Source organism: Bacillus cereus group sp. RP32 (assembly GCF_040459735.1).
Lineage (GTDB): Bacteria > Bacillota > Bacilli > Bacillales > Bacillaceae_G > Bacillus_A > Bacillus_A wiedmannii.
On record NZ_JARVHO010000001.1, the window covers coordinates 982649 to 1040319 of the forward strand.

Here is a 57671-nt window from a genome sequence, read left to right on the forward strand (position 1 = left end):
CTATTGGGTTCATTAAAACAAAAACAGCATTAATGCCCAAAAATAGTGTTAATAAATTTACCAAAGAAGGACGAGAACTAATGCATCGGGAACAAAAGTCGGTTCCGAACTGGCAAGTTCAATGGATTAGGGAACACCCTATCATTAATGAACGGGCAACAATAGAATTCAATGACAATCGAATATCGCTGTTTATAGCCCAAAATGGAAAATGTGCAGTGACTGGGGAAGAATTGATTCTAACGGAAATGGATTGCCATCATAAAACATTATGGAGTAAAACGAAGGATGATAGTTATTCCAACTTAGTGCTAATTACTAGAGATGTTCACCGGCTAATCCATGCCACAGATGTAGAAACTATCCAAAGGTATCTTGAATTTCTTGAATTAAATGAGGAACAACTTATAAAGCTGAATAAACTAAGATTGTTAATTGGAAATGAAATAATCAAGTAAATTAGGGATTTAAATTAAACTAAGTAGATTGAGGAAAATGAAATAGAAGGCAAACGATGGCATGCCGTGTGCGATGAAAGTTGCACGCACGGTGTAGAGCAGGGGAAAAGGTGGAGATAACCTCAAAGTCTTACCTATTGCTATCCTCAGGAGACCCCACGCCGAGCCGAGAAGATATTGAAGTAACAAAACGCTTAGTAGAATGCGGCCGAATTATCGGAATTGAAGTGCTTGACCATATTATAATAGGCGACCATAAATTCGTGAGTTTAAAGGAAAAAGGTCATATTTAAGACTATGCTTTTTACTTATTTTGTTTTATAATGTGATTTATGAGTTTTTTGTAGAAATTTATCTACAAAAAGGATAAAGATATAAAAAACGTACTGTTTTTATAATATAAATTAAGAAAAAATGAGTCCGTGAAAACAAGAAAGGAAGATAAATAATATGTTTGGATTTGGTGGATTTACTCGCGATCTTGGAATAGATTTAGGAACTGCGAACACGCTTGTATATGTAAAAGGAAAAGGTGTAGTTTTACGTGAACCTTCAGTAGTAGCGTTACAAACTGATACGAAACAAATCGTTGCTGTAGGTAGCGATGCAAAACAAATGATTGGTCGTACACCAGGAAACGTTGTGGCACTTCGCCCGATGAAAGACGGTGTAATTGCTGATTACGAAACGACAGCAACAATGATGAAATATTACATTCAACAAGCTCAAAAATCAAATGGATTTTTCTCACGTAAACCATACGTAATGGTATGTGTACCATCTGGTATTACAGCTGTCGAAAGACGTGCAGTAATTGACGCGACTCGTCAAGCTGGTGCTCGTGACGCTTATCCAATTGAAGAACCATTTGCAGCAGCAATTGGTGCAAACTTACCTGTTTGGGAACCAACTGGTAGCATGGTTGTTGATATCGGTGGCGGTACAACAGAAGTTGCAATTATTTCTTTAGGTGGTATTGTAACAAGTCAATCAGTTCGTGTTGCTGGTGATGATATGGACGATTCAATCATTCAGTACATTAAGAAAAGCTACAACTTAATGATTGGTGAAAGAACAGCTGAAGCATTGAAATTAGAAATCGGTTCTGCAGGCGAGCCAGAAGGTATCGAGCCTATGGAAATTCGTGGTCGTGATTTAGTAAGTGGTTTACCAAAAACAGTACTAATTCAACCAGAAGAAATTGCAGATGCATTAAAAGATACAGTAGATGCAATTGTAGAATCTGTTAAAAATACGTTAGAGAAAACTCCACCTGAATTAGCGGCAGACATTATGGACCGTGGTATCGTATTAACAGGTGGCGGAGCATTACTACGTAACTTAGATAAAGTGATTAGCGAAGAAACAAATATGCCAGTTCTTGTTGCAGAAGATCCATTAGATTGCGTAGCAATTGGAACAGGTAAAGCATTAGACAATATCGATCTTTTCAAAACTGCTGCTCGATAATATTGCAAAATAAAAATCAATGAAATTAAGAGGGTGTGAACGTGCCACAGTTTTTCTTAAACAAAAGATTAATTGTTTTGTTAGTTAGTATTATTCTTCTCGTGGCATTGATTGGAATCTCATTGAAAGAACGGAACAGTTTAACATGGCCAGAGCAGTTTGTTAAAGACACTGTCGGTGTTGTAGAACGTGTATTCCAAAAGCCAGCGAAATACGTAGCTGGATTCTTCGAAAATGTAGAGGATGTAAAGCGCACGTATGAAGAGAATAAAGAATTAAAAGCAAAATTAGATAATTACGGAAAGTTATCAAGTCAAGTAAAACAATTAGAAGATGATAAAAAGAAGTTACAAGAGTTAACGGGGAAAAAAGAGTTGAATAGCGGTTATACTGAAATTCCAGCGACTGTCGTTTCTCGTAATCCAGATAAATGGTACGATTTAATTGGAATTGATAGAGGGGCACAGCAAGGAATTAAAAAGGATATGGCTGTAGTAACTTCACAAGGTTTAGTTGGACGAGTGAAAAGCGTATCTCAGTTTACATCATCAGTAGAATTGCTAAGCTCTATGAGCCGAACAAATCGTGTTTCTGCTATCGTGCAAGGTGATGAGAAGATCTTTGGATTGATTGAAGGTTACGATAAAGAAAAGCACTTACTTCTTTTCACAAAGATCGGCTCTGATGCAGACGTGAAAAAAGATCAACTAGTAGTAACATCTGGACTCGGTGATATTTTCCCGAAAGGTCTTGTAATTGGAACAATCGTTGATGTTCAGCCGGATCCATACGGCTTAACAAAAACAGCTTATGTAAAACCTGCCGCTGATTTGAATGACGTAGAGCATATTACGGTTGCGAAACGTGAAACGCCTTCAGCGCCATTAGAATAGGAGGGGGAGAAGAGATGATGAAGATTTTAAAAAGAGCAGCTCTTCCTCTTTTGCTCCTTTTTGTTTTTCTATTTGAAAATATGTTTGCTACTATTGTTCCAACAGAGGTTTTTTGGAAAGACAGTATAGCAGCACCTCATTTCTTTATAATTGTGTTATGTTTTATTACTGTGTACTATAGTCCGGTCCAAGGGATTTATTACGGACTCTTATTTGGTTTCTTATTTGATACCGTATACACAGAACTTGTCGGTATATATATATTTGCGTATCCGATTTTAGCTTATTTAGTTTATAGTGTGATGAAGATACTACAATTGAATTTATTTATTGTTGCTTCTATTGTACTAGCTAGCATTGTAGCACTAGAGTATTATGTGTATGGATTTTTAACTTTGTTAGGACGTACTCATATGTCAGCGTATGTCTTTTTCACAGATCGTCTCCTGTCTACTTTATTGCTAAATGCAATTTTCTTATTGATAGTTTGTTTCCCACTGAGACGATATTTAGTGCGTCTTTCAAAAGCGATGAAAGAAAAAGAAAAAAGGATTTTCTAATTTTATGTCGAATTGAATCGGTGGGGTGAACTTTAGTGGAAGAAAAAAAGCAACAAAATGTAACAATAAAAGGGACAAAAGACGGAATAACGCTTCATTTAGATGATTGTTGTTCATTCTCTGAATTACTGGAGGAACTGGATGAAAAGCTTTCTACACATTACTATGATGGTGATGGGCGCTCTTTAATTGAAGTGCATGTGAAAGTGGGAAATCGTTATTTAACAGAAATCCAACAAGAAGAGATTCGTACGTTAATTCGTAATAAAAAGAATCTTGTTGTGGATTCAATTGAAAGTGATGTTATAACGAAAGCAGAAGCAATAGCTTGGAAAGAAGAAACAGAAATTGTCCCTATTTCCAAAATTGTTCGCTCTGGACAAGTTTTACATGTAAAAGGAAATTTATTGTTAATTGGAGATGTTAATCCAGGCGGAACGGTTATCGCTGGGGGGAATATTTTTGTCGTAGGATCATTAAGAGGAATTGCGCATGCTGGGTATTATGGGGATTCGGATGCTGTAATCGCTGCATCTGATATGAACCCGATGCAACTTCGAATTAGTGATGTGGCAATGCGGGCTCCGGAAGAGAAAGAAGACGGAGCGGAGGCGGCAGAATGTGCGTATATTAATGAGAACAATCACATTGTTGTCGATCGACTGCAACTTCTCACTCATCTTAGACCTAATTTAACAAAGTTAGAAAGGGGAATTGTATAGCTGTGGGAGAGGCAATAGTAATTACATCTGGAAAAGGCGGAGTAGGTAAAACTACAACGTCTGCGAACATTGGTACAGCCCTGGCGTTATCTGGAAAGAAAGTGTGCTTAATTGACACAGATATCGGTCTTCGAAACTTAGACGTAGTAATGGGGCTGGAAAATCGTATTGTATTTGATCTTGTTGATGTCGTTGAAGGGCGTTGCCGTTTACCTCAGGCGCTTATTAAAGATAAGCGTTTTGATGATCTTTATTTATTACCTGCAGCACAAACGAGTGATAAATCAGCGGTAACACCTGAACAAATGGATGAATTAATACAAGTATTACGTCAAGATTATGATTACATATTAATTGATTGTCCTGCGGGGATTGAGCAGGGATTTAAAAATGCGGTAGCTGGTGCGGATAAAGCAATCGTTGTTACGACGCCAGAAGTATCCTCAATGCGCGATGCGGATCGTATTATCGGGCTTTTAGAAAAAGAGGATATTGAACCACCAAAACTTGTTATTAATCGTGTGCGTAGTCATATGCTTCATGAGCAGGATATGTTAGATGTTGATGAAATCGTACGTACATTGTCAATCGAGCTTCTTGGTGTTGTCGAGGATGATGATGAAGTTATTCGTGCTACAAATACAGGTGAACCTGTAGCGTTGCAACCGAGCGGAAAAGCAGCGTTAGCTTATCGTAATATTGCAAGACGCTTGTTGGGTGAGAATGTACCATTGCAAGCATTTGGACAAGAAAAGGTATCGGTATTTACAAAGGTGAAAAACTTCTTTGGAATCCGTTAAAAGCACTTCGCACATATGCGAAGTGCTTTCTTTTTTCTTCACACGAATATCTTCCTTTCTTAGCTCATACATATGTACAAACTGTATACAACTGTTTCTATTTAAATTAGCTTAACGAAAGAAAGGAGACAGTATGAAGAATAGACGTGTAGAAGAAATTAAAAAACGAATTGCGAAAAGGAAGGCAGAGCAAGAAAGGATGGAGGAAGAGCAGTATTTTGCTGGAGGGAATTTTGATAGTGAAACAGTATTTATTGAAGAAGGAGAAAAGGAAATTCATCCTTTATTTCGAAAAGAAGTATTTTTCTTCAAATTTTTGTTATCAGCAATATTAGTTCTTTCTGTCGCTATTTTATATAAGAATGCACCCTCTTCTTTCGACGGTGCTAAAGCTGTTACAGAAAAAGTGATGAAAGAAGAATTTCAGTTTGCTACTGTAGCGAAATGGTACGAAAAGCAGTTTGGAAAACCGCTCGTATTTTATTCACCTACTGAGAAAAAAGAAGGAACTATTCAGCAAAAAGATTATGCGATCCCTGCTTCTGGAAAGGTAATGCAAGGGTTTCAAAAAAATGGCCAAGGTGTATTTGTTCAAACAGCTACAAATGCAACTGTTGAGTCAGTGAATGAAGGGCTAGTTGTTTTTGCAGGCAAGAAAGAGGAACTTGGTAATACGGTTCAAATTCAGCATGCAGATGGAACAGAATCGTGGTATGCGAATTTAAATGACATGACAGTGAAATTATATGATTACGTTTCAAAGAAACAAAAAATTGGAACGGTGAATAATGATGCAAATAATAAAAATGGTAAGTTTTATTTCGCGATAAAAAAGAATGAAAAATTTATTGACCCGATTCAGGTGATTTCATTTGATTAAATATAGAGAAGTTTTAACGAAGATTTCAGTGCATCCGTTGTTTTGGATTATTATTGTCATTGGTATTTTTACGGCCCGTTTTAAAGAGTTACTACTGTTATTTTGTATCGTTCTTATCCATGAACTTGGGCATGCCTTTGCGGCGGCACACTACAATTGGCGTATTAAAAAGATTCAACTTTTACCGTTTGGTGGTGTGGCTGAGCTTGAGGAACACGGGAATAAGTCATTGAAAGAGGAACTTGTTGTTGTAATTGCAGGGCCTATACAACATATTTGGATGATGGTGGTAGGTTATATAGTGTTTGAAGCTGGTTGGCTGGGTGCGGATTTATATTATTTCTTTATATGGAATAATATAATTATTTTAGCATTTAATTTACTACCTATTTGGCCGCTTGACGGTGGAAAAGTATTGTTTAACGTATTATCATATCGTTTTCCTTATTTACAAGCACATGAAAAGATGATGAAATTATCATGTGTTTTTTTTAGTGTAATACTAGTGTGGCAGTTACTTTGGAATAGTAACAATATTATGATGTGGGTACTACTCATATTTTTAGCGGTGTCGTTATATCAAGAGTGGAAACAAAGACATTATGCCTTTATGCGTTTTTTATTGGAACGTTATTATGGGAACAAAAGAGGAATTGAAAAGATTGCACCTATTGAAGTGCAATCAGAAGATCATTTATATAAGATATTCACAAAATTTCGTAGAGGGTATAAGCACTCTATTATCGTCCATGGAAAATATAAAGAACATTACACATTGGATGAAAATGAATTACTCTATGCGTATTTTACTGAAAAACGAACAACTTCATCTGTTGAAGAATTAATCGGTTAGTGTTGACGATAGCACTAACCTTTTATTATTGTAAAAGCAAAGAAGATTATAAAGTGAGGAAAGAATTTTGAAAACGTTATATATGAACTATGCAGGATCGGAAAAACGCGTTGCAATTGAAGAGAAGAAAAAAATTGTTGAGTTTTTATGGAAACGAAATGAAGAACAAGAGATTGTTGGGCATATTTATGTTGGACGTATCGTAAGAACGATTGCTGGAATGAACGCAGCTTTTGTAAACATCGGTTTAGAAAAACATGCGTACCTTTCATACGATGATGTACCATCTTCTTATCGTATACATGAAGGGCAAGCGGTACTCGTGCAAGTTGTGAAAGAGGCAATTGATACGAAAGGGCCGAAATTGACAGCAAACATAGAATTTACCGGGAAATATGTCGTTTATATGCCATATGATGAAATGCGTGCGGTTTCTCGAAAAATAAAAAATAATAAAAGAAGGCAACAGCTACTCCAAATTGAGGTAGAAGGGACAGGAGGTTATATTTTCCGCTCTGCTTCTGAAAAAGGAGAAATTGAAGAAATACAAGCTGAAATGCAAAGGTTACAGCAGTTATATGAAGAGCTAAAAAGAAAAGAGGGCCAAGGAAAGGCACCGTTACTACTTCATCGACCGGCGACCTTTTTAGATCGTGTATTCCAAGAGAATCCGATTGAAACGATTGAAAAAGTAGTTGTAGATACAAGAAGTATAGTAAAAGAATTAGAAGAAAAGGTCGGAAAAGAAAAAGTATCTTTTTATAATGAAAAATCTTCAATGTTTAACCATTTTGGAATAGAGCGTGAGATCGAGAAAGCACTTCAAAAAATTGTGTGGCTCCCGAATGGTGCTTATTTAATTGTGGAACAAATGGAGACGATGACTGTAATTGATGTGAATACGGGCAAGTTTACTGGAAAACAGAATTTACAAGATACAGTCTTTCGTACAAATGAAGTGGCAGCTGAAGAGATTGCACGTCAATTAAGACTGCGTGATATCGGTGGTATGATATTAATTGATTTTATTAATATGAAAAGAAGAGAAGATAAAGAAAAGGTAAGAGAATGTCTGATGGCTGCTATGCAAAATGATCGCACATATACAAGAGTGCTCGGTTTTACAGAGTTAGGGATTTTGGAGATGACACGTAAACGTAAGAAACATTCTTTACGCGACGTATTACTAGAAGAGTGTGTACCTTGCAAAGCGACGGGGTATGTAATGTCATATGAAACAATTGCGTATGAGTTAGAGAGAGAGCTAATCACATATGGAAATATAGAGGATGAGGCAGTATTAATTGCTGCACCTAAAAATTTGCAAAAACAATTTTTGCAAAAAGAATTACAAAAAAATATTCCATTTGAAATTTATTTCAAAGATGATATGATCGAAAAGTACGCAATTATTCGTTTTGGAAGTAAAACAGAAATTGTAGAACGGAAAAAATAGTTAACAGAACATTTATTGACAACCGTCTATGATTCATGATAACATCTTTATGTTATAGTTTATAGCACCTAAACGGCTATATGCTACAACCGCACAAGACAGGTTCCCTAAAGACATTTATGTCTACCTCGTTTTTGGCGAGTCTTAGTAATTAAGAGGAGGTGCAAGTATGTACGCAATTATCGAAACAGGTGGAAAACAAATTAAAGTTGAAGCTGGTCAAGCAATCTACATTGAAAAATTAGATGTTGAAGCTGGTGAAACTGTTACTTTTGACAAAGTTCTTTTCGTTGGTGGCGAAAACGTTAAAGTTGGTAGCCCAGTTGTAGAAGGTGCAACAGTTACTGCGAAAGTTGAAAAACAAGGTCGCGCTAAGAAAATCATCGTTTTCAAATACAAAGCGAAAAAGAACAATCGTAAGAAACAAGGTCATCGTCAACCTTACACTAAGCTAGTTGTTGAAGCTATCAACGCTTAATCCAGGTTAACATGATTAAAATTACGATAAGTCGCACGAAATTAGGAAGTATCCAATCATTTAAAATGACTGGACATGCCGATTATGCGCCACATGGACAAGATCTTGTCTGTGCTGGAACTACAGCGGTTGTGTTTGGTTCTATAAATGCAGTGGAAGAACTTTGTAATGTGCAGGCAACTATTGAACTCGGAAGTGATGGCGGATTCTTAACGTATGAATTGCCTAATGATTTAGACGTTCATACAGCAGAAAAAGCACAAACGCTTTTAGAAGGATTGGTTGTTTCGCTTAAGACGATCGAACTTGATTACGGAAAGTATATCCGTTTAATAGAAAAAGTGCAGGAGGTGTAACGTATGTTAAGATTAGATCTTCAGTTTTTCGCATCTAAGAAAGGTGTAGGTAGTACAAAGAACGGTCGTGACTCTCAGTCAAAACGTCTTGGTGCTAAACGCGCAGATGGTCAAACGGTTTCAGGTGGTTCAATTCTTTACCGTCAACGCGGTACAAAAATTTATCCAGGTGTTAACGTTGGTCGTGGTGGCGATGACACTTTATACGCGAAAGTTGACGGCGTAGTACGCTTTGAGCGTCTTGGCCGTGACCGCAAACAAGTGAGCGTATATCCTGTTGCTCAAGAAGCATAAGAACTCACGGAAAACTCTAACCTGAGTGCAGGTTAGAGTTTTTCTATATTAAGGGGTATCTAAATGAATGAAAAATGGACAATTATAGATGCATTGCGTCATTCAAGACATGATTGGCTCAATCGTATGCAGATGGTGAAAGGAAACCTTTCCCTTGGAAAAGTGGAAGAGATTCATAGTCTCATCGATCGTTTTGTCCAAGAAGCGAGACAAGAATCCAATCTGATAGGGCTATCAATGCCTTTATTTTCAGAGTGGATTTTAACATATAATTGGAAACAGCAGCCGTGCTTATTGGAGTACGAAGTATTAGGGAAATTACATAACTTATCTCACTTAGATGAGACTGTATGTATATGGACGAATCAATTTTTCTCAATACTTCAGCATAGTTTAGACGTATATGTTGAAAATTATGTTTGTATCACAATTGAATGTGACGCGGAGAATGCTCGTTTCTTTTTTGATTTTCGTGGTAAGCTAACGAGTGTAGAAGAACTACAGAATTGGCTTGCGAACCAAAACAATAAATGGTATTCCATTTCTTATACAGTACGAGACGAAGAAGTCTCAGTTATATTACAACCAATCGAAAAAAGTGTGGTGAAATAATGTTTGTAGATCAGGTCAAGATATATGTAAAAGGCGGCGACGGTGGTAACGGAATGGTTGCGTATCGTCGTGAGAAGTATGTACCTAAAGGTGGCCCAGCAGGTGGCGACGGTGGTAAAGGTGCAGATGTTGTTTTTGTTGTTGAGGAAGGCTTACGTACATTAATGGACTTCCGCTACCAACGTCATTTCAAAGCTGATCGTGGTCAGCATGGAATGAGTAAAGGTCAGCATGGTCGTAAATCTGAAGATTTAATCGTAAAGGTTCCACCGGGAACAATAGTAAAAGATGAAAAAACAGGTGAAATTCTTGCCGATTTAGTAACGCATGGACAAACAGCTGTAATCGCAAAGGGTGGCCGCGGTGGTCGTGGTAACTCACGTTTCGCAACACCGACGAACCCAGCGCCAGAAATCGCTGAGAACGGTGAACCAGGTCAAGAACGTGATGTCACGCTAGAACTTAAAGTGCTAGCAGATGTTGGACTTGTTGGATTCCCAAGTGTAGGTAAATCTACATTATTATCTGTTGTATCATCAGCGCGTCCGAAAATTGCAGAGTATCACTTTACAACAATCGTTCCGAATCTTGGTGTTGTTGAAACTGGTGATAACCGCAGCTTCGTTATGGCTGACCTTCCTGGACTAATTGAAGGTGCACATGCCGGCGTCGGACTTGGACACCAATTCTTACGTCATATTGAGCGTACACGTGTAATCGTGCACGTTATCGATATGTCTGGTTTAGAAGGCCGTGAGCCATATGAAGATTATGTAACAATCAATAGTGAACTAAAAGAATACAATATGCGTTTAACTGAGCGTCCACAAGTTGTTGTTGCAAACAAAATGGATATGCCAGGTGCAGAAGAAAACTTACAAGCATTTAAAGAAAAATTGGGAGACGAAGTGAAAATTTTCCCAATCTCAGCTGTAACGAAACAAGGTGTTCGTGACTTACTATTTGAAGTAGCGAACTTATTAGAAACAACACCAGAATTCCCAATGTACGATGATGTAGAAGAATCTGAAGCAAGTGTAATGTACAAATTTGAATCTGAATCTAATTTTGAAATTACACGCGAAAGTGATGGCACATTTGTTATTTCTGGTTATGATATTGAGAAAACATTCAAAATGACAGACTTCTCACGTGATGAATCTGTACGCCGATTTGCTCGTCAAATGCGTGGAATGGGTATTGATGAAGCCCTTCGTGCACGTGGTGCAGTAGACGGAGATATTGTAAAAATTCTTGAATATCAATTTGAATTTATCGATTAAGACTGCCGAAATATGGCAGTCTTTTTTTATTGTAAATGTCTGATTTGTATAGGAAAAAATACCCACTAATTAAATTTTCAATTTATAATAGAACAAGGAGTGGCTTTGGAAGAATTTTTTATGGGGAGAAAACGAACATGTATAAAATATTAATTGTAGAAGACGATGAAAAAATAGCGGGAATATTAGAGGAGCATTTAGAAAGATATGGCTATCAGTCATTTAGAGCAAGTGATTTACGTCATATAAAAGATGAGTTCGTGAAAATAAATCCTCATCTCGTATTACTGGATATTAATTTACCATATTTTGATGGTTTTTATTGGTGTCGTCAAATTCGTACTGTATCGAATGCGCCGATTATTTTTGTTTCTGCAAGAACAGGGGAAATGGATCAAGTAATGGCGATCGAGAATGGCGGAGATGATTACATTACGAAGCCATTCCATTTAGATATTGTAATGGCTAAGGTGAAAAGTGCACTTCGCCGTGGCTATGGTGAGTATGCCTCTGTTGCTGAGAGTGATTGTTTAGGTGTAAATGGACTGTTGTTATTTCCGTCCCAGCACATTGTTGAGTGGCAGGGGCAACAAACGGAGCTGACAAAAAATGAATTTTACTTATTAGAATGTTTAATGAAACAAGCAAATCAATATGTAACGCGTGAAGAACTGTTAGAAGCCCTGTGGGACGAGGTAGCTTTTGTTGATGATAATACATTAACCGTAAATGTAAAACGCGTAAGGAAGAAACTAGAGGAGCTAGGCATTCAAAATGCAATTGTAACGAAACGCGGATATGGTTATGCGCTTCTTACAGAGTGGGGCGAAGGGCATGAAGGTTAAAAATTACCTCATGGACCGTTTTTCTTTACTTCTTTCTTATATTATTAGCCTTTGTTTATTTGGGCTCGTTTTGCAGTTGCAAAGTCTTTTAGAAAAAAGATCCATTGATTGGAGTACGTGGTTATATGGGCTTTTATTAGGGACAGCTGTATTTACTGTATACCTCATTTACGATTATCGAAAACGAAGTGTATTTTTAAAAAGAATCGAAAAATATGTTGCTAGCGGAAATACATTACACGACTCTTTACTTATTGATACTTCTTATACGTCAGAGCAAGAGATGGTTGTTGAATCGTTTACGCTATTAAGACAGCAATATATGAATGAAGTTCATAAACAACATGCGAAAGAACAACAGCAAATGATATTTATGAACCAATGGATTCATCAAATGAAAACACCAGTATCGGTTATAGAATTGCTATTACAAAAGTTTGGTAAAGAGCATCGTGAAGCAAGAGCAACAGTTGAAAGTATTCGTGAAGAAAATAACCGCATACTAAATGGTTTAGATTTAGCGTTACATATGGCAAGGTTAGAGCAGTTTGCGAAAGATTATAAAGTAGAAGTAGTAAATGTGATAGATATCATTAGGGGTATTATTAATGAAAATAGAAAATCTTTCATTCAATCGTCTGTATTTCCGAAAGTGATGTTTGAGGAAGATACTTGTATGGTTGCATCTGATAGAAAATGGCTCAGTATTGCTATAGGTCAAATTGTTGTAAATGCAATTAAGTATACAAAAATTTCAGAAGCAGAGAAAAAGGAAATCCAATTTCAAATTGAAGAGAAAGATCAAAAAGTGTTACTACATATTATGGACAATGGAATCGGTATTCCAGAGCAAGATGTAAAGCGTATATTTGATCCATTTTTTACGGGGATAAATGGCCGTAAAACGAGAGAAGCGACTGGAATGGGTTTATATATTACGAAGGAAATTTGCGATAATTTACATCATGGAATGTATGTGCAATCGGCTGAAGGGGAAGGGACAACATTCACGTTCCAATTTGCAAAAGATGAAGAATATCATACATTAATGAGAAAAATGACAAAACTGTAAGATAACAAAACGTTTTGTAAGGGAAATCACTCGTTTCTTTTTCTTATTTTTCTTATAGTAAGTGTAAGAAGAAAACACATAGGGGGACTAGAAATGAGTGTTCTTGAAGTAAAAGGATTAACAAAAGTGTACCAATCAAAAGGTTCAGTAGCGACGACTGCTTTAAACGATATAAATTTTAAAATAGAAGAAGGCGAATTTGTAGGAATTATGGGGCCTTCAGGGAGCGGGAAAACAACGCTTTTAAACTTATTAGCAACAATTGATAAGCAAACTTCAGGTCATGTGCTTGTAAATGGTGAAGAAATTAATCAAATGCGTGCTGCAAAATTAGCGGAGTTTCGTCGTACACATTTAGGATTCATCTTCCAGGATTTTAACTTACTTGATACGTTATCGATTAAAGAAAATATCATTTTACCACTTGTAATGGCGAAGAAATCTGTAAATGAAATCGATGCGAAAGTGCTTGAGATTGCAAAGTTTTTAAACATCGAAGAAATTTTAAATAAAAAAGTATATGAAGTGTCAGGCGGACAACAACAACGTGCAGCAGCAGCGAGAGCGATCATTCATGAACCTACGCTAATTTTAGCGGATGAGCCAACTGGAAACTTAGATTCGAAGTCAGCAAAATCATTAATGAGTGCGTTGCAAGATTTACATGAACAAAAGAAAGTGACAATTGCAATGGTAACACATGATCCAGTAGCGGCGAGTTATTGCGAACGTATTCTTTTCATTCGCGACGGAGAAATTTTCTCAGAAATACATAAAGGAAGAACGAAACAAGCCTTTTTCCAAGAAATTCTGGACGTACTTGCGATGCTAGGAGGAGAATATCATGAACTTTCGCCAGCTCGCGCTTAATAACGTAAAAGGAAATTGGCGTAATTATAAAGCTTTCCTTATTAGTAGCTGTTTATCGATTGTCGTATTTTTCATGTATGCTTCCTTTATTTATCATCCAGATGTCGTAAGTGGTAATATTAGTATGAGGGAGATGATCTCAAAAGGGCTAGAATCGATGAATTATATTGTAGTCATCTTCTCAGCACTCTTTATTTTATATGCAAATTCAACATTTTTACGAGCAAGAAAAAAAGAGTTTGGTCTATTAACATTAATAGGCGGAACAAAATCTCAACTTGGCCGAATGATTATATTAGAACAGCTTATGTTAGGTAGTATTGCAATTGTAGTAGGTATTGGGCTTGGTATGCTTTGTTCGAAATTATTTTTCCAAGCATTAAGCGTAATATTGAAAATAGATAAAACACTTCCACTCGTATGGAATAGTAAAGCAATTCTTATTACAGCAGGTGTATACTTTATTCTATTTTTAATCCTATCATTGTTTAGCGTTTGGACGGTAGGACGCTTGCAAATTATTGATTTATTAAGAGAAGCAAGAAAACAAAAAGTAGAACCTTTTGCATTTACATCGTTATGTGTAGTTGGTATAGGATGTATTATTGTTGCATATGTACTTAGCTTCCAAGTGACATTTATGAATTTTATCATTCTGTTTTTACCGATTGTAGGGCTGACGATAGGCGGAACTTATTTACTGTTTACACAAGGTAGTACAGTCGTATTAAAGGCGTTACAAAAACGAAAAAAATCTTTTTATACATATCCAAATATGTTCGTACTTAGCAATCTTATTTATAAAATGAAAGATAATGCTCGTTTTCTATTTGTAATTTCTATTATTACGGCGGTTGTATCTTCGGCAGTTGGTACACTGTACGTATTTTTTGAGGATATGAGTTATAAGGCAGCAACTAGTACCCCGCATGCTATTTCGTACGAGGAAAAGGGAATAAATACGCATAATGTCATAAAAGAAGGAAAAGCAAAAGAATTAATAAAAAAACACGGATTTGAAGATGCGCGAGAAGTAACGTACGTAAAACTTCCTGGAAGTCAAAAAATCACGATGTTTAACGGTGAACATGAAGTGCCGATGGCGATTGTTTCAGAAAAAGAATATAACGCTGAAGTACGTAAACAAAAGAGAGAGCAAGTTAGAGAAGTTCATAATGCACCAGGTAGTGCAACGATGGTCATAATGGACATAGCGAACGACATGATGAAGATAGATCGTTCAAAACCGTATGAATTTAAAATGAACGGCCAAACGCAGTCTGTTCAATTAAATGAGCCAACTCTATTTTCTGTTTTTAATGATAGTGAATATCTCATTGTGAATGATCAAGATTTTGAGAAATACGCAAAGCTCGTACCAGATGAAGAAAAGACGAAATATTACGGTTATTATATAGAAGACTGGAAAAGTACGGAAGACCTTGTGTTAGATTTGAAAAATGAAATTGCACCAGATAAGCAAGGAGAATTGAGAAATTCAGTGTTTGCTTATAAAGATATAAGAGAAGGTGGAGCAATTACAATGTTTATCGGTTTCTTTGTAGCGGTACTGTTCTTCTTCTTCGCTTGTAGTATGACATACTTTAAGTGGTTTAATGATAAAGAGCAAGATCGTATTCAATTTAAATCGTTAAAGAGAATCGGTATGACAGATAAAGAAATTCGCAAAATTGCAATTCGACAAATGGGCGTTATCTTCTTTATCCCAATTTTAATTGGTGCCATTCATAGTGGATTTGCTCTTCATACGTTAGGAAAAATGCTTTATCTCGATTTATGGAAATCAGGTGCGATTGTAATTGGAACATATGTTGTAGCTTCTGCGATTTACTTTATAATCGCGCAAAGAGGATATTTGAAACATGTGCAAAGCTAGAGAAACCTCTAGCTTTTTGCCTATGTAGTAAGTTATAGGGGGACGATAGATGAACATTCGGCAACTAGCACTGCAAAATATAAAAGGAAATTGGCGTAATTATAAAGTGTTTTTCTTAAGTAGTTGTTTTGCAATATTTGCGTCTTTTGCATACATGTCTGTCATTGTACATCCGTATATGCAGGAGACGATGTGGTATCAAAACGTACGCTGGGGACTTATTATATGTAATGTTATAATCATTTCTTTTTTCGTCATATTTATTTTGTACGCTACTTCTATTTTCATAGAAGCGCGTAAGAAAGAATTAGGGTTATATATATTAATGGGAGCAACGAAGTCTAACGTAATAGGAGTGATTATGACCGAGCAAATATTGATCGGGGTATTTGCTAATGTTTTCGGTATTGGGCTTGGTATGATCTTTTTAAAGCTCTTCTTCATGGTGTTTAGTATGTTACTGGGGCTTCCGAAAGAACTCCCTGTCATATTTGACGTGAGAGCAATTGGGGGAACGTTTATTGCGTATATGGTCATATTTGTTGTTTTATCATTTATAAGTGCTTTACGTATATGGGATATAAAAATCATTCGGTTATTGAAAGAATTTCGAACAGATAAAAAAGAGAAGAAAACATCAATGTGGCTTTGTATATTCGGCTTTATTTGTTTAGGGATAGGATATGCGTTAGCGTTACAAGCGACGATGCCAACGATAGCGTTCTATTTTTTTCCTGTGTCTATACTTGTCTTTTTCGGAACGTATTTTTCTTTTACACACGGAACTGCTCAAATATTAGAAATAATAAAACGAAATAAAAAGATTATGTACACATATCCGTATTTATTTATAGTGAATCAATTGTCACATCGAATGAAGGAAAATGGTCGTTTTTTCTTTCTAATGTCAATGGCAACGACGTTTGTAGTTACGGCAACAGGTACGGTGTTCTTATATTTTTCTGGTATGCAAGATATGTGGAGGGACGGGGACGTGCACTCATTTTCTTACATAGAAAAAGGTACTTCTTCTCACGAAGTCTTTGCGGAAGGCACGGTTGAACAATTATTGCACCAATATGGGTATGATGACTTTCAATCTATGAGTTTTGTTGGAGTGTATGCATCTTTTCAGTCCAATAAGGAAGAAACAGAAGTAGCGCCGCTCATTAAAGAAAGTGAATACAATCAAGAGGCAAGAAGACAAAAACAGAAAACGTATCACCCTAAAAAAGGTGCAGTGACACTCGTTTATTATAATAAATACAATAATTCGAATGTATATAATCAAAAAGAGATTCAATTGCAAGTAACGAATCAACCATATCAATTCGTATTTAACGGTCAGAAAGAAGGGGTTCAATTTAACCATCATCCTTCGAACATTAATGGTCTGTTCTTCGTCATGCATGATGAAGACTTTGACAGTATAGCAAATAAGGTTCCTGATTCTGAAAAAATGATATATAGAGGCTATACATTACCAAATATCGAAAATACGAAAGAATTAAATGAAGATTTACGGAAACATATGAAACAAGATAAAGATAATGCATTTCGAAGTAATATGGAGTTATATGTGAATATGAAATCGTTCGGTGATATTACTCTATTTATAGGATCATTCATTAGTATATTATTCTTTCTTACTTCATGTAGTATCGTATATTTTAAATGGTTTCATAATATTGCATCTGATCGAAAGCAGTACGGGGCACTTGCTAAGCTTGGAATGACGAAGGAAGAAGTGTGGAAAATTTCTCGTTGGCAATTATGTATGCTATTTTTTGCGCCAATTCTAGTTGGGAGTATGCATAGTGCAGTTGCGTTATATACGTTTCATAATACGCTTTTTATGGATGGTTCATTAAGAAAAGTAGGTTTGTTTATTCTGTATTATATCGCTGCATGCATCATGTATTTCTTTTTCGCTCAAAGAGAATATAGGAAACATTTAGACTAGCGAATGCTAGTTTTTTTAAAATATTCGAAATTTACATAGAAGAATATAAAAAAGTATGGTATAACAGTAAGAAAACGAAAAAGAGGGGAAAAGACGATGATTCGAGTAGGATATTTAGGACCAGAAGCAACATTTACAAATATGGCGGTGAGTCGTTTTTTTCCGGAAGCAGAGCATGTACCGTATCGAACGATTCCAGATTGTATTGATGCAGCTGCAAATGGAAATGTAGATTATGCAGTGGTACCACTAGAAAATGCGATAGAAGGTTCAGTGAATATAACAGTTGATTACCTCGTACATGAGCAACCACTTTCTATTGTAGGAGAAATTACAGTACCAATTCAGCAACATTTACTTGTACATCCGCAGTATGCAGAAGTTTGGGAAGAAGTATATGCAGTGCACTCTCATCCACACGCTATTGCACAATGTCATAAGTTTTTAAATGAAGAATTAAAAGGGGTAACCGTCCGAGATATGACATCAACAAGTGCAGCTGCGCAATATGTGAAAGAACATCCTGAAGAAAAAATCGCTGCCATTGCAAATGAAGCGGCCGCAGAAAAATACGGTTTAACAATTGTAAGGCGTGATATTCATACGCACAAAAACAATCATACACGCTTCCTAGTGCTCCATAAGAAAAAGAAAGCCATACTCCCAAATAACGGAGAAAACCGCGGAGAGAAAACGACGCTTATGATAACGTTACCTGCTGATTATGCAGGGGCACTATATCAAGTGTTATCAGCTTTCGCATGGAGAAAATTAAATCTATCAAAAATCGAATCTCGTCCGATGAAAACAGGACTAGGAAATTACTTTTTCTTAATTGATGTCGATAAAGCATACGATGATGTATTATTGCCAGGCGTAACGATGGAACTTGAAGCGCTCGGTTTTTCTGTTACTGTGCTGGGGAGTTATTCTTCTTATTGGTTGTAAGAGAGGTGGATGAACTGTCGACATTTCCCTTCTAATTGCTGGTATAATTTCATCGGATAATACATTTTGTGATAGATAAATAGAATCCCACCTATAAATGGTGGGATTCTATTTATTTTAACTTCGCAAGACGATCCTCTAACTGCCCACGCCAAATATCGGCTAGTTCTGGAACAGCAAGAATCTTTTCGATGCCATCTTTATCTTTTCTATTATGAAAATAAATTTCGTTAGAGAACAAAACAGAAACATTGCGCGGTTGACGTTCTAGTAATGTAATTTTAGAATCTTTACGTACAGTACCTTCTTGAAGAACGCGACATAGATAACCAGTAAATCCAGTTGCTACAATGCGCGGCAGTATGCCAGGAATACCAAGGCGTTTTGAAATTGTGCTACAAGGTACTCTCGCTTGTGTCACTTGAATGATTGCTTCACCTAGTTGATATGTATCTCCGATGCAAACATCACGCTCTAACATATTTGTTACGGTAATGTTTTCGCCAAATGTGGAAGCTGGAAGCGTAGTTTGAAATTCTTCTTCCCATAGTGCGTAATGTTCGTGTGGGTACACACAAACTGCGCGGTCAGGTCCCCCGTGGTGTTTTAAATCCGCTACATCATCACCACGAAATCCATCTTTTGAGAGAAAAGCTTCTTCTGCAAGTTCTTTACATATACCAGTAATCATTTCTTTATCTTCGCTATATTTCATTTGTTTTGGTTTGCCAATGCTAAAGTGAACGAGTTCAATTCCCATGTTTGATCCCCTTTACAATTGATTACAATATTATATCACTAAAAAAGCACAGAGAATGATAAAAACTCTGTGCTTTACATGAATTAATAAACGAGAAATCCTGCTTTATCTAGTGCCTCGCAAGCAGCGTCTAATTTCTCTTTTGAATCTGCCTCAATTGTATGTAAGTGAATACCATCTGTTAGTTGCGAAAGATAGGAAGCATTCGTGTTTTCAATTTTTTGTAAATATTGCTCTACATCAAAGCGATTACTTACCATGATGGACGCTGTTAAGTCACCGTATACAGGATGCTCAACTTTTACATCTTTAATCGTAACGCCGTGATCAACAAGCATTGTAAGTTCTTGACGTACTTCCGCTGGTTTATGTTGGCATACAATTACGCGTTCGAAAGCTTGTTGTTTCTCTTGTGGTTTTAAATATAAATACCCTTGAGCAGTCGCAATAATCGGTTCGTTTCGTGCTTTAAGCAAGGAAATATCTTGCACGATAACTTGTCTACTTACATTTGTCTTTTTCGATAGTTCATTCCCAGATAACGGTTCATTTGCAGCGAGAAGCCATTGAAGGATGAGCTGTCGTCTTTCTTCACCTAAAATCTTTTTTTGGTCATTTTGTTTCATTATGATTTAACACCTCTATAAAATTGATTTCCAATTGTGTGTAGTGCATGAATAGTAGTATCAATTTGATCTTTCGTTGTTTGTTGTCCGAAAGAGAAGCGAACATATTGTTTTGCCTCTTCATACGTTTTTCCAATTGCAAGCATTGTTTTCGAAGGTTCTTGTTTACCGACTTGGCAAGCACTTCCGGTGGAAATGGCAATACCATGGCGATTACATTCTAGCATTGTATATTGACCTTCTATTCCTTTTATTGTAACCCCAACAATATGTGGTAAACAAGAAGTAGAATGACCTTCTACTTGAATTTCTAGAGAAAGCGCTTGTAAATGTCTTAAAAAGTAGGATCGTAACTCTTTAAAACGTAAGCTCTCTTCTTGTTGATTTTTTAATATATTCTCAGCAGCTGTTAAAAAAGATGCGATGCCAGGAACATTCACTGTACCTGGGCGAAATCCTTTTTCGTGAGAAGTTCCCGGAAATATTTGTGCCCAGCGAACTTGGGGATTTATATAGCAAGCGCCAACACCCTTTGGTCCGTATATTTTATGTGCTGAAACAGAGAGACTATCAATTCCCATCTCAAAAACATTGATAGGAAGTTTACCAAATGTTTGTACACAATCTGAATGAAATAAAACGTTATATTTTTTTAAAAGTGCCCCGATCTCTGTGATGTTTTGAACGGTTCCGATTTCAGAGTTTCCATGCTGTATGCTTGCTAGAACAGTATTTTCTGTAATGGCTGTTTCTAAATCATCTAAATGAATTAGCCCGCCTTCATCAACAGGAATTTCAGTAATTGTATACCCTTCTGATTGTAAGGATTGAAAATAACTTCGAATGGATGCATGTTCCATAGGTGTCGTAATAATGTGCTTTTTATTTCGAGCATTGAGAAGGGATTGAATCGCAAGGTAGTTGGATTCCGAGCCGCCGCTTGTGAAGAATACCCCTTGTTCCTTTCCGCCAATCATTTCAGCAAATGTTTTTCGGCAAACTTGTAATAAAGAAGAGGCTGTTCCTCCAATATCATGTAAACTTTGTTCATTTCCGAAGTATTGCGATGCTGCTTTCATATATGTGTGTAATGCTTCTTCACTCATAGGTGTAGTAGCTGCATAGTCAAGATATATCATCATGTAAGTTCCTCTCCCTAGTAAGAGTTACATTTCTTGTATTTTTTAAATGGTAGTGAAAATAAGAATTATAAAAAAACTCTTGTCATTATTTTAAAACTATGTAAATATAGGTGTCAAGACAGTTGAAAAGTGTAAAGTAGGAGGCAACAATTATGCCAAGTGCAGATGTCTTAATTATTGGAAGTGGCGTTGCGGCACTTCGTGTTGCGAAAGAGATTTGTCACGAAAAGAATGTGATTATTATCACAAAGGAAACAAATCGTAATAATAATACATATTTAGCGCAAGGTGGAATTGCCGCAGCAGTTGCAACATATGACAATCCAAATGATCATTTTGAAGATACGTTAGTAGCAGGATGTCATTATAACAATGAAGATGTGGTCCGTTATTTAGTCGAGGAAGGACCGAAAGAAATGAATAATCTCATTGAAAATGGAATGAAATTTGATGGAGATGAAACGGGTCCTCATCTTGGAAAAGAAGGCGCACATCGAAAGCGTCGTATTTTACATGCAGGTGGCGATGCAACAGGAAAGAATTTATTAGAGCATTTCATTCAAGAAGTAGCTCCGCACGTTACCGTAGTGGAACAGGAAATGGTGCTCGATTTTATTATAGAAAATGATAAATGTGTTGGAGTTTTAACAAGAACTAGTGAAGGGAAGTTGAAGCGTTACGTTGCAGATTATACGGTGTTAGCAACAGGTGGGATTGGCGGTTTATACGCCTTTACTTCTAACGATAAGACAATTACGGGTGATGGACTTGCGATGGTGTACCGCGCAGGCGGGGAGCTCGTAGATTTAGAGTTTGTACAGTTTCATCCAACAATGTTATACGCGAACGGGCGATGCTGTGGCCTCGTCTCTGAAGCTGTCCGTGGTGAAGGAGCTGTCCTTATGAATGGAAAAGGGCAGCGTTTTATGATGAATATACACCCTGATCACGATCTTGCACCACGTGATGTAGTAGCAAGAGCGATTCATGAGCAGCTTTTGGCGGGTGAACAAGTGTATTTAAATATCGAGTCTATCCAAAATTTCGAAGGACGTTTTCCGACGGTATCATCATTGTGTAAAAAGAATGGTGTCGATATAAATGAAAAACGCATTCCAGTCGTACCCGGTGCTCATTTTCATATGGGCGGCGTGAAAACGAACTGTGATGGGGAGACGTCCATTCCAAATTTATATGCGGTCGGTGAAGTAGCTTGTAATGGTGTTCATGGAGCAAATAGATTAGCAAGTAATTCATTATTAGAAGGTCTTGTGTTTGGAAAAAGAATAGGACAACATATTTTAACGAAAGCGACAAAAGAAAGCTGGAACAACGTGGCTGGGAAGGAAAAGAAGTTTATCGTTCTGAATCATTTGCCGGCGAAAGAAGAAATACAAGAATGCATGATGAAATATGTTGGGATTGTGCGAACAGAGAAAAGTTTATCTTATGCAAAGAGATGGCTTAGTAAGTACGGTGTTCGAAATATGATATTACAACATGATGCTCTTACAAATGAAGAGATAACGCTTATTAATATGTTAACAGCCTGTGAGCTTATAGTCGTGTCAGCTTTGCAAAGAGAAGAAAGTATTGGTGGCCATTATCGAAGTGACTATCCAGATAGAAATAGAGTAAAAAAAGAGATCGTTCGAGTGAAAAGAAAACTACAACTTGTGTGATGAAGGGAAGAGGGGCTCTATGAACACGATAAAAGTGAAAGAAGCATTAAATCGATTTTTTCTAGAAGATATAGGAGAAAGAGATGTAACATCTCAGCTTATTTTTCCAGACAATTTACTTTCAAAAGGAACGTTTCTTGCGAAGGGTACAGGTGTCTTTGCGGGGCGTTTAGTAATTGAAGAAGGATTTAAATTAATTGATGAAAAAATTGAAGTGGAGCTTCATAAAAAAGATGGAGATCTTGTAGAAAAGGGCGAAATAATAGCAATTGCGCAAGGACCAATTGCTTCGTTATTGACGGCAGAGCGCGTTATATTAAACGTTATCCAGCGTATGAGCGGGATAACTACGATGACACATAAAGCTGTTCTTGCTTTAGATAGCGGCCATACACGTATTTGCGATACGCGAAAAACGATGCCAGGGCTACGCATGTTTGATAAGTATGCAGTCGTGTGCGGAGGCGGATTTAATCACCGTTTCGGTTTATATGACGGTGTCATGATTAAAGACAATCATATTGCTTTTGCTGGTTCTATTACGAAAGCTGTTACATCGGTGAAAGAAAAATTAGGACATATGGTGAAAGTAGAAGTGGAAACAGAAACGGAGGAGCAAGTGAGAGAGGCTGTAGCTGCTGGTGCAGATATTATTATGTTTGATAACCGTACGCCAGATGAGATCCGGGAGTTTTCAAAGATTGTACCAAGTGCCATCGTTACGGAAGCATCAGGAGGCATTACAATTGAAGATTTATCGAAATATGGAAAAACAGGGGTCGATTATATTTCACTTGGAGCGTTAACACATTCAGTGAAAGCACTTGATATTAGTTTCAATATTGAGGCGTAAGGAAAGTGGCTTAGAGGGGGAGAAAGGAATATGAGTATTTTAGAAAAAGTGCAACCGATTGAAACGATGTTACCAGAGCGTTATTACACGATGACAACAGAAGAAATGGAAAAGCGTGTTCGTGAAATTAAAGCAAAAATGGGGAAAACACTATTTATTCCAGGACATCATTACCAAAAAGATGAAGTGGTACAATTTTCTGATGCAGCAGGAGATTCACTTCAGCTTGCACAAGTTGCAGCGAGCAATAAAGAAGCGAAATATATTGTATTTTGCGGTGTACACTTTATGGCAGAAACAGCAGATATGTTAACGACAGATGATCAAATCGTTATTTTGCCAGATATGCGTGCAGGTTGTTCAATGGCAGATATGGCAGATATTGAACAAACAGAAAGGGCATGGAAAGAGCTCGCAAAATTATTTGGAGATACGATGATTCCGTTAACATATGTTAACTCTACAGCTGCAATTAAAGCGTTTTGTGGTCGTAATGGCGGAGCAACAGTAACTTCTTCTAATGCAAAACAAATGGTGTCTTGGGCGTTTACACAAAAAGAGCGTCTTGTCTTTTTACCGGATCAACATTTAGGAAGAAATACAGCTTACGATTTAGGTATCCCATTAGATAAAATGGCAGTATGGGACCCACATACAGATTCATTAGAGTACGATGGAGATATAGAAGGAATTCAAGTGATTTTATGGAAAGGGCATTGTTCGGTTCATCAAAACTTTACAGTGAAAAACATTGAGAACGTACGGAAAAATCATCCGGATATGAATATTATTGTACATCCAGAATGTTGCTATGAGGTCGTTGATGCTTCGGATTACGCAGGATCAACGAAATATATTATTGATATGATTGAAGCAGCGCCACCTGGAAGTAAATGGGCAATTGGTACAGAGATGAATTTAGTGAACCGAATTATTCAGCAACATCCAGATAAAGAGATTGTTTCACTTAATCCATTTATGTGTCCGTGTTTAACGATGAACCGAATTGATCTGCCACACTTATTATGGGTGCTTGAAACGGTAGAAAGAGGAGAAGAAATTAACGTTATTAGCGTAGATAAACAAGTGACTGAAGAAGCGGTTCTTGCATTAAATCGTATGTTAGAGCGTGTGTAAAGCAACGGTATTTCTGTTGCTTTTTTTCATGTATATAATCATAACGAGAACGAAATGGGCATACATTGTTTTGAAGAAATCATTGCGATTTTCTTATGCTTATTCCACTTCTAATGATATTGAAAATCGAAGAAGTGATACAAGTGAAAAGAAGTTAGCGTTATTTAGAAAGGGTTACTTCAGGAGATTTGTTACTTATAGATAAGTTATACAGGAGGGGGAAAATTTGAAAATTCATATCGTGCAAAAAGGGGATACCCTTTGGAAAATTGCGAAAAAGTACGGAGTGGATTTTGATACGTTGAAAAATACAAATACACAACTTAGTAATCCAGATTTAATCATGCCAGGTATGAAAATTAAAGTACCATCAAACAGCGTTCACGTGAAACAACATGCTGGAGCAGGTTCATCACCTCCAAAACAATACGTAAAAGAAGTACAACAAAAAGAATTTGCAGCAACGCCAACTCCGCTTGGAATAGAGGATGAGGAAGAGGTTACGTATCAATCAGCGCCGATTACACAGCAACCTGCTATGCAACAAACACAAAAAGAAGTGCAAGTAAAACCACAGAAGGAAATGCAAGTGAAACCACAAAAAGAAGTACAGGTAAAACCACAGAAGGAAATGCAAGTGAAACCGCAAAAAGAAGTGCAGGTAAAGCCACAAAAAGAGGTGCAAAAAGAAAAGCCAATTCAAATAGAAAAACCAGTTGAAAAACCAGTTGAAAAACCGTCTGTTATTCAAAAACCAACTGTTATAGAAAAACAAAAACCAGCAGAAAAAGAAAACACAAAGTTTTCGGTAAATGTATTACCACAGCCGCCGCAACCACCAATAAAAGCAAAAAAAGAATATAAAATTTCAGATGTAATTAAAAAAGGAAGCGAGTTAATTGCTCCTCAAATTACTAAAATGAAACCTAATAACATCATTTCTCCGCAAACGAAAAAAGATAATATTGTGTCACCGCAAGTAAAGAAAGAAAATGTAGGAAATATCGTGTCACCACAAGTAAAGAAAGAAAACATAGGAAATATTGTGTCACCGCAAGTAAAGAAAGAAAATGTAGGGAATATCGTGTCACCGCAAGTGAAGAAAGAAAATGTAGGGAATATCGTGTCACCGCAAGTGAAGAAAGAAAATGTAGGGAATATCGTGTCACCGCAAGTGAAGAAAGAAAATGTAGGGAATATCGTGTCACCGCAAGTAAAGAAAGAAAATGTAGGGAATATCGTGTCACCGCAAGTGAAGAAAGAAAATGTAGGAAACATAGTGTCACCAAATGTATCGAAAGAAAATGTAGTTATTCCACAAGTAATACCGCCAAATATTCAAATACCAAACATCATGCCAATCATGGATAACAATCAACCACCAAACATCATGCCAATCATGGATAACAATCAACCACCAAACATCATGCCAATCATGGATAACAATCAACCACCAAACATCATGCCAATCATGGATAACAATCAACCACCAAATATCATGCCAATCATGGATAACAATCAACCACCAAATATCATGCCAATCATGGATAACAATCAACCGCCAAATATCATGCCAATCATGGATAATAACCCAATACCAAACATGATGCCGATAATGGATAATAATCAAATGCCAAATATGATGCCGATAATGGATAACAATCAAATGCCAAATATGATGCCGATAATGGATAACAATCAAATGCCGAATATGATGCCGATAATGGATAATAATCAAATGCCAAATATGATGCCGATAATGGATAACAATCAAATGCCGAATATGATGCCGATAATGGATAACAATCAAATGCCGAATATGATGCCGATAATGGATAATAATCAAATGCCGAATATGATGCCATATCAAATACCATACCAACAGCCTATGATGCCGCAAAATCCATATTATCAACAACAAAATCTATATCAAATGCCATATCAGCAAGGAGCACCGTTTGGACCGCAATATACGTCTATGCCAAATCCAAATATGATGCCAATGGATAATAATATGCCACCGCTCGTGCAAGGAGAGGAAGATTGTGGGTGCGGAGGAGAGAGTAGGCTATATAGTCCTCAACCTGGAGGGCCACAATACGCGAATCCTTTATATTATCAACCAACTCAATCGGCATATGCGCCACAGCCAGGAACGATGTATTATCAACCAGATCCACCAAATGTATTTGGGGAGCCGGTTTCAGAAGAAGAGGACGAAGAGGAAGTTTAAAAAAGGTGGGATTATTCCCGCCTTTTTTTTATGTAGAGTCGTTCTGAAAATGGAAGATTTACATCAAATGTTAGAAAATCCCCAGTGAAATATTAACAGTGTAAAAACCTTCTCTGTTACTCATCATAAGAGGGAGCTTTTCAGCAGAGAAGTTCATTCTAACAGAGGGGGTTTTTGTATTGAATACGAAAGTAAAAGTGATTGCTGCTTCTTTGTTAGTTACCAGTGCATTAGCTGCATGTGGTACACCAAAAGATAACAATGCAATGGATGGACGTAACTACAATTACGAGCGTACATCTTATAACGATACACACCAGTACCGTGATAATGTAACGCGTAATGATCGTTATACAGATTATGTAACATATAGAAATGGTCGTAACGATACAGGATATAACAATTATTACCGCGATGTAAATTACAACGGTCAAATTGCTAACCCGCATCCAACACGTAATATTACAATGAACAATTCATACATTAACAATGATGGTAAAACAGCAGAAAAAATAACAAATCGTGTAAAGCGTATGAATAACGTAGACCGCGTGTCTACAGTTGTATATGGAAACGATGTGGCGATTGCGGTAAAACCGCGTAATCCAGTATCGAATGAAACGGCACTTGCAAACGAAGTTCGTCAAGCCGTTGCAAATGAAGTTGGAAACAGAAATGTATATGTTTCTGTAAGAAATGACATGTTTACTCGTGTCGATGCAATGAGTACACGCCTACGTAATGGTACAGTTACAAACGATTTTAATCGTGATATAGGGAATATGTTCCGAGACATTCGTTACGGTTTAACTGGTACTATGCGATAGCAAAACAAAAGAGGAAGGGGTAGCCCTTCCTCTTTATTCATCGTTGTCTTGTAAACGACGTTTTTTAATGAAATAACTAATGGAATAAGAAATTAAAAAGCATATAAAGAAAATACTACCTGTTAGAATAGCCTCAAAGAGAGGTCTTTCTGGACTGAAAATGATATAAATAATGGCTATAATAGTTCCTGCAATAAGAGAGCGTAAAATAATTTTGTAATAAGGAGTTAACTTTATATCCTTTTCGCCTTCTTCTACATCGATAGAAACGCTTAACTGTAAATAACTAAGTACGATACTTGTAAGGATAAATAATAACCATAATGGAGATTTCGTAGTTTGATCCATTCCTTCAGTGAATCCGATATATCCTAAAATGCCAATTATACCAAGCGATTGAAAAAGAAAGGCAATACGTATGTTTTTTAATGTTTTCAGAATGAGACGTTCATCCTTTATTTTTTTCACAATATCCATCTCCTGTTTATTATGATTTCGCTGTTACATTAATTGTAACATATATATTGCATTTATCAATTTATAATTTACACTAAGTTCGTTTGAGTAAAAGAGGAAATAAAATATTTTTATAAACATGTTGCACTTATACTTTATTAATGTTATATTAACAAAGCGATGAGCTAATTTACGTAAGACGAGAGATATGCTTAAGTGCTAAACACGCGAATGTGGTCGTCTGGTCTCTCGCCGTAAACGCATCAAGACGCCTGCTTTGCAGGCGTCTTTCATTTTATATAAAAACAAATGCTAATGCAGATAAAGATAAAACTTTATCTGCATTTTTTTATTTTCGAGAGAAATGTAATATGGTCATTTATATGGATAAAACCTCCATTACCGGAAAAACTACTAATGAAAGTTTGATCTTGCCTAAAAGAGGTGAACGGAAATGAAATGGATACTGATTACGATGCAAGCTTTCGTTATGATGTTTTGTTTCGTTTATGAAACGAATGTGAAGGCGGAAGGGCCAGTACCAGAAGTAACAGAAAAAGAGCCTGAAGTTACAATTTTATTAGAGCGAATGTATGTTGATGGAGAAGTAAGTGAGGAAATCTTTACAGAAAAAGTAGCGGACTTAGAAAAGTTTTTACAGCAGTATAAAGAATGGCAGCTCGTTGATCGTGATGATGTACAAATTGTATTACAAAAGAAAGTTGATGATATTTCTCCGTTATTGAAGACGAGCGGTTATTTCGGTGTGTCAGAGGAAGGGATATTACAAATTTTTAAAGGTGTACCGAAAAGTGATAATGCGATTCATTCCTTCTTTCAAATTGATATGAAAAAGCTTGAGAGCTATGAGCGTGCGAAGTTGAAGCGTGGTATTCGCATTAAATCAAAAGAAGGTTTTGTGAAGACGATTGAAAAAATGAAGCAATACGCAGTGCAAAGTAAGAAAAAAAGCAGCTCGTGGTGAGCTGCTTTTTTTCTTACTTGTTTTTATCTAAAATTTGTTTTGCGATTTCATCAATTAGCATATCTTTTCCGATTGGATTGAAAGCTTTCGTATTGAAGATTTCATTTGATACTTCATATACGTGATTGTTTTTAACTGCTTTATTGTCTTTCCAAACGGCACTGTTTTTGTAGTCTTCGTAAACTTTATCAGCTTCGCCGCCAAAGTTTACAATAAACATTTGATCAGGTTGGAATGCAACAAGACCTTCTAGCGATACTTGTGCCATCGTTTGTTTTAAATCTGTACCTTTTGTTGCTGGAAGTTTTAAGTCATTAAAGATGATGTCACCGTATCCGAAGCTACCGTATACACGGAAGTTTTGTGGTGTAACTGCGACGAACATAAAGTTCTCATCTTTTGTTTTTTCTTTAATTTTTTTTGATAAAGAGTCTGCTTTTTTATCGTAGTCTGCAATCCATTTGTCTGCTTTCTTTTCTTCGTCAAATAGTTTACCTACTTCTTTAAACTTACCGCGCCAGTCTTCTAAGTTTGTTTCTAAAACAACTGTTGGTGCAACCTTTTCTAATTGATCATAGATCTTCAATTGACGATTATTTAAAATAATTAAGTCTGGTTTTAATGCAGTAACAGCTTCTAAATCAACTTTAGGTGCCCAGTACCAACCTACTGCTTTTACTCCGTCTAATTTTTCTGTTAAATGATTTTGGATTTTATCTTTATATGTGTTTGCTGTACCAACAGGTTTGTGTCCAAGAAGTAATAATTCTTCTGTTGATCCAGATAAGTCAACAATTCTCTTTGGATTTACTGGAATTGTAGCTTCCCCCTTAGCGTGTTTTACAACTTTTGTTTTCGGTTGTTCTTTCGCTTTCGATTCTTCTTTTTGAGAAGAACAGCCAACGATAGAAAGAACAACTAGCATAATAGTAAATAAAATAAATAGCTTCTGTTTCATCTTGATGTAACCCCTTTAATTAGTATTGATAATCATTATCGACTCTTGTATATTAAGGTGCTTCATACTTTCTGTCAATGGAAAATAACAGAAGTTTCAAATAGAGAACATTTGTTGGGGTAGTCTCGCTTTTCTATCATTAAATATGTTAAAATGGAATACATGATTTAAGAGGGAGAGATCGTATTTTGTTTGAATATGTTACAGGTTACGTGGAGTATGTAGGACCGGAATATGTCGTAATTGACCATAATGGAATTGGTTATCAAATTTTCACGCCAAATCCGTATGTATTTCAAAGAAGTAAGCAAGAAATCCGTGTCTATACATATCATTATGTGAGAGAAGATATTATGGCACTTTACGGGTTTAAAACACGTGAAGAGCGTTTATTATTTACAAAGTTGTTAGGTGTGTCTGGCATTGGACCAAAAGGTGCACTTGCAATTTTAGCTTCTGGTCAAACAGGACAGGTCGTTCAAGCGATTGAACATGAAGATGAGAAGTTTTTAGTGAAGTTCCCGGGCGTTGGAAAGAAAACAGCGCGCCAAATGATTTTAGATTTAAAAGGAAAACTAGCTGATGTCGTGCCAGATGCATTTGTTGATTTATTCTCAGACACAGAACGTTTTGATGAGAAGAAAGGTTCATCAGCTGAGCTTGATGAGGCGCTGGAAGCTCTGCGCGCACTTGGATACGCAGAACGAGAAGTTTCTCGCGTTGTACCAGAGTTATTAAAAGAATCATTAACGACGGATCAGTATATTAAAAAGGCACTTAGTCTTTTACTAAATGGTAAGAGGTGAGTATAATGGACGAACGTCTCCTTTCAGGGGAATCTGCATATGAAGATGCGGATTTAGAATATTCATTACGGCCACAGACGCTCCGTCAGTATATTGGCCAAGATAAAGCGAAACATAATTTAGAAGTGTTTATTGAAGCAGCGAAAATGCGTGAAGAAACGTTAGATCATGTGCTTCTATATGGACCACCAGGACTTGGTAAAACGACGCTTGCCAATATTATTGCTAATGAAATGGGCGTAAATGTTAGAACAACTTCAGGTCCAGCAATTGAAAGGCCGGGAGATTTAGCAGCTGTATTAACAGCACTTCAGCCGGGTGATGTATTATTTATTGATGAAATTCATCGTTTGCATAGGTCAATTGAAGAAGTGTTATATCCTGCGATGGAAGATTTTTGCCTTGATATCGTAATTGGAAAAGGGCCATCAGCACGGTCTGTACGTTTAGATTTACCGCCATTTACATTAGTTGGAGCAACGACCCGTGCGGGGGCATTATCAGCGCCGCTTCGTGACCGTTTCGGTGTACTTTCAAGATTAGAGTATTACACAGTAGATCAGCTTTCTGAGATTGTTGAACGTACAGCAGAAGTATTCGAAGTTGAAATTGATTCGTTAGCCGCACTAGAAATTGCAAGACGTGCTCGTGGTACACCTCGTATTGCGAATCGTTTATTACGACGTGTACGAGATTTCGCACAAGTTCGTGGTAACGGAACGGTTACAATGGAAATTACACAAATGGCGTTAGAACTACTGCAAGTAGATAAATTAGGTCTAGATCATATTGATCATAAATTATTGCTTGGTATTATTGAGAAATTCCGTGGTGGTCCAGTTGGATTAGAAACAGTTTCGGCAACGATTGGAGAAGAATCCCATACGATTGAAGATGTATATGAGCCGTATTTACTACAAATTGGCTTTTTACAACGAACGCCAAGGGGTCGAATTGTAACACCACTTGCTTATGAGCATTTCGGAATGGAGATACCAAAAGTATGACGGAGATGCCAAAATTGCTTATTACAGCAGGTATCTTACTTATCGTTGTTGGATTAGCTTGGAAGTTCATAGGAAGACTTCCAGGCGATATTTTTGTGAAAAAAGGAAACGTTACCTTTTATTTTCCTATCATCACATGTATTGTGTTAAGTATTGTATTATCTTTTATTATGTATATAATAAATCGATTTAAATAAGAAATAGGTGGATATAGTTATGGATATAAATCTGTTTGATTTTCATTTACCAGAAGAACTTATTGCACAAGTCCCATTAGAAGATCGTGAAACATCAAGATTAATGGTGTTAGACCGTGAAACAGGTGATATTGAGCATAAACATTTTACGGACATTCTTTCTTACTTACATGAGGGAGATTGCTTAGTTTTAAATGAAACAAAAGTAATGCCTGCTCGTTTGCACGGTGTGAAAGAAGATACAGGCGCACACATTGAAGTACTTCTTCTAAAGCAAGAAGAAGGCGATAAGTGGGAAACACTTGTTAAGCCAGCGAAACGTGTAAAAGAAGGAACTGTTATCTCTTTTGGCGAAGGGAAATTAAAAGCAACTTGCACAGGAACTGCAGATCAAGGTGGACGTCATCTTGAATTTTCATATGACGGCATCTTCTATGAAATTTTAGATGAACTTGGGGAAATGCCACTTCCTCCATATATTAAAGAGACGCTAGAAGATCGCGATCGCTATCAAACGGTATATGCGAAAGAAATTGGCTCAGCAGCAGCACCGACTGCAGGACTTCACTTTACAGAAGAGTTACTTGAGAAGTTAAAACAAAAAGGTGTTCAATTAGCGTTCATTACCCTACATGTAGGACTTGGAACATTTAGACCAGTTTCTGCCGATACGATTGAAGAACACCATATGCACGCAGAATATTACCATATGTCTGAAGAGACAGCGGCATTATTAAACCGTGTAAAAGAGAATGGTGGACGTATTATTACTGTAGGTACGACATCAACTCGTACGTTAGAAACAATTGCGACAGATCATGACGGCAAGCTTTGTGCTGCTTCTGGCTGGACAGACATCTTTATGTATCCAGGCTATGAATTTAAAGCAATTGATGGTTTAATTACAAACTTCCATTTACCGAAATCAACATTAATTATGCTTGTAAGTGCATTTGCAAATAGAGATAATGTACTTCATGCTTATAATGAAGCAGTAAAAGAAAAATATCGTTTCTTTAGCTTCGGTGATGCAATGTTCGTTGCATCTCACGCTAAAATGGGAAACAAATAAAAGGAGTAAATTATGACAGCAATTCGTTATGAATTTATTAAAACTTGTAAACAAACAGGTGCCCGTTTAGGACGTGTACATACGCCGCACGGTTCATTTGATACACCAACATTTATGCCAGTTGGTACACTTGCAACAGTTAAGACAATGTCACCAGAAGAATTAAAAGCAATGGATTCTGGCATTATTTTAAGTAATACGTATCATTTATGGCTACGCCCAGGTCACGAAATTATTCGTGAAGCAGGTGGTTTGCATAAATTTATGAACTGGGATCGTGCGATCTTAACGGACTCTGGTGGTTTCCAAGTATTCAGTTTAAGTGACTTCCGTCGTATTGAAGAGGAAGGCGTTCACTTCCGTAACCACTTAAATGGAGATAAATTATTCTTATCACCAGAAAAAGCGATGGAAATTCAAAATGCATTAGGATCGGATATTATGATGGCATTTGATGAGTGTCCACCTTTCCCGGCTACTTTTGAATATATGAAGAAATCTGTAGAACGTACAAGCCGCTGGGCAGAACGTTGCTTAAAAGCACATGAACGTCCACAAGATCAAGGTTTATTCGGTATCGTACAAGGCGGAGAGTTCGAAGAGCTTCGTCGTCAAAGTGCGAAAGACCTTGTTTCAATGGACTTCCCTGGTTATGCTATAGGTGGTTTATCTGTTGGGGAACCGAAAGATATTATGAACCGTGTACTTGAGTTTACAACACCACTTCTTCCAGATAATAAGCCACGTTACTTAATGGGAGTGGGTTCTCCTGACTCATTAATTGATGGTGCAATTCGCGGAGTTGATATGTTTGACTGCGTACTTCCAACTCGTATCGCTCGAAATGGTACGTGTATGACAAGTGAAGGTCGTCTAGTTGTAAAAAATGCGAAATTTGCAAGAGACTTCGGTCCACTTGATCCAAACTGTGATTGCTATACATGTAAAAATTACTCTCGTGCGTACATTCGTCACTTAATGAAATGTGATGAAACGTTTGGAATTCGTTTAACGTCTTATCACAACCTTCATTTTCTGTTAAACTTAATGGAGCAGGTGAGACAAGCTATTCGTGAAGACCGTCTTGGCGATTTCCGCGAAGAATTCTTTGAACAGTATGGCTTTAATAAACCGAATGCTAAAAACTTCTAATACATAATTTAAAAGGAGGAACAAAAGATGAATCCAGGTATGATGAATATCGTTATGATCGTTGCGATGTTTGCGATTTTCTATTTCTTATTAATTCGCCCGCAACAAAAGCGTCAAAAAGCAGTTGCTCAAATGCAAAATGAGTTAGCAAAAGGTGATGCTATCGTAACAATCGGTGGTTTACACGGTACGATTGAATCAGTAGATGAGACGAAAATCGTTATTAAATCTGGTGGTTCACACTTAACTTTCGATCGTAATGCGATTCGTGAAGTTGTGAAAAACTAATGAGGAAGGCCCTGCATGAAATGTGCAGGGCCTTTTTTAGTTATTTTGTTTTGACATATTTACCCCGAAAATACCACCGAGTGTACTCGCGCCCATTAATGCTAATTGATAAAGTAACTGAGAGTTCGATAAAGTTTGAGAGAAGCCTAAATAGTTAACTAGAAAAACAAGTATAGCGAATGTAAGACCTGTTGTGAAACCTACTAGCCAACCTTTCCCTTGTGCTTTTTTGCCGGCAGTAAATCCGGATATAAGCATAGATAAAAGAGCTAGTATAAAAATAGTAACGGCTAATGTCTCTTCAGTCATATCTGTAAACTTTAATAAAAGAGCCATAACCATGCTAATAATTGATGCAAAAATTAATAAGGTAATGATACCAAAGCCGATTGCGGTTGATAATTTTTTCGTTCCATCCATTTATACATTCCCCCTTTTTAATACAAGCATATTTTCTTTTTGCCCAAGTTAGACTAGTTTATTTTTTATAGGGGAGTCTGTATGTAAAAAAGAAGATGTAGAAATGGAATGGGTATCAATCATTGGCCGGACGATGCTTTTGTATATCATCATATTAATTATTTTTCGTCTTATGGGTAAACGTGAAATTGGAGAGTTAAGTGTATTAGATTTAGTCGTATTCATTATGCTTGGGGAAATGGCTGTAGTCGCAATTGAAAATACCGATAAATCACTCTGGCACCAATTAGTTCCGATGACTTTTCTTATGTGTATACAGATTATTTTGTCAGTCATTTCATTAAAGTTTCAACGATTTCGGCATTTAATAGAAGGTGAGCCGGCTATTCTTGTAAATGCGGGGAAAATTGATGAAAAGAAGATGAGAAAGCAGCGTTATAATATAGATGATTTATTGATGCAATTCAGGGAGCAAGGAGTTGGAGATATCCGAGATGTAGAATACGCTATTTTAGAACCATCTGGGAAGTTATCTGTCTTTCAAAAACAAAAAGGTAAACAGGATACATTGCAGTTTACTCTTCCTCTTATTATTGATGGAGAAATTCAATTGAATCATTTACAAATGATTGAACATACAGACGAATGGCTCATTGGAAAATTAAAAAACTTAGGTTATAACGATATCACACAAATTTTATACTGCAGCTTTCAAAACGGACAATTTTTTGTTGATTTGAAAGAAAACTAGAGGCTTACTATATGAAATAGTAAGCCCGTTTACTTCAAAAATGAAAGTTTTCGAATGATTGGAAGTCGACTTAACTCTTCTTTTCGAATGAGTTTGAAAGTGAAGAGGAGGATAATATAAACGATTGTTGTTAAAGTGATTTCCGATAATGTTTGTACGCCGAGTGAATGAGAGAAAATTATATATTTATGAAGGTAAAAACCGAAAGCACCTGCAATACCGATAGCAAGTCCGCCAAAAATGTAGTCTTTTGCGTAAATGGTAAATGTAATTTTCTTTAAAACAGTAGCGTAATGAAGGAATGTTACCGTCACTATATTTGCTGCAATTGCAAGGGCAACCCCCATCATTTGAAAATCTGGTCTTGAAGCTAGTACAAAAATAACGATTAATTTCACGATGGCACCAATAAATGTATTCATCATTGCAGCTCTTGCTAAGTTTAAAGCTTGTAAAACAGAGGTAAGTGGACTTTGAAAGTAATGAAATAAAAAGCAAGGTGCAAGAAGCTGGATGAATGCTGTTGCGCTATCCGATCCATACATAAGAGTTAAAATAGGAGAAGCGAATACGTATAATATAACGACTGACCACCCACCAGTAATTAATGAGATCCGAAGAGCTTGTTGTAGGCGGTGTTCCACTAATTTATGCTGTCTTTTAGCCATCGCTTCACTAATAGATGGAACGAGTGCTGTAGAAAGAGCGTATGTAATAAAGGCTGGCAGTGATAGAAGTGGGAATGCATAACCGTTTAATATACCGTATTGCTGGGTTGCGACAGAGGCAGCAACTCCGGCAATCGCTAAGCTTTGCATAACAACGATAGGTTCAAAAAAATATGAAACGGAACCGATTAAACGACTTCCTGTAGTTGGAAGCGCAATATCCATAAGAGAATAAAATGTACCCTTGCTCTCCTTTACAGTAGTGAAAAATCCAGAGCGTATAGATAAATGTTTTTCGCGCTGGAATAAAGTGAGTAAAAATAATAACGATGCAACTTCACCGAGAACGGCTGATAACATAGCGCCAGCTGCAGCATATTCTACGCCGTAAGGTAAAAATAACTGAATGCATATAGCGATAATTGTAATGCGGACAACTTGTTCTATAACTTGAGCATAAGCGCTAGGTTTCATATTTTGTTTCCCTTGGAAATAACCGCGTAAAACAGAAGAAACAGCAATAACAGGAACGACAGGCAAAATGGCCATTAATGGATAGTACGTTCGTTCATCAGTTAATAATGTTTTTGCTAAAATAGGTGTGAGGAGCATAATTCCGATTGTTAAAATGATACTAATAACGGATGTAACAGCTAATGATACTGTTAATATTTTTTTAACCCTTTGTTTATCGTTCACAGCTTCCGCTTCTGCTACAAATTTTGCGATTGCGACAGGAAGGCCGATTTGTGTTAATGTAATTGCTAGAATGAATGTAGGAACGGCCATCATATAAAGGCCAACACCTTCTTCCCCTAAAATACGTGCCATTACAATCCGGTTAATAAATCCAAGGATTTTGGTAATAAAGCCGGCTATCATTAAAATAAATGCGCCTTTTAAAAAGCTTTGTCTCGTCATGGTCTTCTCCTACCTTCTCAAAATCAGTGGAATGATTTACAATAATTTATATGCACGTATGAGACAAGAATGACAAGCATTTGAGAGAGTGAAGTATGAGAGTGCTCTTGAAAGTAGTTATTGCTGTCCATTAGAGCGGGATTAAAAGCGACTTTTCGTGCTGAAATAAGAAGGAGATGTTTATGTATGTTAGAAAAAGAGGCTTTGGTAGAATCATACCGCGGACAGTTACAAGTCGTTTTAGAAAGCAAAGTAGAAGAGTTTCACATGTTCGGTTATGACCGAGTAACAGATGATGATATTTGGAAGTTTCTTAAAGTGAAGAAGTGGAAAAAAATAAACGGTGATGTTAGATTGTATGAATTAGTAAATGATGTATTAAGAGTAAGTACTAATGAATATATGAATTATTTAACTGTTGAAGCATATCAAGCGCCACTTTGGTCATTTGATGAATATGAAAATAAATAACCGACTGCAATTGGTTTGTTCTTCCTTTTGCAGTATAATGATAGGTATTGATAATGAGGAAATAATTATGTCTAAGATTATATATAAAGGGGGTAGTGAAGAGAAAAAATAAATAATGAAAGTGTAGGTATTGTGAAAAACTTACCGACACAGCTAGTGATGAACTAGCAAAATTATAGAAAGGAAGTCTACTAACTAGGCGTATGCACACGTGTAAAAGTAAATCGTAAGGGATTTATTTAAAGTGTTAGTAGCAGAAAGAGGGTACATATGGCAAAGCGTGGTACGAGAATTGCCGCCTTTTTCTTCATCGTTTTATTAATCGGTGGAGTAATTGGTGCGGCAGGAAAAGACATAGCAAAAGGAATTAGTCTAGGACTAGACCTTCGCGGTGGTTTTGAAATTCTTTATGAAGTAAAACCAGCCAAAAAAGGTGATAAAATCGACCGAGAGGCACTTGTAAGTACAGTAGGTGCTCTTGAAAATCGTGTCAATGTTCTCGGTGTAAGTGAGCCGAACATTCAAATTGAAGGACAAGATCGAATTCGCGTACAGCTTGCTGGTGTACAAGATCAGCAAAAAGCACGTGAAATGTTATCAACACAAGCGAAATTAACATTCCGTGATGTGGATGATAATCTTCTTATGGACGGAACGGATTTAAAAGGCGGCGGAGCGAAGCAAACATTTGATGAACAAGGCCGTGCGAGCGTAGGTCTTACACTAAAAAACGCTGATAAATTCCGTGAAGTAACTGAAAAAATTTCAAAAATGCCACCACCAACGAATTTAATGGTAATTTGGCTTGATTTTGAAGAAGGAAAAGATTCGTATAAAGCAGAATCTGCAAAACCGAATCCGAAGTTCTTATCAGCAGCAACAGTAAGCCAAGTGTTTAATCAAGCTGAAGTATCTATCGTAGGTGGAAACTTCACAGTTGAAAGTGCGAAGCAACTTTCATCTTTATTAAATGCAGGTGCACTTCCTGTTGATTTAAAAGAAATGTATTCAACATCAGTTGGAGCGAAATTTGGTCAACAAGCATTAGAGCAAACGATTTTCGCTAGTGCAATCGGTATTGCTATTATCTTCTTATTTATGCTTGTATTCTACCGTTTACCAGGACTTGTAGCGGTTATTATGTTAGGCTTATACATTTTCGTTACATTACTTGTCTTTAACTGGATGCATGCAGTGCTTACGTTGCCAGGTATTGCGGCGTTAGTGCTCGGGGTAGGTATCGCAGTTGATGCGAATATTATTACGTACGAGAGACTGAAAGAAGAGCTGAAAATTGGTAAGTCCATGATGTCAGCATTCCGTGCGGGTAACCATCGTTCATTAGCGACAATTTTAGATGCCAATATTACAACAATTGCGGCAGCTGGTGTATTATTCGCTTATGGTAATAGCTCTGTAAAAGGTTTCGCAACAAGTTTAATCGTAAGTATTTTAGTTGGTTTCGTTACGAACGTATTCGGTACACGTTTCTTACTAAGTTTACTTGTAAAGAGCCGTTATTTCGATAAAAAACCAGGATATTTTGGTGTGAAACAAAAGGATATTATTCCATTAACAAAAGGTGTAGTACATCCACCAACGAAATTTGATCGTATTAACTTCGTAAATATCGGTCATAAATTCTTCTTATTCTCAATTGTAGTCGTAATTGCTGGGGCAATTATATTACCGATTTTCAAAATGAACCTTGGTATTGATTTTGCAAGTGGTACACGTATCGACTTGCAATCAAAACAAGCAGTTACTGTGTCTGATGTTCATAAAGATTTTAAAGAATTGAACATTGATGTAAAGGAAGAAAATATTGTACCAACTGGAGATGACAATAAAGGTTTCGCAGTTCGTACATTAGGTGTTCTATCAAAAGATGAAATTGCGAAAACAAAAACATTCTTCCACGATAAATATGGTACAGATCCAAACGTAAGTACAGTTTCGCCGACAATTGGGAAAGAAATTGCGAGAAATGCATTTATCGCAGTATTAATTGCTTCTGCAGTAATCGTTTTATATGTAAGTATTCGTTTCCGTCTTACTTACGCAGTATCTGCAGTAATCGCATTATTACATGATGCATTCGTTATGATTGTTATGTTTAGTCTTTTCCAGATAGAGGTAGACTTAACGTTTATCGCTGCAGTATTAACAATTATTGGTTACTCTATCAATGATTCAATCGTTACATTTGATAGAAACCGTGAGTTATACAAACAGAAAAAACGAGTTCGCGATATAAAAGATTTAGAAGAAATCGTAAACTCAAGTATTCGTCAAACAATTGGTCGTTCAATTAATACTGTGTTAACAGTTCTGTTCCCAGTAATTGCGCTACTTATTTTCGGTAGTGAATCACTGCGTAACTTCTCACTTGCATTATTAATTGGATTAGTTGTGGGTACGTACTCTTCTATTTTCGTTGCTTCTCAAATTTGGTTAATGCTTGAAAACCGTCGTTTGAAAAAGGGCAAAAACAAGAAGAAGGTTGAGAAAGTAGAATCTGAACCGCAAGTATAAAAAAGATGATGTCTCTTTATAAAATGTACCCTATAGAATAGACACTGAAAAAAAGTCTATTCTATAGGGTATTTCTTGTATAATGAGAGAAAATTGGGATCGGAGAAAGTTCAAAATGACAAAAAAGCTATTTACGGAAAGAGACATTCAAATTCTATCAAATAACCCCTACATAAAATCTGTAAGTCAGAAAGGTATCACTTATACAGATGAATTTAAGCGTATTTTTATTGAGGAAAATGAGAAAGGAAAACTACCTCGAAATATTTTTGAAGAATGTGGTTTTGATATAGATATAATTGGAATGAAACGAATTATGTCATCAGGAAGTAGATGGCGTGCTGCTTACAGAAAAAATGGTGTATTTGGTTTGCGAGATACACGCACCGAAAACGCGGGAAGAACTCTTGAGAGAGAGCTTACGTTAGAAGAGAAGTATGCTCGTTTAGAAGCCGAACGGAACTTACTAAAGGCAGAAAATGAATTGTTAAAAAAGATCAAACTTATGGAAGGGAGGATGAGAAGGAAATAACGTTATCACCTAGTCAGAAATATATCCTGATTCGTTCTGTTATCATAAAATATAACTTAAGAAATATGGTGAGTTATTTGTGTAAAGTAGCTGGTGTATCCCGTTCGGGATACTATAATTATTTTTCCATTTCATCTCAAGAACAACGGAAACAAAAGAACAATCAAGATGAAATCGTGAAAGAAATCATATTAAAAGCACTTCGATTTAGAAATCGAAAGAAAGGGGCTCGTCAAATAAAAATGACATTGGTGGGTCATTTTCAAGTTGTCTACAATTTAAAGCGTATCCGTAGAATCATGAAAAAATATGAGATTGTCTGTCCGATTCGGAAAGCAAATCCTTATAAAAGAATGCTGAAAGCTTCAAAAGAACATCGAGTAGTGCCGAATCAATTAAATCGAGAATTTAAACAAAATATCCCAGGAAAAACGCTTCTTACAGATATCACTTATTTAATTTACGGTAAGAATAAAAGAGCTTATTTATCTACAATTTTAGATGGCTCAACCAATGAAATTTTAGCTTACCATGTTTCAGAACAGATGACATTAGACCTCGTAACAACAACTCTTCATAAACTAAAACGGAATAAGAGGATTCCATTGACTGAAGGCGCATATATTCATTCAGATCAAGGAGCCCACTACACAAGCCCTACCTACCAAAAATTAGTCAAAAAGCTAAAGCTCGGACAATCTATGTCAAGAAGAGGGAACTGTTGGGATAACGCTCCACAAGAATCATTTTTTGGTCATCTGAAAGATGAAGCACATATAAAACCTTGCGAGTCTTTTACTGAGTTGAAACAAGAGATTAAGAAATATATGACGTACTATAATCACTATAGATATCAATGGAATTTAAAAAAGATGACTCCTGTTGGATACAGAAATCATCTTCTTGATGTTGCCTAACTTTTTTCAAAATGTCCTTTACAAAGGGTACAGATTATTATGAGGCATCTCTTTTTTCGTTTGTGGATACAATAAGATAGCAACTTTTTAACAGAAGGAAGATGGAAGAAAGTGGTGGTGTTATCGCTGTTTTTGTTACAATAAAAAGATAGGTTAAGAAAAGAAGGGATTTTAATTATGGAAAAAGATGAACGTTTTAAACAGGCCGAGTTTGGTGCTATTGTCGGGATCGTTGGTAATATTATATTAGCGATTGTAAAGGCGGTAATTGGTTATATTGGGAACAGTAAAGCGTTATTAGCGGATGCTGTGCATTCTGCATCAGATGTAATTGGTTCGCTAGCTGTACTGTTTGGATTGCGAGCAGCAAAGCAGCCGCCCGATGAAGATCATCCGTATGGTCATGGTAAAGCGGAATCGATTTCAGCGATTATTGTTGCAGTTTTATTATTTATTGTGGGAATCGAGATAGCGATTTCATCTATAAAAGCTTTTTCGCAGGAACTAGAACCACCGAAGGGAATTACGATTTTTGCTGTTGTTCTTTCAATTATCGTGAAAGAAGGAATGTTTCAATATAAATTCCGATTAGGGAAGAGGGTAAATAGTGATGCAATTATTGCAAATGCATATGAACATCGTTCGGATGTATTTTCTTCAATTGCAGCTTTAATTGGTATTTGTGCAGCGATTATGGGTGGTAAGTTCGGGGTAGATTGGCTTGTATATGCCGATCCAATTGCAGGATTATTTGTTTCACTTCTTGTTGCAAAAATGGCATGGAGTATTGGGGCAGAAGCAATTCATGCAACGCTTGATCATGTTCTTCATGAGGAAGATGTTGTTCCGCTTAGAGAAGCAGTACTTCAAATAGATGGTGTGAAAAAAATCGGTTCTTTATATGCAAGGGAGCATGGTCATTACGTTATTGTTGATATTAAAGTTTCTGTAGATCCATACATTACTGTAGAAGAAGGGCACCGCATTGGAAAGCATGTGAAAGAAACGCTTATGGAACAAGATAACGTACAAAATGTGTTTGTACATATAAATCCGTATTCTCCAAATTAAACATTATTAACATTTTGGTATATAGATATTGCAGCGTAGTTTGCATTATATTGTCACCCCTTAATCTGTCTTGTATAATGAACAGGTTAAGGGGTGATTTCGTGTTACAACCGAAGACGCGTTGGAAAGAAAAAGAATATAATGACGAGCGAGTGAGTGAATTAGCAAGTAAATTAAAATTATCACCACTTGTCGTTTCATTATTCCTCGGTAGAGGACTAGATACAGAAGATAAGATTTTAGATTTTTTAAATACAGAAAATCAAGAATTTCATGATCCATTTTTATTAGAAGGAATGGATAGAACGGTAGAACGTGTAAATAAGGCGATTCAAAATGGAGAGCAAATATTAATATTTGGTGACTACGATGCGGACGGAGTAAGTAGTACGACTGTGTTATATCTTGCTTTGCAAGAATTAGGTGCAAATGTAGAATTTTATATCCCAAACCGTTTCACAGAAGGTTATGGACCAAACGAAGAAGCATTTCGTTGGGCGCATAGCGCAGGATTCTCACTAATTATTACTGTCGATACTGGTATCGCAGCAGTACATGAAGCGAAGGTAGCGAAGGAGCTTGGAATAGATCTTATTATTACAGATCACCATGAGCCACCACCAGAATTGCCAGAAGCACTTGCGATTATTCATCCGAAATTAGATGGCGGTGTATATCCGTTTCACTATTTAGCTGGTGTAGGTGTTGCATTTAAAGTTGCACATGCACTACTAGGTCGTGTACCAGAACATTTATTAGAAATTGCAGTAATTGGTACAGTAGCCGATTTAGTGTCACTTCATGGTGAGAATAGATTGCTAGTGAAGCGCGGTTTAAAACATATGCGCATGACGAAAAATATCGGACTAAAGGCGCTATTTAAAGTTGCTAACGTTTCGCAAAGTGAAATTACAGAAGAGAGCATTGGATTCTCACTCGCACCACGTATTAATGCAGTTGGCCGTTTAGAAGATGCTACGCCGGCTGTACATCTTTTATTATCAGATGATCCAGAAGAAGCGAAAGAGCTAGCTGAAGAAATTGATGAGCTGAACAAACTGCGAAAAGATATTGTAAAGCAAATTACAGAAGAAGCTATCGCTGAAGTGGAAAATAATTTCCCGCCAGAAGACAATAAAGTACTAGTACTGGCAAAAGAAGGCTGGAATCCAGGTGTAATTGGAATTGTCGCATCTAAATTAGTTGAACGTTTTTATCGTCCAACGATTGTATTATGCATTGATCCTGTAAAAGAAACAGCAAAAGGTTCAGCACGTAGTATTGCAGGATTTGATTTGTTTGCAAACTTGTCAGATTGTAGAAAGTTATTGCCACACTTCGGAGGGCATCCGATGGCAGCGGGAATGACGCTACATATGAATGATGTAGATGAATTGCGCCGCCGCTTAAATGAACAAGCAGAGGTAATTTTAACAGAAGAAGATTTTATTCCGATTACAGCTGTTGATGTCTTTTGTAAAGTGGACGATGTAACACTGGCAGCAATTGAAGACATGCAAAAGTTAGCGCCATTTGGTGTTGGAAATCCAAAACCGCGTATTGCAGTGAAGGATGCAGAGCTAGAAAGTATTCGTGCAATCGGATCAGACGGTTCACATTTGAAAATGGCTCTTCGCGATGGACAAGCGACACTGGATACAATCGGATTTGGCTTTGGTGCGTATGCGAAAGAAATTTCTCCAGTTGCAAAGGTATCTGTAATAGGGGAAGCATCTATCAATGAATGGAATAATTTTAAGAAGCCGCAATTAATGGTGCAAGATATTGCTGTAGAGGCGTGGCAATTATTTGATTGGCGTAGTATGCGTAACGTAGAAGCGAATGTAGAAGAACTTCCGAAAGAAAAAATAACGATGGTGTATTTTTCTGAAGAGGTATTGAATAAATTTTCTTTAGAAGACTATAAAGAGCATATTATGCATGCATCAGAAGTAACTCATTTAGACAATCAATACATCGTGTTACTTGATTTGCCAAAAGGAACAGATGAATTACGAGATTTATTTAAAGTCGGGTTCCCGTCGCGAATTTATACGCTATTTTATCAAGAGAATAATCATTTATTTAGTACTGTTCCAACGAGGGAACATTTTAAATGGTACTATTCGTTCTTGAGCCAAAAAGCACCATTTTCTTTAAGACAATATGGAGAACAACTATGTCGACATAAAGGTTGGTCAAAAGATACAGTAAATTTCATGACACAGGTGTTTTTTGAGTTAGAATTTGTTACAATAAAAGATGGCGTCATTTTTATGGCAGACAAAAAACAAAAGCGTGATTTAATTGAATCGAGCACATATCGTGAGAAAATGAACCACTTACAATTAGAAAAAGAATTGGTTTATAGCACATATCAACAACTATATACATGGTTTGAAACGATTCGTAATCATAAAGAAGTAGAACAGTTAGGGTAAAGGATTTGTATTTACAAACCTTTTAGATCTGAGGAGGATTCAGAAATATGGATTTCAAGCAACATATCGCAATTGTACCGGATTATCCAAAAGAAGGTATTGTATTTAAAGACATTACACCGTTAATGAACGACGGTAAAGCATACAAAGCAGCAACAGATGCAATCGTTGAGTATGCAAAGAAAAGAGACATTGACGTTGTAGTAGGGCCAGAAGCACGTGGCTTTATTATCGGTTGCCCAGTTTCTTATGCGTTAGAAGTAGGTTTTGCACCAGTTCGTAAATTAGGGAAATTACCACGTGAAGTAATTACAGTTGACTACGGTAAAGAATATGGTAAAGATGTTTTAACAATCCATAAAGATGCAATTAAGCCAGGTCAACGCGTATTAATTACAGATGATCTATTAGCTACAGGTGGAACAATTGAAGCGACAATTAAGCTAGTTGAAGAACTTGGCGGAGTTGTAGCAGGAATTGCATTCTTAGTAGAGCTTACTTACTTAGATGGTCGTAAAATGTTAGATGGTTACGATGTATTAGTATTAGAAAAATACTAATCACTATATAGGTAAAACTACGGTGATAAAAAGTACCCGTGAATCTCTTGGAGAGGAGCGGGTACTTTTGTATAATTGCACAAAAAAATAATGTAAAATGTCAGTAAAATCTTTTCCTTTTCACAATTCACAATCATTAGGTTATAATGATAGAATATAATTTATTCTATTTAATTAAGATAAAGTCAATTTTCAATAAAAGGTGATTCGATGGCAAATGAGCAGGTACTAACAGCTGAACAGGTACTCGAGAAAGCAAGTCAATATTTAGTGGATGAAGATATTGAGCTAGTGGCGCGTGCCTATGAATATGCACGTGATGCGCATAGTGAACAATATAGAAAATCGGGTGAACCGTACATTATTCATCCAATTCAAGTTGCAGGTATTTTAGTTGATTTACACATGGACCCAGCTACAGTATCAGCAGGTTTCTTACATGATGTAGTGGAAGATACAGAGATTACATTAGAAGATATCGAACGGGAATTTAATAAAGAAATTGCTATGCTTGTCGATGGTGTAACAAAGCTCGGAAAGATTAAATATAAATCTCATGAGCAACAACAAGCAGAAAACCATCGCAAAATGTTTATCGCAATGGCTCAAGATATTCGAGTTATTTTAATTAAACTAGCTGATCGTCTTCATAACATGCGTACATTGAAACATTTGCCTCAAGAGAAGCAGCGTCGCATTGCGAATGAAACGTTAGAAATCTTTGCACCTTTAGCACATAGACTCGGAATTAGTACTATTAAATGGGAGTTAGAGGATACGTCACTTCGCTATTTAAATCCGCAACAATATTATCGTATTGTAAATTTAATGAAGCGTAAACGTGCGGAGCGTGAAGAGTATTTAGATGAAGTAATGACTGGTATTCGTGAGAAATTAAAAGAGGTTTCAATTCAACCTGAGATTTCTGGAAGACCAAAACATATTTACAGTATTTATCGTAAAATGGCACTGCAAAATAAACAGTTCAATGAAATTTACGATTTACTAGCTGTACGTGTCGTAGTAAATAGTATTAAAGATTGTTATGCGGTGCTTGGAATTATTCATACGTGCTGGAAGCCAATGCCAGGTCGTTTTAAAGATTATATTGCAATGCCGAAAGCAAATCTATATCAATCTCTTCATACGACTGTAATTGGGCCGAAAGGTGATCCGCTTGAAGTGCAAATTCGTACGAAAGAAATGCATGAGATTGCAGAATTCGGGATCGCGGCACACTGGGCGTATAAAGAAGGGAAAACAGCAGAAACAACTGGTACATTAGAGAAGAAACTAACTTGGTTCCGTCAAATATTAGAATGGCAAAATGAAGCTTCTAATGCAGAAGAGTTTATGGAGTCATTAAAAATTGATTTGTTCTCTGACATGGTATTCGTCTTTACACCGAAAGGCGACGTAATGGAATTGCCACTTGGATCTGTTCCGATTGACTTTTCGTATCGTGTCCATTCGGAGATTGGAAATAAAACAATTGGTGCAAAAGTAAACGGCAAAATGGTGACGCTTGATTATAAATTAAAAACTGGTGACATCATTGAAATTTTAACATCGAAACATTCGTATGGGCCAAGTCAAGACTGGGTGAAACTTGCTCAAACATCTCATGCGAAAAACAAAATACGTCAATTCTTTAAGAAGCAACGTAGAGATGAAAATATTGAAAAAGGCCGTGAACTTGTTGAGAAAGAAGTGCGTAGCCTAGAGTATGAGATGAAAGAAGTGTTAGCTCCTGACAATTTAAAACGTGTTGCTGAGAAGTTCAATTTTGCAAATGAAGAAGATATGTTTGCAGCAGTTGGATATAGCGGGATTACAGCGTCGCAAATTGTTACGCGACTAACGGACAAATTCCGTAAGCAACGTGAAGAAGAAGAAATCGTTGAAGTTAAAGAAGTTCGTAAACCGATGAAAATTCGAAAATGGGATTCTGGCGTTAAAGTAAGTGGTGCGGATAATTTATTAATTCGTTTATCAAAATGCTGTAACCCGGTTCCAGGTGATGATATCGTTGGGTATATTACGAAAGGTCGAGGTGTATCGATTCACCGCCGTGATTGTGTAAATGTTCATACAGAAGAAGCTATAGAACGTTTATTGGAAGTAGAGTGGGAAGGTAGTCCTGAAAAAGAAATTGAGTATAACGTTGATATTGAAATTTCAGGTTACGATCGCCGTGGCTTATTAAATGAAGTATTACAAGCTGTTACAGAGACGAAAACGTATATTTCGGCAGTTTCTGGTAGAAGTGACCGTAATAAGATGGCGACAATTAATATGTCAATCTCTATTCGTAACTTACAGCACTTGAAAAAAGTAGTAGAACGCATTAAACGTGTTCCAGAAATTTATGCAGTACGACGCATGATGCATTAATAGGGAGTGTAGAAAAGATGAGAGTTGTTTTACAACGATCAAAAGAAGCGTCTGTCACAGTAGACGGTGAGATCGTAGGACAAATTCCGTTCGGTTTAACATTACTAGTTGGCATTACGCATGAAGATACAGAAAAAGATGCAACTTACATTGCAGAAAAAATTGCGAACTTACGTATTTTTGAAGATGAGAGTGGAAAGATGAACCATTCTGTACTTGATGTAGAAGGACAAGTTCTATCAATTTCGCAATTCACATTATACGGAGATTGCCGTAAGGGAAGACGTCCCAACTTTATGGATGCTGCCAAACCTGATTATGCAGAGCGTTTATATGATTTCTTTAATGAGGAAGTTCGTAAGCAAGGATTGCATGTAGAAACAGGGAAGTTCGGAGCAATGATGGATGTTTCTTTAGTCAATGATGGTCCGGTGACCTTAATTGTGGATAGTAAATAGTGTTGCTTAACAAGAGGGGATTATATAATCCTCTCTTGTTTATACATTGTTGTATGTTTTGTTCATTTATCCTGCTATTTGTGGGAGGTCAACTGCCCGTAAAAGCCTGATTAGTGAGGGCTAATAATGAGTGGGGGATGGACAAAACCCCTATTCATTAAAGTTTCACTTTATTTGGAATCAATAGCCGTTTCAGTTATGTATAACTCTTTCATCAATATGGAACAATAAAAAGTAAAACATCTATATTGAATGTGAGGGATATACGTATGCGTATGAATGAAAAAGGGCATTCTGTTACAAATGGTGCAAATCAACTGTTTAACGTAAATTTTCATGATTTTATTTCAAAAGAGCAAAACAATACTTCAATGGAGCTTGCTTCTGAGTTTGGGATTTCTCTTCAAGATGTAAAGCGTCTAAAGAAGCAGATTGAACGCTCTTAGAGTACTTGACAATCCTACTCAACAAACGTATAGTAATTTTATATTTACATATGAATATAACCGTTGATAGAGAAGAGTAAATGAGACACACATGGAAAGAGAAGAAATGTCTTAGGCTGAAAACATTTCTGCATGATGACTGATTGAATGACACTCTAGAGGTTTCAACTTGAACGGCATATATGCTTAGTAGGGATGAACGCACATTTAAGCGTTATTAAAAAAGTGGAAGCATACGTGCTTCAATTAGGGTGGCACCACGGGTATAATACTCTCGTCCCTACTGTTCAAACAGTAGAGGCGGGAGTTTTTTTATTTTTATTAAGATTAAAACAATTTGAGGAGGAACTGAATATGTCTATTCAAATCCCACGCGGAACGCAAGATATTCTTCCAGGTAGCGTTGAGTTATGGCAGTATATCGAAGGGCAAGCACGCGAAATTTGCCGTCGTTACAACTATAAAGAAATTCGTACACCAATTTTTGAACACACGGAGCTATTTTTACGTGGTGTTGGTGATACGACAGATATCGTACAAAAAGAAATGTACTCATTCCAAGATCGTGGAGAGCGCAGTTTAACATTACGTCCAGAAGGTACTGCACCTGTTGTACGTTCTTACGTTGAAAACAAAATGTTCGGTGATGCAACACAACCAACGAAATTATACTATATCGGTCAAATGTTCCGTTACGAAAGACCACAAGCAGGTCGCTATCGTCAATTCGTACAATTTGGTATTGAAGCAATCGGTAGTAACGATCCTGCAATTGATGCAGAAGTAATTGCACTTGCTGTAGAGTTTTACCGCGGCATGGGCTTGAAAAATATTAAAGTTGTATTAAACAGCTTAGGTGATGCAGCGAGCCGTCAAGCGCACCGTGATGCGTTAATCGCACACTTTGAGCCACGTATCGGCGAGTTCTGTTCTGACTGTCAATCTCGTTTAGAAAAGAACCCTCTTCGTATTTTAGATTGTAAGAAGGACCGTAACCATGAATTAATGGGAACAGCACCATCTATTACAGAATACTTAAACGAAGATTCGGCAGTATACTACGACAAAGTTCAAGAATTATTAACGATGATGGATGTTCCATTTGAAAAAGATCCGAACTTAGTACGTGGTTTAGACTACTACCAACACACTGTTTTTGAAATTATGAGTGAGGCAGAAGGTTTCGGTGCTATCACTACATTAAGCGGTGGTGGACGTTATAATGGGCTTGTACAAGAAATCGGTGGACCAGAAATGCCAGGTATCGGTTTTGCGATGAGTATCGAACGTTTAATTATGGCGCTAAAAGCTGAAAACATTGAATTACCAATTGAACATAGTATCGATTGTTACGTTGTAGCGCTTGGTGAAAAAGCGAAAGACCATGCTGCGAAAGTTGCATTTGATCTTCGTAAAGCTGGATTATCAGTTGAAAAAGATTATTTAGACCGCAAAATGAAAGCGCAATTTAAATCAGCAGATCGTCTAAAGGCGAAATTTGTAGCTGTATTAGGGGAAGATGAGCTAGATAAAGGCATCATTAACTTAAAAGATATGGCAACAGGCGAACAAGAAGAAGTAGCATTAGATGTATTTGCTTCATACGTAGCAGAGAAATTAATATAGGGGGAACTTACAGTGGCTGAAAGAACACATGCATGTGGAAAAGTAACAGTAGAAGCAGTTGGACAAACAGTTCAATTAAAAGGTTGGGTACAAAAACGCCGTGATTTAGGTGGATTAATCTTTATCGACTTACGTGACCGTACAGGTATCGTGCAAGTTGTATTTAACCCAGAAACATCAAAAGAAGCGTTAGAAATAGCAGAAACAATTCGTAGTGAATACGTATTGCACGTAGAAGGTACAGTTGTTGAGCGTGGTGAAGGCGCAATTAATGACAATATGGCAACTGGTCGTATTGAAGTACAAGCAACGAAAGTAAACGTATTAAATGCAGCAAAAACAACGCCAATCATTATTGCTGATGATACAGATGCATCAGAAGATGTGCGTTTGAAATATCGTTATTTAGACTTACGTCGTCCTGCAATGTTTAACACATTCAAAATGCGTCACGACGTAACGAAAACAATTCGTAACTTCTTAGACACAGAAGAGTTCTTAGAAGTGGAAACACCAATTTTAACGAAGAGTACACCAGAAGGAGCTCGTGACTATTTAGTACCAAGTCGTGTACATGATGGTGAATTCTATGCGTTACCACAGTCTCCACAATTATTTAAACAGCTTCTTATGGTCGGCGGATTTGAGCGTTACTATCAAGTAGCACGTTGTTTCCGTGACGAAGATTTACGTGCAGACCGTCAACCAGAATTCACGCAAATCGACATCGAAGCTTCATTCTTAACACAAGATGAAATTTTAGATATGATGGAGCGTATGATGACGAAAGTTATGAAGGATGCAAAAGGTGTAGAAGTGAGTGCACCATTCCCTCGTATGAAATATGCTGATGCAATGGCTCGTTACGGTTCTGATAAGCCGGATACACGCTTTGAAATGGAATTAACAGACCTATCTGAATTTGCTGCAGGTTGTGGCTTTAAAGTATTTACAAGTGCTGTAGAAAGCGGCGGACAAGTAAAAGCAATTAATGCAAAAGGTGCTGCGAGCAAATATTCTCGTAAAGATATCGATGCATTAACTGAATTCGTGAAAGTATACGGTGCAAAAGGTCTAGCTTGGCTTAAAGTGGAAGAGGACGGCCTAAAAGGACCAATCGCGAAATTCTTCGGTGAAGAAGATGCAAACGCGTTAATGACTACGTTAGAAGCTACGGCTGGCGACTTATTACTATTCGTAGCAGATAAGAAGAGCGTTGTTGCAGATAGCTTAGGTGCACTTCGTTTACGTCTAGGTAAAGAGCTTGAGTTAATTGACGAAAGTAAATTTAACTTCCTATGGGTAACGGATTGGCCACTTCTTGAGTACGATGAAGATGCAGATCGTTACTTCGCAGCTCACCACCCATTCACAATGCCATTCCGTGAAGATGTTGAGTTATTAGAAACGGCACCAGAAAAAGCACGTGCACAAGCATATGACCTTGTATTAAATGGTTATGAGCTTGGCGGTGGATCACTTCGTATTTACGAGCGTGACGTACAAGAAAAAATGTTCAAAGCACTTGGATTCTCACAAGAAGAAGCACAAGAGCAATTCGGATTCTTATTAGAAGCATTCGAATACGGTACTCCACCACACGGTGGTATCGCATTAGGTTTAGACCGTCTTGTTATGTTACTTGCAGGCCGTACGAACCTTCGTGATACAATTGCATTCCCGAAAACAGCAAGCGCAAGCTGCTTATTAACAGAAGCTCCAAGCCCAGTAGCAGAAGCACAGCTTGAAGAGTTAAACTTAAAATTAAGCTTAAAAGAAGAGAAGTAAGAATAAAGTCTAGATGGTTATACTATAGCCGTCTAGACTTTTTTTGAGAGGTTGTTTAAAAAGTCCGGTTTAGATAACTGTCGCATCTCATCGTTACGTATGCTAGTCCAGTGCTCGAGTAGTACTCCTACACTGCGCTTCTCCTAGCATACGTGCCTCGATCTGCTCGGTTCTCTCTAAATCCTCCTTTTTAAGCGTATATTGAAAGGGTTGTTTAAAAAGTCCGGTTTACACTATGTTTTTATTCTCGAAATATGTATTTTTAGGAATTCTATAACTTTTTCTATACAAATAGTCGGAAAAACGCTAGAATACATGATAGACCATTTTTGTAATAGGAGTGTAGAGCTGAATGTTACATCAATTTTCACGTAATGAATTAGCCTTCGGTAAAGAAGGACTTGAAATATTAAAAAATAGTACAGTCGGTATTTTAGGAATTGGCGGCGTAGGGTCATTTTCGGCAGAGGCGTTAGCACGTTCTGGCGTAGGACGTCTCGTATTAGTCGATAAAGACGTTGTAGATATTACAAACGTAAACCGTCAAATTCACGCGTTAGTATCTACTGTAGGACGTTCAAAAGTAGAATTAATGAAAGAGCGTATCGCAGACATTAATCCAGAGTGTGAAGTAATTGGGCTAGAAATGTTTTATACTGATGAAACATATGAAGAGTTCTTCAAACATGGATTGGATTTCGTAGTAGATGCATCTGATACGATTACGTTCAAAATTCATTTAATTAAACAATGCTTACGTCGAAAAATTAAAATTATCTCATGCATGGGTGCAGCAAATAAAATGGACCCAACTCGTTTCCGTATTGCGGACATCTCTAAAACACATACAGATCCAATTGCGAAAGTAATTCGTACGAAGCTTCGTAAAGATGGTATTAAAAAAGGTGTAAAAGTTGTCTTCTCTGACGAAAACCCAATCGTAATTCGTGAAGAAGTACGTAAAGAAATCGTACCAGACGAAAATGCAAAAATTCGTAAAGCGAAATTACCACCTTCATCAAATGCATTCGTACCATCTGTGGCAGGCCTAATTATGGCAAGTCACGTTGTACGTGAACGTATTAAAAACGTTGAAGTGAAGCGTGTAGGGCAAGAATAAAAAGAAAGCATATATCCGTCTAGGATATATGCTTTTTCTATTAGGTGACATCCTTTTTAATTTTCTGCAGAATAAATAATATCTAAATTACCATTTTGATCTGTCTTGAAAATTGGAGCGATCTGTTCTTCTTGTTCTTCAACCGAAACGAGTTTTCGAGCACGGTCCATAATTCTAACAAGCATTGCATAATCTTCTTCGATTGCTTGTTGTTTTTTTGAGAGTACCGCTAATTTTGCTTCCAGTTCATGATTCGTTTTTTTCAAAGTCGTGAGCTGAGCTTGTAATACTTCATTTTCAGTTTGTAACTTTGCGAGTGAAGGGTTGGTATGCTCTAAGTTTTGCAAAAACGAGATGACATGTTGCATTGTAAGATCCTGTTTGTTTGGCATAATATCTTCTGAAAACTCGGCATCAATTACGAGTTGTTTCGTTTGCGTGAAATGCTCTTTTTCTATTTTAGCTTCAGAGCGTTTTAATTCTTTACGTTGTTTTTTTGCAAGTTGCACCGCATCTTCGTAATTCGGTCTTACTTCAGCATTCCATCTAAATCCGCAAGCTGCGGAAGTGCGGTTCAATGTATCGCCGACTTCATCGAATGCTTTTATTTGTGTGCTACCGCTGCGAATATGTCGTAAAACAGTTTCTGCTAAAAGGAGATCGTCTTCTTTTGTCCATGCATCTTGACGTGTTTTCATAAGCGAAGCCTCCATAATGGTGACGTTTTCGCTTAGGTTACCCTTTATTTTTCGTTTTATTCGAACTTTGTAATCTTTCATATACAGTAGAAAGTGCTTGCTCAAATTTCCCTGTCGTTTTCGGTTTATAATATTGTTTGTTTTTTATTTTATCAGGTAAGTATTGTTGTTGTACCCATCCATTTGGATGGTCGTGTGGATACAAGTATCCAATGCCTCTTCCAAGTGATTCTGCGCCTTTGTAATGACTATCTTTTAAATGACTTGGAATGTCGCCTGTTTGACCGTTACGTAAATCGTGTAATGCAGTATCAAGTGCTTTGTAAGCTGAGTTTGATTTTGGTGATAAGCAAAGCTCGATAACAGCATTTGCAAGTGGTATGCGTGCCTCCGGGAATCCAACTCGTTCCGCTGATTCTATAGCTGCTAGTGTACGCGGTCCGGCTTGTGGGCTAGCAAGTCCGATATCTTCATATGCCATAATAAGAAGACGTCTACCAATGCTTTGCAAATCACCAGCTTCAATAAGACGTGCTAAATAATGAAGTGCTGCATTTACATCACTTCCGCGCACCGATTTTTGAAATGCCGATAATACGTCATAATGAGCATCTCCACCTTTGTCGTGAACGAAGCTCTTTTTTTGCATGCATTCTTCTGCAATTTCTAGCGTAATTACCGCAGCTTTTTCGTCCGTTGTAAAGCTAGATAAAACAGCTAGTTCAAGTGCATTATAAGCAGAACGCATATCTCCACCAGATGCATTTGCAAAGTGATGTAATGCTTCCGGCGTAACCGTTACATCATATTCTCCAAGACCTTTTTCTTTATCTTCAAGTGCTCGTTTTAAGCCAATTAAAAGATCATCTTCTGTTAATGCGTGTAATTCGAAGATTTGACAACGACTTCGAATAGCAGAATTAATAGCATGGAACGGATTACTCGTTGTTGCACCGATTAAGGTAAGGAGTCCGCTTTCTAAATGAGGTAATAGAAAATCCTGTTTTGCTTTATCTAGACGGTGTACTTCATCTAAAATTAAAACGAGGTGTCGATGCATCTTTGCTTCTTGTACGACAACTTCTATATCTTTTTTATTATGAGTAACAGCATTTAATAGGCGAAAAGGGGTTCCAGTACTTCCTGCAATTGCGCTCGCAATGGATGTTTTTCCTGTGCCTGGAGGGCCGTATAAAATCATAGATTGAAAATGATTTGCTTGGACCATTCGCCATAAAATTTTTCCTTCACCAACTAAATGTTGTTGTCCGATAATTTCTTGAATATTTGTAGGGCGCATTCGATGTGCGAGTGGCTGTTTCATTTTTACCGTCTCCCTTAATGTATAATCTCTTTCTATCGTATCATTTTTTTTAGTGGAATTTGAAATAGGATGCTGTTTTGTGGGAAAAATGAATATAAATATTTTCATTTTTCTTTCAATTGTAATAATTTCCGAGTTTTTCAATGTGATTTTATGTTATCATTTTGATACACAAGTTGAAATTTCTTATAATACTATATTATGCTATAATTTCATAGGATTTTAAATTGTGTTCTTTTATAAATAAGATATAACCAATAGAAGTGAAAATTTGAAAAGAGGTGCAAAATAGATGAAGATTTCAACGAAAGGCCGCTACGGCTTAACAATTATGATCGATCTTGCAAAAAAGTTTGGTGAAGGTCCAATTTCCTTAAAATCAATTGCGCAGGCACATGATTTATCGGAACATTACTTAGAGCAATTAATTTCACCACTTCGTAACGCTCGTCTAGTAAAGAGTACGCGCGGGGCATATGGCGGATATGTATTGTCTGATCAGCCAGCTAACATTACAGCTGGGGATGTAATCCGTGTATTAGAGGGTCCGATTAGTGTTGTAGAAATGATAGAAGAAGAGGAACCGGCACAACGCCAATTATGGATGCGTGTTCGTGATGCGGTGCAAGAAGTGTTAGATAGCACAACGTTAGAAGATTTAGTACGTTATGAGGAAGAAAATCACGGGGGCTATATGTTTTACATTTAATTCCTTGTGAAACGATTTGGAAAGAAGGAGATTTAATGGAACGCATTTACTTAGATCATGCTGCGACATCTCCGACTCACCCAGAAGTGGTCGAAAAGATGATTCCATATATGACAGAAACATTCGGGAACCCGTCTAGTATTCACTTTTATGGACGTCAAACGCGCCATGCAGTAGATGAGGCAAGACGCGCGGGAGCACGTAGCATTCATGCGAATCCGAATGAAATTATATTTACGAGCGGTGGTACAGAAGCTGATAATTTAGCGCTTATAGGTGTAGCACGTGCGAATCGTCATAAAGGTAACCATATTATAACGACGCGAATTGAACATCATGCAATTTTGCATACGTGTGAATTGTTAGAGCGCGAAGGGTTTGAAGTGACATATTTACCTGTTGATGAAACAGGACGCGTTCAAGTTTCTGACATACAAAATGCATTAACAGAAGAGACGATTCTCGTATCCGTTATGTTTGGGAATAATGAAGTCGGGACGATGCAACCAATCGCGGAAATAGGGAAGTTGCTAAAAGAGCATCAAGCTTATTTTCATACAGATGCGGTACAAGCTTACGGATTAGTAGAAATAGATGTGAAAGAGTTCGGCATTGATTTATTATCGATTTCAGCTCATAAAATTAATGGACCAAAAGGTGTAGGGTTCCTATACGCTGGTGCAAATGTGAAATTTGAACCGTTATTAATAGGCGGGGAGCAAGAAAGAAAACGCCGTGCTGGTACTGAAAATGTACCGAGTATCGTTGGTTTGCAACATGCAATTTTGTTAGCTGAAAAAACTCGTGAGCAAAAAAATGCCCAATTTGAAGAGTTTAAAGATATAATGGTATCTGTCTTCAAAAATGAAGACATTACTTTCGAGGTAAACGGAAACTTAGAATATCGCTTACCACATGTGCTTAATATCA

Annotated in this window: 55 protein-coding genes, 2 pseudogenes and 2 other annotated features (2 of these 59 running past the window's edge); of the genes and pseudogenes, 48 read left to right on the forward strand and 9 right to left on the reverse strand. The window is 37.0% G+C overall.

The genetic code is table 11. From position 1 onward, the window contains the following. The 21 genes and pseudogenes from ltrA to pheA all read left to right on the forward strand — a co-directional run. On the forward strand, nucleotides 1-458 hold the 3' end of the coding sequence (gene ltrA / locus QCI46_RS05070) for a group II intron reverse transcriptase/maturase (protein ID WP_456304689.1). The gene continues 1456 nt to the left of window position 1, outside the view; only the last 458 of its 1914 coding nucleotides appear in the window; its start codon lies beyond the left edge, outside the window; the stop codon is at nucleotides 456-458. A gap of 146 nt (nucleotides 459-604) precedes the next feature. Then, nucleotides 605-751: pseudogene (locus tag QCI46_RS05075) on the forward strand (JAB domain-containing protein); the annotation flags it as partial. Nucleotides 752-908: 157 nt separating this feature from the next. Further along, nucleotides 909-1928 carry a cell shape-determining protein MreB gene (gene mreB, locus QCI46_RS05080; RefSeq protein ID WP_000466737.1) on the forward strand — a complete coding sequence of 340 codons (1020 nt, stop codon included), beginning with the start codon at nucleotides 909-911 and terminating at the stop codon, nucleotides 1926-1928. 41 nt (nucleotides 1929-1969) lie between these two features. Next, entirely contained in the window at nucleotides 1970-2821 is an 852-nt protein-coding gene (gene mreC, locus QCI46_RS05085) for a rod shape-determining protein MreC (protein ID WP_098114862.1), read from the forward strand. A gap of 14 nt (nucleotides 2822-2835) precedes the next feature. After that, nucleotides 2836-3381, forward strand: a complete 546-nt coding sequence (gene mreD, locus QCI46_RS05090; protein ID WP_353839733.1) for a rod shape-determining protein MreD — start codon at nucleotides 2836-2838, stop codon at nucleotides 3379-3381. A 35-nt stretch (nucleotides 3382-3416) separates the two neighbouring features. Beyond that, nucleotides 3417-4103: a septum site-determining protein MinC gene (gene minC, locus QCI46_RS05095; protein WP_353839734.1), complete on the forward strand. Its 687-nt coding sequence runs from the start codon at nucleotides 3417-3419 to the stop codon at nucleotides 4101-4103. Between the two features lie 2 nt (nucleotides 4104-4105). Continuing rightward, the gene (gene minD / locus QCI46_RS05100) at nucleotides 4106-4903 is read left to right on the forward strand and encodes a septum site-determining protein MinD (protein WP_064474693.1); all 798 of its coding nucleotides are present in this window, start codon (nucleotides 4106-4108) and stop codon (nucleotides 4901-4903) included. 133 nt (nucleotides 4904-5036) lie between these two features. Continuing rightward, the gene (gene spoIVFA / locus QCI46_RS05105; RefSeq protein ID WP_088064478.1) at nucleotides 5037-5783 is read left to right on the forward strand and encodes a stage IV sporulation protein SpoIVFA; all 747 of its coding nucleotides are present in this window, start codon (nucleotides 5037-5039) and stop codon (nucleotides 5781-5783) included. After that, on the forward strand, nucleotides 5776-6636 hold the full coding sequence (gene spoIVFB / locus QCI46_RS05110; RefSeq protein WP_353839735.1) for a stage IV sporulation intramembrane metalloprotease SpoIVFB: 861 nt from the start codon (nucleotides 5776-5778) through the stop codon (nucleotides 6634-6636). Before spoIVFA ends, spoIVFB begins: the two co-directional genes overlap by 8 nt. Nucleotides 6637-6703: 67 nt before the next feature. Beyond that, nucleotides 6704-8092, forward strand: coding sequence for an Rne/Rng family ribonuclease (locus QCI46_RS05115; protein WP_353839736.1), 1389 nt, complete (start codon nucleotides 6704-6706; stop codon nucleotides 8090-8092). 77 nt (nucleotides 8093-8169) lie between these two features. Further along, nucleotides 8170-8247: a sequence feature (ribosomal protein L21 leader region), on the forward strand. A 14-nt stretch (nucleotides 8248-8261) separates the two neighbouring features. Next, nucleotides 8262-8570, forward strand: a complete 309-nt coding sequence (gene rplU / locus QCI46_RS05120; protein WP_000270907.1) for a 50S ribosomal protein L21 — start codon at nucleotides 8262-8264, stop codon at nucleotides 8568-8570. A gap of 11 nt (nucleotides 8571-8581) precedes the next feature. Then, complete coding sequence (locus QCI46_RS05125; RefSeq protein WP_002001054.1) at nucleotides 8582-8926, forward strand: ribosomal-processing cysteine protease Prp; 345 nt, start codon at nucleotides 8582-8584, stop codon at nucleotides 8924-8926. Between the two features lie 3 nt (nucleotides 8927-8929). Beyond that, complete coding sequence (rpmA, locus tag QCI46_RS05130; RefSeq protein ID WP_000944957.1) at nucleotides 8930-9220, forward strand: 50S ribosomal protein L27; 291 nt, start codon at nucleotides 8930-8932, stop codon at nucleotides 9218-9220. Nucleotides 9221-9283: 63 nt separating this feature from the next. Then, nucleotides 9284-9832: a sporulation initiation phosphotransferase B gene (locus QCI46_RS05135; RefSeq protein ID WP_001003578.1), complete on the forward strand. Its 549-nt coding sequence runs from the start codon at nucleotides 9284-9286 to the stop codon at nucleotides 9830-9832. After that, a complete protein-coding gene (obgE, locus tag QCI46_RS05140; protein WP_000497119.1) occupies nucleotides 9832-11115 on the forward strand; it encodes a GTPase ObgE in 1284 nt (427 codons plus the stop codon). Before QCI46_RS05135 ends, obgE begins: the two co-directional genes overlap by 1 nt. Nucleotides 11116-11252: 137 nt before the next feature. Then, complete coding sequence (locus tag QCI46_RS05145) at nucleotides 11253-11960, forward strand: response regulator transcription factor (RefSeq protein WP_000276710.1); 708 nt, start codon at nucleotides 11253-11255, stop codon at nucleotides 11958-11960. Next, complete coding sequence (locus QCI46_RS05150; protein WP_353839737.1) at nucleotides 11950-13032, forward strand: HAMP domain-containing histidine kinase; 1083 nt, start codon at nucleotides 11950-11952, stop codon at nucleotides 13030-13032. The genes QCI46_RS05145 and QCI46_RS05150 overlap by 11 nt, the downstream gene beginning before the upstream one ends. 93 nt (nucleotides 13033-13125) lie before the next feature. Then, complete coding sequence (locus QCI46_RS05155) at nucleotides 13126-13902, forward strand: ABC transporter ATP-binding protein (protein ID WP_000114530.1); 777 nt, start codon at nucleotides 13126-13128, stop codon at nucleotides 13900-13902. Then, nucleotides 13877-15799, forward strand: coding sequence for an ABC transporter permease (locus QCI46_RS05160; protein WP_353839738.1), 1923 nt, complete (start codon nucleotides 13877-13879; stop codon nucleotides 15797-15799). The genes QCI46_RS05155 and QCI46_RS05160 overlap by 26 nt, the downstream gene beginning before the upstream one ends. Before the next feature lie 49 nt (nucleotides 15800-15848). Continuing rightward, nucleotides 15849-17762, forward strand: a complete 1914-nt coding sequence (locus QCI46_RS05165; RefSeq protein WP_353839739.1) for an FtsX-like permease family protein — start codon at nucleotides 15849-15851, stop codon at nucleotides 17760-17762. A 96-nt stretch (nucleotides 17763-17858) separates the two neighbouring features. Beyond that, entirely contained in the window at nucleotides 17859-18710 is an 852-nt protein-coding gene (pheA, locus tag QCI46_RS05170) for a prephenate dehydratase (RefSeq protein ID WP_088113736.1), read from the forward strand. Between the two features lie 112 nt (nucleotides 18711-18822). Here pheA and QCI46_RS05175 read toward each other — a convergent pair whose 3' ends face one another. The 3 genes from QCI46_RS05175 to QCI46_RS05185 all read right to left on the reverse strand — a co-directional run bounded on the left by QCI46_RS05175 (nucleotide 18823) and on the right by QCI46_RS05185 (nucleotide 21238). After that, entirely contained in the window at nucleotides 18823-19470 is a 648-nt protein-coding gene (locus QCI46_RS05175) for an MOSC domain-containing protein (protein WP_048541383.1), read from the reverse strand. A gap of 83 nt (nucleotides 19471-19553) precedes the next feature. Further along, a complete protein-coding gene (locus QCI46_RS05180; RefSeq protein ID WP_000812240.1) occupies nucleotides 19554-20096 on the reverse strand; it encodes a transcription repressor NadR in 543 nt (180 codons plus the stop codon). Further along, nucleotides 20096-21238: an IscS subfamily cysteine desulfurase gene (locus QCI46_RS05185; RefSeq protein ID WP_353839740.1), complete on the reverse strand. Its 1143-nt coding sequence runs from the start codon at nucleotides 21236-21238 to the stop codon at nucleotides 20096-20098. Before QCI46_RS05185 ends, QCI46_RS05180 begins: the two co-directional genes overlap by 1 nt. Before the next feature lie 152 nt (nucleotides 21239-21390). On the opposite strand from QCI46_RS05185, the gene nadB reads away from it, so the two are divergent. The 5 genes and pseudogenes from nadB to QCI46_RS05210 all read left to right on the forward strand — a co-directional run bounded on the left by nadB (nucleotide 21391) and on the right by QCI46_RS05210 (nucleotide 27970). Beyond that, nucleotides 21391-22920 carry an L-aspartate oxidase gene (gene nadB / locus QCI46_RS05190; protein WP_353839741.1) on the forward strand — a complete coding sequence of 510 codons (1530 nt, stop codon included), beginning with the start codon at nucleotides 21391-21393 and terminating at the stop codon, nucleotides 22918-22920. A gap of 19 nt (nucleotides 22921-22939) precedes the next feature. After that, on the forward strand, nucleotides 22940-23773 hold the full coding sequence (nadC, locus tag QCI46_RS05195) for a carboxylating nicotinate-nucleotide diphosphorylase (protein ID WP_353839742.1): 834 nt from the start codon (nucleotides 22940-22942) through the stop codon (nucleotides 23771-23773). Nucleotides 23774-23803: 30 nt separating this feature from the next. Further along, a complete protein-coding gene (gene nadA / locus QCI46_RS05200) occupies nucleotides 23804-24910 on the forward strand; it encodes a quinolinate synthase NadA (protein ID WP_098089346.1) in 1107 nt (368 codons plus the stop codon). A gap of 226 nt (nucleotides 24911-25136) precedes the next feature. After that, nucleotides 25137-25293: pseudogene (gene safA / locus QCI46_RS29865) on the forward strand (SafA/ExsA family spore coat assembly protein); the annotation flags it as partial. A 2029-nt stretch (nucleotides 25294-27322) separates the two neighbouring features. After that, nucleotides 27323-27970, forward strand: coding sequence for a YhcN/YlaJ family sporulation lipoprotein (locus tag QCI46_RS05210; RefSeq protein ID WP_048565738.1), 648 nt, complete (start codon nucleotides 27323-27325; stop codon nucleotides 27968-27970). Between the two features lie 33 nt (nucleotides 27971-28003). Here QCI46_RS05210 and QCI46_RS05215 read toward each other — a convergent pair whose 3' ends face one another. Beyond that, nucleotides 28004-28447: a branched-chain amino acid ABC transporter substrate-binding protein gene (locus tag QCI46_RS05215; protein ID WP_137012184.1), complete on the reverse strand. Its 444-nt coding sequence runs from the start codon at nucleotides 28445-28447 to the stop codon at nucleotides 28004-28006. 433 nt (nucleotides 28448-28880) lie between these two features. Here QCI46_RS05215 and QCI46_RS05220 point away from each other — a divergent pair, with 433 nt between their 5' ends. Then, nucleotides 28881-29411: a BofC C-terminal domain-containing protein gene (locus QCI46_RS05220; protein ID WP_327958345.1), complete on the forward strand. Its 531-nt coding sequence runs from the start codon at nucleotides 28881-28883 to the stop codon at nucleotides 29409-29411. Nucleotides 29412-29424: 13 nt separating this feature from the next. Here the strand turns inward: QCI46_RS05220 and QCI46_RS05225 are convergent, their stop codons facing one another. After that, nucleotides 29425-30369, reverse strand: a complete 945-nt coding sequence (locus tag QCI46_RS05225; protein WP_000810672.1) for an iron-hydroxamate ABC transporter substrate-binding protein — start codon at nucleotides 30367-30369, stop codon at nucleotides 29425-29427. A 188-nt stretch (nucleotides 30370-30557) separates the two neighbouring features. Here QCI46_RS05225 and ruvA point away from each other — a divergent pair, with 188 nt between their 5' ends. From ruvA to yajC, 6 genes are read left to right on the forward strand one after another with little or no spacing between them, the layout of a single operon-like run. Beyond that, nucleotides 30558-31175 (forward strand): Holliday junction DNA helicase RuvA, encoded by a 618-nt coding sequence (gene ruvA / locus QCI46_RS05230; protein WP_000464511.1) that lies wholly within the window; start codon nucleotides 30558-30560, stop codon nucleotides 31173-31175. 5 nt (nucleotides 31176-31180) lie between these two features. After that, entirely contained in the window at nucleotides 31181-32182 is a 1002-nt protein-coding gene (gene ruvB / locus QCI46_RS05235; RefSeq protein WP_353839744.1) for a Holliday junction branch migration DNA helicase RuvB, read from the forward strand. Beyond that, nucleotides 32179-32379: a DUF2905 domain-containing protein gene (locus tag QCI46_RS05240; protein WP_000138162.1), complete on the forward strand. Its 201-nt coding sequence runs from the start codon at nucleotides 32179-32181 to the stop codon at nucleotides 32377-32379. The genes ruvB and QCI46_RS05240 overlap by 4 nt, the downstream gene beginning before the upstream one ends. A 19-nt stretch (nucleotides 32380-32398) precedes the next feature. Continuing rightward, complete coding sequence (gene queA / locus QCI46_RS05245) at nucleotides 32399-33451, forward strand: tRNA preQ1(34) S-adenosylmethionine ribosyltransferase-isomerase QueA (RefSeq protein ID WP_048565737.1); 1053 nt, start codon at nucleotides 32399-32401, stop codon at nucleotides 33449-33451. Nucleotides 33452-33463: 12 nt separating this feature from the next. Continuing rightward, the gene (gene tgt, locus QCI46_RS05250; protein WP_000125359.1) at nucleotides 33464-34603 is read left to right on the forward strand and encodes a tRNA guanosine(34) transglycosylase Tgt; all 1140 of its coding nucleotides are present in this window, start codon (nucleotides 33464-33466) and stop codon (nucleotides 34601-34603) included. A gap of 27 nt (nucleotides 34604-34630) precedes the next feature. Continuing rightward, nucleotides 34631-34891, forward strand: a complete 261-nt coding sequence (gene yajC, locus QCI46_RS05255) for a preprotein translocase subunit YajC (RefSeq protein ID WP_001068064.1) — start codon at nucleotides 34631-34633, stop codon at nucleotides 34889-34891. Nucleotides 34892-34927: 36 nt separating this feature from the next. On the opposite strand, the gene QCI46_RS05260 is transcribed toward yajC, so the two are convergent. Further along, a complete protein-coding gene (locus tag QCI46_RS05260; RefSeq protein ID WP_000349129.1) occupies nucleotides 34928-35311 on the reverse strand; it encodes a TIGR04086 family membrane protein in 384 nt (127 codons plus the stop codon). A gap of 103 nt (nucleotides 35312-35414) precedes the next feature. Between QCI46_RS05260 and QCI46_RS05265 the strand changes: the two genes are divergently transcribed. Further along, a complete protein-coding gene (locus QCI46_RS05265) occupies nucleotides 35415-36062 on the forward strand; it encodes a DUF421 domain-containing protein (protein WP_353839745.1) in 648 nt (215 codons plus the stop codon). Between the two features lie 29 nt (nucleotides 36063-36091). On the opposite strand, the gene spoVB is transcribed toward QCI46_RS05265, so the two are convergent. Further along, a complete protein-coding gene (gene spoVB / locus QCI46_RS05270) occupies nucleotides 36092-37651 on the reverse strand; it encodes a stage V sporulation protein B (protein WP_353839746.1) in 1560 nt (519 codons plus the stop codon). 186 nt (nucleotides 37652-37837) lie between these two features. Between spoVB and QCI46_RS05275 the strand changes: the two genes are divergently transcribed. The 12 genes from QCI46_RS05275 to QCI46_RS05330 all read left to right on the forward strand — a co-directional run bounded on the left by QCI46_RS05275 (nucleotide 37838) and on the right by QCI46_RS05330 (nucleotide 54010). Continuing rightward, complete coding sequence (locus tag QCI46_RS05275) at nucleotides 37838-38122, forward strand: post-transcriptional regulator (protein WP_000890214.1); 285 nt, start codon at nucleotides 37838-37840, stop codon at nucleotides 38120-38122. A 270-nt stretch (nucleotides 38123-38392) separates the two neighbouring features. Continuing rightward, nucleotides 38393-40657: a protein translocase subunit SecDF gene (gene secDF / locus QCI46_RS05280; RefSeq protein WP_327958352.1), complete on the forward strand. Its 2265-nt coding sequence runs from the start codon at nucleotides 38393-38395 to the stop codon at nucleotides 40655-40657. Between the two features lie 115 nt (nucleotides 40658-40772). Next, a protein-coding gene (locus tag QCI46_RS05285; protein WP_353839582.1) for an IS3 family transposase occupies nucleotides 40773-42106 on the forward strand; the annotation gives its coding sequence in 2 pieces (ribosomal slippage) (nucleotides 40773-41160 and nucleotides 41160-42106; 1335 coding nt in all). 177 nt (nucleotides 42107-42283) lie between these two features. Continuing rightward, entirely contained in the window at nucleotides 42284-43177 is an 894-nt protein-coding gene (locus QCI46_RS05290) for a cation diffusion facilitator family transporter (RefSeq protein WP_327958354.1), read from the forward strand. Nucleotides 43178-43278: 101 nt separating this feature from the next. Next, nucleotides 43279-45618 (forward strand): single-stranded-DNA-specific exonuclease RecJ, encoded by a 2340-nt coding sequence (gene recJ / locus QCI46_RS05295; RefSeq protein WP_353839747.1) that lies wholly within the window; start codon nucleotides 43279-43281, stop codon nucleotides 45616-45618. A gap of 47 nt (nucleotides 45619-45665) precedes the next feature. Beyond that, entirely contained in the window at nucleotides 45666-46178 is a 513-nt protein-coding gene (locus QCI46_RS05300; RefSeq protein ID WP_000346221.1) for an adenine phosphoribosyltransferase, read from the forward strand. Between the two features lie 210 nt (nucleotides 46179-46388). Then, nucleotides 46389-48572: a GTP diphosphokinase gene (gene relA / locus QCI46_RS05305; RefSeq protein WP_353839748.1), complete on the forward strand. Its 2184-nt coding sequence runs from the start codon at nucleotides 46389-46391 to the stop codon at nucleotides 48570-48572. A gap of 17 nt (nucleotides 48573-48589) precedes the next feature. Beyond that, on the forward strand, nucleotides 48590-49030 hold the full coding sequence (locus QCI46_RS05310; RefSeq protein WP_353839749.1) for a D-tyrosyl-tRNA(Tyr) deacylase: 441 nt from the start codon (nucleotides 48590-48592) through the stop codon (nucleotides 49028-49030). A 269-nt stretch (nucleotides 49031-49299) separates the two neighbouring features. Further along, nucleotides 49300-49476 carry a hypothetical protein gene (locus tag QCI46_RS05315; RefSeq protein ID WP_001242605.1) on the forward strand — a complete coding sequence of 59 codons (177 nt, stop codon included), beginning with the start codon at nucleotides 49300-49302 and terminating at the stop codon, nucleotides 49474-49476. A gap of 54 nt (nucleotides 49477-49530) precedes the next feature. Then, nucleotides 49531-49761, forward strand: a binding site (T-box leader). 69 nt (nucleotides 49762-49830) lie between these two features. Beyond that, complete coding sequence (gene hisS / locus QCI46_RS05320; protein WP_000027073.1) at nucleotides 49831-51102, forward strand: histidine--tRNA ligase; 1272 nt, start codon at nucleotides 49831-49833, stop codon at nucleotides 51100-51102. A gap of 12 nt (nucleotides 51103-51114) precedes the next feature. Beyond that, nucleotides 51115-52890 carry an aspartate--tRNA ligase gene (aspS, locus tag QCI46_RS05325; RefSeq protein ID WP_353839750.1) on the forward strand — a complete coding sequence of 592 codons (1776 nt, stop codon included), beginning with the start codon at nucleotides 51115-51117 and terminating at the stop codon, nucleotides 52888-52890. A gap of 352 nt (nucleotides 52891-53242) precedes the next feature. Next, nucleotides 53243-54010: a tRNA threonylcarbamoyladenosine dehydratase gene (locus QCI46_RS05330; RefSeq protein ID WP_000903181.1), complete on the forward strand. Its 768-nt coding sequence runs from the start codon at nucleotides 53243-53245 to the stop codon at nucleotides 54008-54010. Nucleotides 54011-54066: 56 nt separating this feature from the next. On the opposite strand, the gene QCI46_RS05335 is transcribed toward QCI46_RS05330, so the two are convergent. Both QCI46_RS05335 and QCI46_RS05340 read right to left on the reverse strand, forming a co-directional pair. Beyond that, nucleotides 54067-54708, reverse strand: coding sequence for an RsfA family transcriptional regulator (locus QCI46_RS05335; RefSeq protein ID WP_048541421.1), 642 nt, complete (start codon nucleotides 54706-54708; stop codon nucleotides 54067-54069). A 37-nt stretch (nucleotides 54709-54745) separates the two neighbouring features. Beyond that, nucleotides 54746-56032 (reverse strand): replication-associated recombination protein A, encoded by a 1287-nt coding sequence (locus QCI46_RS05340; RefSeq protein WP_353839751.1) that lies wholly within the window; start codon nucleotides 56030-56032, stop codon nucleotides 54746-54748. A 292-nt stretch (nucleotides 56033-56324) separates the two neighbouring features. Between QCI46_RS05340 and cymR the strand changes: the two genes are divergently transcribed. Both cymR and QCI46_RS05350 read left to right on the forward strand, forming a co-directional pair. Then, nucleotides 56325-56741 (forward strand): cysteine metabolism transcriptional regulator CymR, encoded by a 417-nt coding sequence (gene cymR / locus QCI46_RS05345; protein WP_000704116.1) that lies wholly within the window; start codon nucleotides 56325-56327, stop codon nucleotides 56739-56741. A gap of 35 nt (nucleotides 56742-56776) precedes the next feature. Next, a protein-coding gene (locus QCI46_RS05350; RefSeq protein WP_353839752.1) for a cysteine desulfurase family protein crosses the window boundary here: on the forward strand, nucleotides 56777-57671 show its 5' portion. The gene runs 251 nt beyond the window's last position; the window shows 895 of its 1146 coding nt (coding positions 1-895); the start codon lies at nucleotides 56777-56779; its stop codon lies off the right edge, out of view.

Bases quoted from the DNA above. Each gene is read 5' to 3' on its own strand.
- QCI46_RS05300 (WP_000346221.1), top strand. From the start codon at position 45,666: ATGGATTTCAAGCAACATATCGCAATTGTACCGGATTATCCAAAAGAA.
- QCI46_RS05265 (WP_353839745.1), top strand. From the start codon at position 35,415: ATGGAATGGGTATCAATCATTGGCCGGACGATGCTTTTGTATATCATC.
- QCI46_RS05145 (WP_000276710.1), top strand. From the start codon at position 11,253: ATGTATAAAATATTAATTGTAGAAGACGATGAAAAAATAGCGGGAATA.
- nadA (WP_098089346.1), top strand. From the start codon at position 23,804: ATGAGTATTTTAGAAAAAGTGCAACCGATTGAAACGATGTTACCAGAG.
- QCI46_RS05185 (WP_353839740.1), bottom strand. From the start codon at position 21,238: ATGATGATATATCTTGACTATGCAGCTACTACACCTATGAGTGAAGAA.
- mreD (WP_353839733.1), top strand. From the start codon at position 2,836: ATGATGAAGATTTTAAAAAGAGCAGCTCTTCCTCTTTTGCTCCTTTTT.
- cymR (WP_000704116.1), top strand. From the start codon at position 56,325: ATGAAGATTTCAACGAAAGGCCGCTACGGCTTAACAATTATGATCGAT.
- relA (WP_353839748.1), top strand. From the start codon at position 46,389: ATGGCAAATGAGCAGGTACTAACAGCTGAACAGGTACTCGAGAAAGCA.
- QCI46_RS05155 (WP_000114530.1), top strand. From the start codon at position 13,126: ATGAGTGTTCTTGAAGTAAAAGGATTAACAAAAGTGTACCAATCAAAA.
- QCI46_RS05125 (WP_002001054.1), top strand. From the start codon at position 8,582: ATGATTAAAATTACGATAAGTCGCACGAAATTAGGAAGTATCCAATCA.
- QCI46_RS05275 (WP_000890214.1), top strand. From the start codon at position 37,838: ATGTTAGAAAAAGAGGCTTTGGTAGAATCATACCGCGGACAGTTACAA.
- QCI46_RS05165 (WP_353839739.1), top strand. From the start codon at position 15,849: ATGAACATTCGGCAACTAGCACTGCAAAATATAAAAGGAAATTGGCGT.
- QCI46_RS05340 (WP_353839751.1), bottom strand. From the start codon at position 56,032: ATGAAACAGCCACTCGCACATCGAATGCGCCCTACAAATATTCAAGAA.
- mreB (WP_000466737.1), top strand. From the start codon at position 909: ATGTTTGGATTTGGTGGATTTACTCGCGATCTTGGAATAGATTTAGGA.
- yajC (WP_001068064.1), top strand. From the start codon at position 34,631: ATGAATCCAGGTATGATGAATATCGTTATGATCGTTGCGATGTTTGCG.
- QCI46_RS05135 (WP_001003578.1), top strand. From the start codon at position 9,284: ATGAATGAAAAATGGACAATTATAGATGCATTGCGTCATTCAAGACAT.
- QCI46_RS05310 (WP_353839749.1), top strand. From the start codon at position 48,590: ATGAGAGTTGTTTTACAACGATCAAAAGAAGCGTCTGTCACAGTAGAC.
- QCI46_RS05225 (WP_000810672.1), bottom strand. From the start codon at position 30,369: ATGAAACAGAAGCTATTTATTTTATTTACTATTATGCTAGTTGTTCTT.
- secDF (WP_327958352.1), top strand. From the start codon at position 38,393: ATGGCAAAGCGTGGTACGAGAATTGCCGCCTTTTTCTTCATCGTTTTA.
- ruvB (WP_353839744.1), top strand. From the start codon at position 31,181: ATGGACGAACGTCTCCTTTCAGGGGAATCTGCATATGAAGATGCGGAT.
- QCI46_RS05180 (WP_000812240.1), bottom strand. From the start codon at position 20,096: ATGAAACAAAATGACCAAAAAAAGATTTTAGGTGAAGAAAGACGACAG.
- QCI46_RS05215 (WP_137012184.1), bottom strand. From the start codon at position 28,447: ATGGATATTGTGAAAAAAATAAAGGATGAACGTCTCATTCTGAAAACA.
- spoVB (WP_353839746.1), bottom strand. From the start codon at position 37,651: ATGACGAGACAAAGCTTTTTAAAAGGCGCATTTATTTTAATGATAGCC.
- queA (WP_048565737.1), top strand. From the start codon at position 32,399: ATGGATATAAATCTGTTTGATTTTCATTTACCAGAAGAACTTATTGCA.
- QCI46_RS05220 (WP_327958345.1), top strand. From the start codon at position 28,881: ATGAAATGGATACTGATTACGATGCAAGCTTTCGTTATGATGTTTTGT.
- QCI46_RS05240 (WP_000138162.1), top strand. From the start codon at position 32,179: ATGACGGAGATGCCAAAATTGCTTATTACAGCAGGTATCTTACTTATC.
- QCI46_RS05260 (WP_000349129.1), bottom strand. From the start codon at position 35,311: ATGGATGGAACGAAAAAATTATCAACCGCAATCGGCTTTGGTATCATT.
- pheA (WP_088113736.1), top strand. From the start codon at position 17,859: ATGATTCGAGTAGGATATTTAGGACCAGAAGCAACATTTACAAATATG.
- QCI46_RS05290 (WP_327958354.1), top strand. From the start codon at position 42,284: ATGGAAAAAGATGAACGTTTTAAACAGGCCGAGTTTGGTGCTATTGTC.
- spoIVFA (WP_088064478.1), top strand. From the start codon at position 5,037: ATGAAGAATAGACGTGTAGAAGAAATTAAAAAACGAATTGCGAAAAGG.
- hisS (WP_000027073.1), top strand. From the start codon at position 49,831: ATGTCTATTCAAATCCCACGCGGAACGCAAGATATTCTTCCAGGTAGC.
- QCI46_RS05160 (WP_353839738.1), top strand. From the start codon at position 13,877: ATGAACTTTCGCCAGCTCGCGCTTAATAACGTAAAAGGAAATTGGCGT.
- QCI46_RS05175 (WP_048541383.1), bottom strand. From the start codon at position 19,470: ATGGGAATTGAACTCGTTCACTTTAGCATTGGCAAACCAAAACAAATG.
- QCI46_RS05150 (WP_353839737.1), top strand. From the start codon at position 11,950: ATGAAGGTTAAAAATTACCTCATGGACCGTTTTTCTTTACTTCTTTCT.
- obgE (WP_000497119.1), top strand. From the start codon at position 9,832: ATGTTTGTAGATCAGGTCAAGATATATGTAAAAGGCGGCGACGGTGGT.
- QCI46_RS05330 (WP_000903181.1), top strand. From the start codon at position 53,243: ATGTTACATCAATTTTCACGTAATGAATTAGCCTTCGGTAAAGAAGGA.
- tgt (WP_000125359.1), top strand. From the start codon at position 33,464: ATGACAGCAATTCGTTATGAATTTATTAAAACTTGTAAACAAACAGGT.
- rplU (WP_000270907.1), top strand. From the start codon at position 8,262: ATGTACGCAATTATCGAAACAGGTGGAAAACAAATTAAAGTTGAAGCT.
- rpmA (WP_000944957.1), top strand. From the start codon at position 8,930: ATGTTAAGATTAGATCTTCAGTTTTTCGCATCTAAGAAAGGTGTAGGT.
- QCI46_RS05335 (WP_048541421.1), bottom strand. From the start codon at position 54,708: ATGAAAACACGTCAAGATGCATGGACAAAAGAAGACGATCTCCTTTTA.
- nadB (WP_353839741.1), top strand. From the start codon at position 21,391: ATGCCAAGTGCAGATGTCTTAATTATTGGAAGTGGCGTTGCGGCACTT.
- QCI46_RS05315 (WP_001242605.1), top strand. From the start codon at position 49,300: ATGCGTATGAATGAAAAAGGGCATTCTGTTACAAATGGTGCAAATCAA.
- nadC (WP_353839742.1), top strand. From the start codon at position 22,940: ATGAACACGATAAAAGTGAAAGAAGCATTAAATCGATTTTTTCTAGAA.